Source organism: Acidovorax sp. LjRoot66, from assembly GCF_964253305.1.
GTDB lineage: Bacteria > Pseudomonadota > Gammaproteobacteria > Burkholderiales > Burkholderiaceae_C > Acidovorax.
Genome location: NZ_CAXUQU020000001.1, coordinates 5,103,600 through 5,156,794, shown reverse-complemented (window position 1 = coordinate 5,156,794; position 53,195 = coordinate 5,103,600). Strand labels below are relative to the sequence as shown.

Below are 53,195 nucleotides of genomic sequence, written 5' to 3'. Positions count from 1 at the left end.
CCGCCGGCAGCCTGAGCCACCAGGCCCAGGCTCTGGTGGGCGCGGTAGAGGTGTTCAAGCTGTCGGGTGATGCGCCAGCGGTCCAGCAGGCCACCACCGCACCTCGCCCGCGCCCTTCTCCCCCGGTATCGCCGCCCGCCGCCCGCAAGCCGGTCGCCGGGGTGGCGCCGCGCAAGCTCGCGGCACCGGCACCCAGCGTGGCAAAAACCGCTGCCAAACCGCCTGCGCCCGCAGCGGGGGCCACCGCCAAGGCGGCGTCCGATGATGAGTGGGAAAGCTTCTGAGATGGCGCGCAGGTTCTGCGCTTGGCAGGAGCGGCGATTGCACCAAAGTGATGCGCTTTTGGCGCGCGATAGCAAAATGGTTGTGAGATGCCCTTGTTTGGTGCTTTTTGGGTGGCTGATTGAATCGTTGTGGTGCATCTGATGGGGCTCAAGCCCCATCGTGGTCAAGAATCAACGGCTGGTTCAGTGCACTGGTGTGGTGTCCGGCTTTTCCAGGGTGTTCAGCCGTGCCACTGCCTCGGGAGGCAATTGCAGTTGCGCCGCCGCCAGGTTCTGCTCCAGGTGGGCGACGGACGAGGTACCCGGAATCAGCAGAATATTGGGTGAGCGCTGCAGCAGCCAGGCCAGCGCCACCTGCATGGGCGTGGCGCCGAGGTCAGCGGCCACGTCTGACAGCACGCCCGACTGCAGCGGCGTGAAACCGCCTAGCGGGAAGAAGGGCACATAGGCCGTGCCTGCGGCGGCCAGTTGTGTGAGCAGGGCCTCGTCTTCGCGATGGGCCAGGTTGTACATGTTCTGCACGCAGGCAATCGGGGTGATCCTGCGCCCGTCCTGCACCTGGCACGCCGTCACGTTGCTCAGGCCAATGTGGCGTATCAAGCCCTGGCGCTGCAGCTCGGCCAGCGCAGTCAATGGTTCCTCCAGCGAACCCTCGGCCGGGCCGTGCACGCTGAACATGGCACGCAGGTTCACCACGTCCAGCACGGGAAGGCCCAGGTTGCGCAGGTTGTCGTGCACCGCCTGGTTGAGTTCCGCGGCCGAGAACGCGGGCAGCCACGAGGCATCGTCGCCGCGCCTTGCGCCCACCTTGGTCACGATGGTCAGGCCGTCCCGGTAGGGGTGCAGCGCCTCCTTGATGATCTGGTTGGTCACGTGCGGGCCGTAGAAGTCGCTGGTGTCGATGTGGTCCACGCCGCTTTCCACGGCAGCGCGCAGCACGGCTACGGCGGCTGCACGGTCCTTGGGCGGGCCGAACACGCCGGGGCCGGCCAGTTGCATGGCGCCATAGCCCAGGCGCTTCACATCACGGTGGCCGAGCCGGTAGCTGCCGGCCTTGTCGATTGCTGTCATGGGAGAGTCCTTTCAATGGGGATGCATCGACTGTAGGCAAGCAGCCTGTGTACGATAAGCCGGTTGAGTGCGCACGGGTTGTGCGGCACAGCGAACAATCCATCAAGGGATCCTTCCATGGCCGAGCAGTTGGGTGATCTGGCCGCCTTTGTCGCGGTGGCACGCGGCGGCGGTTTCCGCGAGGCGGCGCGCCTGGGCGGCGTCAGCGCGTCGAGCCTGAGCGAGGCGGTGCGCCGGCTCGAAGCACGGCTGGGCGTGCGCCTGCTGCACCGCACGACGCGCAGCGTGGCGCCCACCGAGGCCGGGGCGCGCCTGCTCGAACGCCTGGGTCCGGCGCTCGGCGAGGTGGAGGCCGCGCTCGACGTGGTCAACGGCTTTCGCGACCGGCCCGCCGGCACCCTGCGCCTCAACGTGCCCGCCAGCGCCGCGCGCCTGGTGCTGCCCGCCATCGTGCCGCCGTTCCTGGCGGCCTACCCCGACATCCGCCTGGACGTGGTGGTGGAAGAGGGCTTTGTCGACATCCTCGCCGAGGGCTGCGACGCCGGCATCCGCTACGACGAGCGGCTGGAGCAGGACATGATCGCCCTGCCCATCGGCCCGCGCTGGCAGCGCATGGCCACCGCCGCCTCGCCCGCGTACCTGGCCGCACGCGGCCGGCCCGAACACCCGCGCGAGCTCATGCAGCACGCCTGCCTGCGCGGCCGCTTTGCCAGCGGCACCATGCCCGCCTGGGAGTTCGAGCGCGGTGGCGAGGTGGTCGTTGTGGATCCGTCCGGCCCCTTGATCGTGCGCATATCGGGCGGTGTGGACCTGGCGGTGGAGGCGGCGCTTGCGGGCTGCGGCATCATCCACATGTTCGAAGGCTGGCTGCAGCCCCATCTCGACAGCGGGGCGATGGTGCCGGTGCTGAGCGATTGGGCGCGGCCTTTTTCGGGGCCGTTTCTCTACTATTCGGGGCGGCGGTACCTGCCGGCGCCGCTGAGGGCGTTTGTGGATTTTGTGCGGGAGCGGGGTGAGCAATGAGACTGATCACGGAGTCGGAATACCCTTTGATCTCCTATTTGTTTGAATCGGTAGGGTTGACGGTCGACCTCAACGTCCTGAAAGTGCAGCCGATGGATGATGGAAGGATGGGGAGCCTTCAGATTGAGCGCGCGGATGTTGCGCCTTCATTCGGGCGGTGTGTGGCCGACTGCGAGTTTCGGGATGCAGATGGGGTGACGGTTTTGGCTGCATTAAATGCCGATGCTTGCGGACAGCCGATGGAGATCGATATCTGGAAGGTCGATTTTTCTGCTTTGAAGCAATGGCCAGATCGGTTTCAGATCCTTCAGAGGGCTTGAATTTCCATTTCTGCTTGCACTTCACCCCTTCCTGAACGGACTGCGCCCCTGCAGTTCCTCCAGATAGCCTTCCACCCCCTGGCCTTCACGCTCCAGAAAGCGCTCCACCGCTTCGGCAAACGCCGGGTGCGCGATCCAGTGGGCACTGCTGGCTTGCACGGGCAGCAGGGCGCGGGCCATCTTGTGCTCGCCCTGGGCGCCGCCCTCGAAGCGCTGGGCGCCGTGTTCAATGCACCACTGCAGCGGCTGGTAGTAGCAGGCCTCGAAGTGCAGGCAGTCCACACGCTCTAGCGCACCCCAATAGCGGCCATAGGCCACGAGCCCATCCGTGCCGTAGTCACCCAGCGCGATCAGGCTGCTGGCGATCGGATGGCCATCCTTCTCGGCGATGAACAGCAGCCAGGCCTCGGGCATGGTCTGCGCCATGCGCGCGAAGAAGTCGCGCGTGAGGTAGGGCGGGTTGCCATGCTCCAGGTAGGTGCGCTCGTAGCAGCGGTAGAAGAAGTCCCAATCGGCGGGGCTGATGTCGGCGCCGCGTGACCAGCGGAACGTCACGCCCGCCTCGGCCACGCGGCGGCGCTCCTGGCGGATCTTCTTGCGCTTGTCCTGGGCCAGGCTGGCGAGGAAATCGTCGAAGCTGGCGTAGCGGGCCGGTGGTGTGTTGCTGCCATCCGGGGATGAGGGTGACGCGGGTACCGTTGGCGATTCATTCTTCCAATGGAATTGGACCGTATGGCGCAGCATCAGGCCCTCGTCGGCGCTGGTCTTGATGTCGTCATTGCTGGCGAACAGCACATGCATCGACGATACGCCCTGGCTCTCGCACCACTGGCAGACGGCCTGCACGAGCAGGGCGCGGCGCTCTTCGTCGCGTGCCATCAGGCGGGTGCCGGGCACGGGCGTGAAGGGCACGGCGATGGTGGCCTTGGGGTAGTAGGGCACGCCGTGCTGTTCGTAGGCGCTGGCCCAGGCCCAGTCGAAGACGTACTCGCCATACGAGTGGCTCTTGAGGTACAGCGGGCAGGCGGCCAGCAGCGTGTCGCCATCCCACAGCGTCATGAAGCGCGGCGTCCAGCCGCGTTTGGGCGTGGCGCTGCCGCTCTCGTGCAGGGCCATGAGGTACTCGTGGCGCAAAAAGGGCGTGGGATGGCTCTGCAATGCCAGCAAGCCGTTCCAGGCATTGGCGTCCACCTCCTGCGGGGAGGCCAGCACGCGGGCGATAATGTGCAATTGCTCAGCCATGTGTGCCCAGCAGCCTGCAATGCACTGCCAGATGGCGGTCTGCGGCGGGTTGCGGGCCTGCATTGGCGGTTGTCTTCAACCTGGCCCCAAGGGCCTTCTCCAGTTCCATGACGCTCTCCATTTGCACAGCGCAACTCAATTTCGTGGTGGGCGACATGCCCGGCAATGCACTAAAGATCATTGCCGCGGCGCGGGATGCCCATGCCCAGGGTGCGCAGTTGCTGCTCACGCCCGAGCTGGCGATCTGCGGCTACGCGGCGGAGGATTTGTTCCTGCGCCCGGCCTTCATCGCCGCCTGCGATGATGCCGTGAAAACCGTGGCCCGTGAGACTGCGGGGTTGAAAGGCCTGGCCATCGTGCTCGGGCATCCGCAAGCCGTGCGTGCCGATGCCCCGGCTTTCAGTGCCTGTTTCAACGCCGCCAGCGTGCTGCGCGATGGCGTGGTGGAGCAGACCTATGCCAAGCGCGAGCTGCCCAACTACCAGGTGTTCGACGAGCGGCGCTACTTCGTTGCAGGCCAGGCGCCCTGCGTGTTCGAGGTGGCTGGCGTGCGCGTGGGCCTGCTGGTCTGCGAGGACGCCTGGTTCGCCGCGCCCGCGCGCGATGCAGCCGCCGCCGGTGCACAGCTGCTGGCGGTGATCAATGCCTCGCCCTTCCACCTGGGCAAGAGCGCGGAGCGCGAGGACACCATGCGCGAGCGCGTGCGCGAGACGGGGCTGCCCCTGGTATACGCCCATTTGGTAGGCGGGCAGGACGAGGTGGTGTTCGAGGGCCGGTCCTTCGCCCTCGGCGCCGATGGTGCCGTGGTGGCGCGGGCCCCGGGCTTCGAGGAAGAGCTTTTCACTGTGCGGGTGGAAGCTGGCAGCGGCGCCGTGCAACTGGCACTCCAGGGTGAAATCGCCCCGCTGCGCAGTGCCGAGGCCGATCTGTGGGATGCGCTGGTGATGGGCGTGCGCGACTATGTGGGCAAGAACCGCTTCCCCGGCGTGCTGCTGGGCCTGTCGGGCGGCATCGACTCGGCCCTGGTGCTGGCGATCGCCGTGGATGCGCTGGGCGCAGACAAGGTGCGTGCGGTGATGATGCCCTCGCCCTACACCGCCGACATCAGCTGGATCGATGCACGCGACATGGCCTCCCGCATGGGCGTGCGCTATGACGAGATCTCCATCCAACCCCAGTTCGAGGCCTTCAAGGCCGCGCTGGCCAGCGACTTCGCGGGCCTGGCCGAAGATACGACCGAGGAGAACCTGCAGGCGCGCATCCGCGGCACGCTGCTCATGGCGCTCTCCAACAAATTCGGCTCCATCGTGCTGACCACGGGCAACAAGAGCGAAATGTCCACTGGCTACTGCACGCTCTACGGTGACATGGCCGGCGGTTTCGCCGTGATCAAGGACGTGGCCAAGACCACCGTGTTCGCGCTGTGCCGCTGGCGCAATGCCCACGACCCGTATGGCACGGGCGCCAGCCCCATCCCCGAGCGCATCATCACCCGCCCGCCGAGTGCTGAGTTGCGCCCCGACCAGAAGGACCAGGACAGCCTGCCGCCCTACGACGTGCTGGACGCCATCGTCTCGCGCTACATGGAGAACGACGAGCCCATCGAGTCCATCATCGCCGCCGGCTTTGCGCGCGCCGACGTGGAGCGCGTGACCCGGCTCATCAAGATCAACGAATACAAGCGCCAGCAGGCGCCCGTAGGGATTCGCGTCACGCGCCGCAGCTTCGGCAAGGATTGGCGTTACCCTATCACCAACAGCTTTCGCGCTTGATGCAGTCTGACGGCCTGAGCCCAGGCCACGAGCAGCCCGTTCCCTTTTTTTCATCTCCAGGAGACCCGCCATGAAAATGATCACCGCCGTCATCAAGCCTTTCAAGCTCGAAGAAGTCCGCGAAGCCCTGGCCGAATGCGGCGTGACGGGCCTGACCGTCACCGAGGTCAAGGGCTTCGGCCGCCAGAAGGGCCACACCGAGCTGTACCGCGGTGCCGAGTACGTGGTGGACTTTCTGCCCAAGGTGAAGGTCGAGGTCGTCGTCAAGTCCGAGGACGTGGACCGCTGCGTGGACGCCATCGTCAACGTCGCGCGCACCGGCAAGATCGGTGACGGCAAAATCTTTGTGACCGCTGTGGAGCGCACGGTACGCATCCGCACCGGCGACCTGGACGACGCTGCGGTGTGATGCCGATTTGCGGGCCGTGCACCACCCGCAAATCGGCTGGCCACGCGCAATGCGCGGCCGCATGGCTTAGATCACTGATCGCAGCGGAATCTGGCGAGCGTTGTTGCCGGCCTGTTCCACCAAGGTCTGCAGCAGGGTGGGGGTGTCGCCGCCGGCGTGCAGCAGCCCCATCTGCCATTCGCCCATGAAGCCGCTGGCCACGCTGTGGTTCAAAAAGGCCAGCAGGCCGTCGTAGTAGCCGGCCACGTTGAGCAGGCCCAGGGGCTTGTCGTGGTAGCCGAGCTGGCGCCAGGTCCAGACCTCGAACAGCTCCTCGAAGGTGCCGATGCCGCCGGGCAGGGCGATGAAGGCATCGCTGCGCTCGGCCATCATGGCCTTGCGCTCGTGCATGGTCTGCACGATGTGCAATTCGTCGCACTGGCGGTTGGCCAGTTCCTTGTCCACCAGCGCCTGGGGAATGACGCCCACCACGCGGCCACCGGCCTGGCGCGTGGCCTCCGCCACCGTGCCCATGAGGCCGCTGCGCCCGCCACCATAGACCAGTTGCCCGCCATGCGCGCCGATCCATGTGCCCACGGTCGTGGCCGCTTCGGCATAGGCTTCGTTCTCGCCGGGGCGCGAACCGCAGTACACGCAGATGGAAAAAGCCGGTTCAGCCATGCGCGATCCTTTGAAAAATGGCCCCTGCCCAGATGCCCGCGCACAGCAGCAGCGCCAGCAGCACGGCGGCACTGCCCATGTCCTTGGCGCGCTTGGACAGGTCGTGCCATTCTGGCCCGATGCGGTCGATGGCGGTCTCGATGCCGGTGTTGAGCAGCTCGACGATCATCACGATCACCACCGAGCCGGCCAAGAGGGCCACTTCCACCCAGCTGCGCCCCAGCCACAGCGAAGCCGGCAACAGCACGATGGCGGCGACGGCCTCCTGGCGAAAGGCCTTTTCACCCCAGCCGGCGCGCAGGCCTTCGAACGAGTAACCGGCCGCATGCCAGATGCGGTTCAGGCCCGTGCGGGCTTTCTGGGGATTGGCGGGGGCGGTGGGCTGGGGTGTGGACATAAGGAAAAACCGGGATTCTCGCGCAGTGTTATGACGGTGGGCTTAAGAACCTGCTCAAAGAAGCCCGCACCGAGGTGCTTACTTCTTGCTGTGCTCGAAATGCACCAGCCGGGTGCCGGCCAGTGCATCGTGCCAGAACTGCTGCTCTGGATGGAAGCGCGCCAGAATGGCCCAGACGGCCACCCAGCCGATGACCAGGACCGTGGTTTCGCCGCCCGAGAGCGCGAAGGGAGACACGGCAGCCAGCGGCGGCAAGAACCACAGCCAGCTGAGCACGTAGCGCAGCAGGGCGCGCGGCTGGCTGATGGGGCGGCCGGCACGGTCCACCACGCGGATGTTCCAGGTCTTCATGGCCAGGGTCTGGCCCTTGGCCCAGAACCAGGTGAAGTAGATGCCGAACACCACGAACAGAAAGGCCTGCAGCGCATGGCGGTTGTCCATGGCATTGCGGGTCTGGCTCAAGGTGCCGAACAGGTAGCCGGCGATGAAGACCACGCCGAACATCAGCATGCCCTCGTACAGCCAGCAGGCCATGCGGCGCATGAGGCTGGGGGTGGTGGCGGGTGCCGTGGCCTGGGGGGCGATGTCTGCCTGCGGCGTGCTGGGGGTGGGGGAGGCGGGCATTCCGGGCTGCGCGATCGGCACGGCTGACGCCGTCAGTTGTTGGGGTACAGGCCGGAATTGTCGGCGCTGGGCGGTGCTGAAGGGGCTGCCGGGTCGGAGCCGGCAGGCGCCAGCGGCGGCAGCGCGGCCGGCACGGCGGTGGGCACGACCACGGGGGCTGTTTCCACCACCACGGGGCTGGCGGGGCCAGAGGCCGAGGCCTCCGAAGCGGGCATTGCGGCGGGGACCGGCATGGCCAGGCGCGGGCCATGGTCGGTCACCGGCGGGATCTTGGGCGCATTGGGGCGCAGGGGGTTGGCCTGCGTGGCGGCGGGCACCTGCACCAGTTTGCGTGGGGATACCGGGTGCAGCGCGGTCGCTGCGCCCCGGGGCTTGGGTGGGGCCGTGGCGGCCAGCAGGTCGCGCTCCTCGGCGGTCAGGGCCTGGTAGGCCTCCCACTGGGCGAGCTTGTTGTCCCCGGCCAGGCGGTTGGTGCTGGCGTAGTTCAGGCGGGCCTGGCTGCGCTGCTGCGCGCTCAGGCTGGCCCATTCGGTCATGCGGCTGTGCAGCTTGGCCTGCTCCTCTCCGGGCAGCTCGGGGAAATTCACTGCCAACGCCAGCCAGCGGCGCTTTTGCACCTCGCTGATCAGCGACCAGCGTTCGGCCAAGGGGTAGAGCGCAAGCTTTTGCCGGGTGTTCAGTGTTTCCCAGCCCGGGCCTGCAGACACTTCGGCCAGGCCTTCGGAAGGCAGGGCGGTGGCTCCGCCTGCGGGGCGCAGGGCCGTTGCCGCTGCAGGGGTGGGGCGCGTGGCGGCCGACGGCAGCAGGGTGGCGGGTGCCATGCCCACCTGCTGCACGACCGTCACGGCGAAGGCGGTCAGCGCGCCCAGAAGCGCCAAAGCCAGCACGATGGCTGGCAGTGGTGGGGGGGCGTCGGGAAGTCCTTTATGCATGCATCGGGCAGTGGGCCAAATCAGTGATTCTGCGCTGCCGTCTTGAGGAACTGGACAAATCCCGGGTCGGAGTAGGCTTCTGGAGGCAGCTCGTCGGTCAGCAGGGCGGCATCCACCTCGGCGATCTCGTTGGCGCCAAACTCGTCCTGCACCGTGCTGATGAAGAACAGGCCCACCACCAATGCGATCAGCGGCACGGCGGACACCAGGGCGTTCCACCAGCTGTTGCCTTCGCTGCCGCCACCGCCGAGGGCGGCCGAGGCGCCACTGGCCAGCACCACCGGAGCGGCTGCCCTGGCGGGGGCGCGCACGGGGGCCAGCACCTTGCGCCGGGCCAGTGCCTGCATGCGCGATGCGCGCAGGCGCTCCGAGATGTCATAGGGCAGATCCTGCGAGCCATCCGTCAGCCGCGCCGATACGCGGCGGGCAAAACGTTCTGCTGCAGCTTCCTGGGAGAGGGTCGGGGTGGTGTTCACAGTTCTATTCCTTTGGCTTTCAGTGCCTTGCTCAGGGTTTGTATGGCACGAAAACAGTGCGTTTTCACACTGCCTTCCGAACAACCCATGGCGGCTGCCGTTTCTGATACATCCATTTCTTCCCAGTAACGCATGAGGAAGGCTTCCCGTTGACGTGCTGGCAATTCTTCTATCTCGGCCTCTATCTGGTGGAAGGTCTGGGCCCTTCGGGTCAGGTCTTCGGCACTTTCGGCCTTGTCTCCGTCGTCGGGGCCGGAGTACGCCTCCAGCAGATCAAAATCCATGCCATCTTCGCCGGGCCCTTCGAAGTCGCTCATGCTCGAAAACAGTGCATTGCGTGTCTTCTGGCGCCGAAACCAGTCCAGGGTGCAGTTGGAGAGGATGCGCTGAAAGAGCATGGGCAGCTCGGCCGCCGGCTTGTCCCCATAGTGTTCGGCCAGCTTGAGCATGCTGTCCTGCACGATGTCCAGGGCCGCTTCCTCATTGCGGACGTGGTAGACCGAGCGCTTGAAGGCACGCTTTTCTACGCTTTTGAGGAAATCGGAGAGTTCTTGTTCGGTTGCCAAGACGGGTCAGCCCGGGAATGGGATGCTGCAGGGTATGCGCCAGTGCGGCGCCCCAACAACAGGTGCAGAGCCCCTCCTGAGAGGAGCCCAGCCGCCGATTATCGCATCCCCTGGTGTTTTTTTAGACGCAGCATGCATTTGCACGTGTTGCAGTGCGATAATCGCGGCTGCAATTCAAAAGGCAAACGGGTCACGGTCCGGCGCGGCAATCATCCCGCCCATGTCCTTGGCCTCAAGTTCCAAGCTGGCTCCACAAGAGTCCATGCAAGGGGCACCCAAGGTTTTTCGTCAGAGAAATTCACAAAGGTTGATCATGGAAATCTCCAAGGCCGAGCTCACTTCGGCAGCCGCTGCTTCGCAGGGCAACAACACCCCCTCCGCTTCCGGCTCTCAGGACCTCATGGGTGCCGAGATCCTCATCAAGTCGCTCCAGGCAGAGAACGTCCAGTTCATCTGGGGCTACCCCGGCGGCGCGGTTCTGTACATCTACGACGCGCTGTACAAGCAGGACACCATCCAGCACGTGCTGGTGCGCCACGAGCAGGCGGCTGTGCACGCCGCCGACGGCTATGCCCGCGCCACGGGTGAAGTCGGCGTCGCCCTCGTCACCTCGGGCCCCGGCCTGACCAATGCCGTCACCGGCATCGCCACGGCGTACATGGATTCGATCCCCATGGTGATCATCTCCGGCCAGGTGCCCACGCCCGCCATCGGGCTCGACGCCTTCCAGGAATGCGACACCGTCGGCATCACGCGCCCCATCGTCAAGCACAACTTCCTGGTCAAGGACCCGCGCGACCTGGCCATCACGCTCAAGAAGGCCTTCCACATCGCCCGCACCGGCCGCCCGGGCCCTGTGGTGGTCGATATCCCGAAGGACGTGTCCTTCAAGAAGGCGGCCTACACCGGCTACCCGCAGAGCGTGGAAATGCGCTCGTACAACCCCGTGCGCAAGGGCCACAGCGGCCAGATCCGCAAGGCGCTGCAGCTGCTGCTGGCCGCCAAGCGCCCCTATATCTACACCGGCGGCGGCGTGCTGCTGGGCAATGCCACCAACGAGCTGCGCACGCTGGTGGACATGCTGGGCTACCCGGTCACCAACACGCTGATGGGCCTCGGAGCCTACCCCGCGTCGGACCGCAAGTTCCTGGGCATGCTGGGCATGCACGGCACCATCGAAGCCAACAACGCGATGCAGAACTGCGACGTGCTGCTGGCCGTGGGCGCGCGCTTCGACGACCGCGTGATCGGCAACCCCAAGCACTTCGCGCAGAACGACCGCAAGATCATCCACGTCGACATCGACCCGTCGAGCATCTCCAAGCGCGTGAAGGTCGACATCCCGATCGTCGGCGACGTGAAGGACGTGCTCACCGAGCTGATCTCCATGGTCCGCGAAAGCAGCACCCGCCCCGATGCCGGCGCCCTGGCCGCCTGGTGGGACACCATCGAAGGCTGGCGCAAGCGCGACTGCCTGAAGTACAGCATGGGCAGTCCCGACGTCATCAAGCCCCAGTACGTGGTGGAAACGCTGTGGAACATGACCAAGGACGTGGACACCTACATCACGTCCGACGTGGGCCAGCACCAGATGTGGGCAGCCCAGTACTACCGCTTCGACGAGCCGCGCCGCTGGATCAATTCCGGCGGCCTGGGCACCATGGGCGTGGGCATTCCCTACGCCATGGGCATCAAGCTGGCCAAGCCGCAAGCCGAGGTGTTCTGCATCACCGGCGAAGGCTCGGTGCAGATGAACATCCAGGAGCTGTCGACCTGCCTGCAGTACAACACGCCGATCAAGATCTGCTCGTTGAACAACCGCTACCTGGGCATGGTGCGCCAGTGGCAGGAAATCGAATACTCCGGCCGCTACAGCCACAGCTACATGGACGCGCTGCCCAACTTCGTGAAGCTGGCCGAGGCCTATGGCCACGTCGGCATGCTGATCGAGCACCCCAAGGACGTCGAGCCCGCGCTGCGCGAAGCACGCAAGCTCAAGGACCGCACGGTGTTCATGGACTTCCGTACCGACCCCACCGAGAACGTGTTCCCGATGGTGCAGGCCGGCAAGGGCATCACCGAAATGCTGCTGGGCTCCGAAGACCTGTAAACACAGGCCTTCGGCTCCCGCTGCGGCCTGCAGCAACGGCCATGTTGTTGCCGCAGGCCAATCTCCTGCTATCAGTCCGATAGCTTCACTTCGACGAATCTATTGCCTGCCGAGCCTGCGCATTACCGTGCGCAGGGGAGGGCAGCGAAAAGAGGAATGTCTTCACCATGAAACACATCATTGCCGTTTTGCTGGAGAACGAACCCGGTGCGCTGTCGCGCGTCGTGGGCCTGTTCTCTGCCCGTGGCTACAACATCGAATCGCTCACCGTGGCGCCCACCGAGGATCCATCGCTCTCGCGCATGACGATCCAGACCACGGGCTCCGACGACGTGATCGAACAGATCACCAAGCACCTGAACCGCCTCATCGAAGTGGTCAAGGTGGTCGACCTCACCGAGGGTGCCTACACCGAGCGCGAGCTCATGATGGTGAAGGTGCGCGCCGTGGGCAAGGAGCGCGAAGAGATGAAGCGCATGGCCGATATCTTCCGCGGCCGCATCATCGACGTGACCGAAAAGAGCTACACCATCGAGCTCACCGGTGACCAGTCCAAGAACGACGCCTTCCTGCAGGCCATCGACCGCACCGCCATCCTGGAAACCGTGCGAACCGGCGCCAGCGGCATCGGCCGCGGCGAGCGAATCCTGCGCGTGTAACGGATTTGCCTTCGACCGGCTAGCGTCGTTGGGCAGCCTTGCTGTGCCAAAGCACTGTCTGCGGCTCCCCGCCTAGCCATCCGGCCGAATCCAAATCCGATGTAAGACAATCGACTGTTTATTTTTCAACCCAAACAACGTATTTCAACCGGAGCGACCCATGAAAGTTTTCTACGACAAAGACTGTGACCTGAGCCTGATCAAGGGCAAGACCGTTGCCATCATCGGCTACGGCTCGCAGGGCCACGCCCACGCACAGAACCTGAACGACAGCGGCGTGAAGGTCGTGGTCGGCCTGCGCAAGGGCGGTGCCTCGTGGGACAAGGTTGGCAAGGCCGGCCTGAACGTGATGGAAGTCAACGACGCGGTCAAGGCCGCCGACGTGGTCATGATCCTGCTGCCCGACGAGCAGATCGGCGAGGTCTACACCAACAACGTGGCCCCCAACATCAAGCAAGGCGCTTCGCTGGCCTTCGCCCACGGCTTCAACGTGCACTACAACCAGGTCGTGCCCCGCGCCGACCTCGATGTGTGGATGGTCGCCCCCAAGGCCCCTGGCCACACCGTGCGCAACACCTACACCCAGGGCGGCGGCGTGCCCCACCTGGTGGCCGTGCACCAGGACAAGTCCGGCAAGGCCCGTGACCTGGCTCTGTCGTACGCCATGGCCAATGGTGGCGGCAAGGCCGGCATCATCGAGACCAACTTCAAGGAAGAAACCGAGACCGACCTGTTCGGCGAACAGGCCGTGCTGTGCGGCGGTGCCGTCGAGCTGATCAAGATGGGTTACGAAACCCTGGTCGAAGCCGGCTACGCCCCTGAAATGGCCTACTTCGAATGCCTGCACGAGCTCAAGCTCATCGTGGACCTGATCTACGAAGGCGGCATTGCCAACATGAACTACTCGATCTCGAACAACGCCGAGTACGGCGAGTACGTGACCGGCCCTGAAGTCATCAACGAGCAGTCGCGCCTTGCCATGCGCAATGCCCTGAAGCGCATCCAGAGCGGCGAGTACGCCAAGATGTTCATCCAGGAAGGCCGCCTGAACTACCCGAGCATGACCGCCCGCCGCCGCAACACCGCCGACCACAGCATCGAAGTGGTGGGCGGCAAGCTGCGCGCCATGATGCCCTGGATCGCCAAGAACAAGCTGGTCGACCAGACCCGCAACTGACCGCGCGATCCACTGCGCCCTGCGTACACGATCCCAAAGGCCACTTCGGTGGCCTTTTTCGTTGCCGGGTGGGGCTGGGCATGTCGCCTGCGGCGGGCCGCATGGCCTTGCGTAATCAATTGTTAACAGGCGCATGGCCCGGGTGCCTGCCGGTGCAGCTACACTGCGCCTTCGGTTCTCTCGGAGGGGGTGCCATGCGCCGTGCGGCGCAGGTGCCGATTACTATAAATTGGGTAGCTGTTCACGCCGGCCGGTCTGGCGATGGAGATTTGTTCGATGCATGACGGCAAGGATTCCGCCGACGGTTCTGGCGTGATGGTGCGCAAGCGGCGCAAGGGCATCTACATCCTGCCCAACCTGTTCACGCTGGCGGCGTTGTTCGGGGGCTTCTATTCCATCGTGATGGCCATGAACGGGCGCTTCGACCTGGCGGCCGTGGGCGTGTTCTGCGCCATGGTGCTCGACAGCCTGGACGGGCGCGTGGCCCGCATGACCAACACGCAAAGCGCCTTCGGCGAGCAGATGGATTCGCTGTCGGACATGGTGTCCTTTGGCGCCGCACCCGCGCTCATCGCCTACGAATGGTCGCTCAAGGGCCTGGGCCGCTGGGGCTGGATCGCGGCCTTCGTCTACTGCGCCTGCGCCGCGTTGCGCCTGGCGCGCTTCAACGTGAACACGGGCGTGGTCGACAAGCGCTACTTCCAGGGCCTGCCGTCGCCTGCAGCCGCTGCGCTGGTGGCCGGCTTCATCTGGCTCATGACCGAGCTCGGGGTGCAACGCGGCATGGACACCTGGCTCACCTGGAACCAGGTCACCTGGATCATGTTCGCCTTCACGCTGTACGCCGGCCTCACCATGGTGACCAACGTGCCGTTCTACAGCTTCAAGGACATCCAGATGAAAAAGAGCGTGCCCTTCGTCGTGATCGTGCTGATCGCGCTGGGCATCGCCGTCATCAACATCTCGCCGCCCATCATGCTGTTCAGCGTGTTCGTGCTGTATGGCCTGAGCGGCTACGGCGTGTACGCCTGGCGCAAGGCCAAGGGGCAGCACAGCAGCGTGATCAGCACCTCCACCGACGAACCCGACGAGCGCGGCCTGCACAAATGACGGCAGCGCGCCGCATTGGCTGCACTTGTGCTACATTGCACGGCATGAACACGTTGGCCATTGCAATCCTACTGCTAGCTCCCCACGGGCGGAGACGGTAGGCGCACGCGCACACGTTTTCCACAAAGGCCCGTATGCACCCGCAACGGGCCTTTTGCTTTGGGCGCCAGAATTCAGCGTTGCGGACCACCCCACCATCAATACCAGGAGAACCCCATGGCCGACAAACTCATCATTTTCGACACCACCTTGCGCGACGGCGAGCAATCGCCCGGCGCCTCCATGACCAAGGACGAAAAGCTGCGCATCGCACGCCAGCTCGAGCGCCTGAAGGTGGACGTGATCGAAGCGGGTTTTGCGGCCAGCTCCAACGGCGACTTCGAGGCCGTGCAGGCCATTGCCCACGCCATCAAGGACTCGACCATCTGCTCGCTCTCGCGCGCCAACGACCGCGACATCTCGCGCGCGGCCGAAGCGCTCAAGGGTGCCAACAGCGCTCGCATCCACACCTTCATCGCCACCTCGGCGCTGCACATGGAAAAGAAGCTGCGCATGACGCCCGAGCAGGTGCTCGAGCAGGCGCGCCAGTCGGTGCGCTTTGCCCGCAACCTGGTGGCCGACATCGAGTTCAGCCCTGAAGACGGCTACCGCAGCGACCCGGACTTCCTGTGCCGCGTGCTCGAAGCGGTGATCGCCGAGGGTGCCACCACCATCAACGTGCCCGACACCGTGGGCTACGCCATCCCCGAGCTGTACGGCAACTTCATCAAGACGCTGCGCGAGCGCATTCCCAACAGCGACAAGGCCATCTGGTCCGTGCACTGCCACAACGACCTGGGGATGGCCGTGGCCAACTCCCTGGCCGGCGTGAAGATCGGCGGCGCCCGCCAGGTCGAGTGCACCATCAACGGCCTGGGTGAGCGCGCCGGCAACTGCTCGCTCGAAGAAGTCGTCATGGCCATCAAGACGCGCCGCGACTACTTCGACCTGGACCTGAACATCGACGCCAAGCACATCGTGGCCGCCAGCCGCATGGTCAGCCAGACCACCGGCTTCGTGGTGCAGCCCAACAAGGCTGTGGTCGGCGCCAACGCCTTCGCCCACGCCAGTGGCATCCACCAGGACGGCGTGCTCAAGGCGCGCGATACCTACGAGATCATGCGCGCCGAAGACGTGGGCTGGAGCGCCAACAAGATCGTGCTGGGCAAGCTCAGCGGCCGCAACGCCTTCAAGCAGCGCCTGCAGGAGCTGGGCGTGAGCCTGGAGAGCGAGACCGAGGTCAACAGCGCCTTCACCCGCTTCAAGGAGCTGGCCGACCGCAAGAGCGAGATCTTCGACGAGGACATCCTGGCCCTGGTCAGCGACGAGAGCGTGACCGCCGAGAAGGAGCAGTACGGCTTTGTCTCGCTGTTCCAGCAGAGCGAAACCGGCGAGCACCCCCGTGCGCGCATTGTCTTCACGGTGGACGGCCACGAAGTGCGCGGCGAGTCCGAAGGCAATGGCCCGGTGGATGCATCCTTGAAGGCCATCGAGTCCCACGTCAAGAGCGGTGCCGAGATGGTGTTGTATTCCGTCAACGCCATCAGCGGCTCCACCGAGAGCCAGGGCGAGGTCACCGTGCGCCTGCAGAACAGCGGCCGCGTGGTCAACGGAGTGGGCGCTGACCCCGATATCGTGGTCGCGTCAGCCAAGGCCTACCTCAGCGCGTTGAACAAATTACAAAGTAAAGCTGACCGGGTGGCTGCACAGGGATAAGTGTTGAATTTATAATTCATTCACTTTCTTGGAAAGTCGCGCAAGGTCTTGATCTTGCGCGACTTTTTTTGATTCTGTACACTGGCCCACACTTCTTACCCTTTGGAGCACTTTGATGCACCATGGCCGCAGCACCGCAATGAACCGTTTTTTCCAGCTTCTGGGCTTTGTTGTTGTGAGTGCGGCGCTTGCGTCGCCCATGGCACATGCCAACGAGCGCAAGAAGGCGCCCGCCAAGAAGCAGGTGGCATCCGCCACCGCCAAGAAGTCCGCCGGCCCGCGCAAGGCCGCCGTTGCCGCCAAGCCGGTGCGCGTCTCGGCCAAGACCTCCAGGGCCGCCACCCGCGTGGCCTTCATCCCCGCCAAGCCATCGTTTGGCCAACTGGCCGGCCTGCACGAAGTCAATGACCCCCTGGACCTCAAGTCCAGCGTGGCCCTGGTGATCGACCAGGACACCCATGAAGTGCTGCTCAGCAAGAACGACCACGCCGTTCTGCCGATCGCATCGCTCACCAAGCTCATGACCGGCCTGATCATCTCCCAGGCCAAGCTGCCCATGGATGAGCAGTTGACCATCACCCAGGACGACGTGGACACCGAAAAAGGCAGCCGCTCGCGCCTGACCGTCGGTTCCACCATGACCCGTGGCGAAATGCTGCACCTGGCCCTGATGTCCAGCGAGAACCGCGCCGCCCACGCCCTGGGCCGCACCTTCCCCGGTGGGCTGGACGTGTTCGTGGCGCAGATGAACGCGAAGGCGCGCCTGCTGGGCATGACCGACACCAAGTACGTCGAGCCCACGGGCCTGTCCAGCCGCAACCAGAGCAGCGCCCGCGACCTGGCCACGCTGGTCAACGTGGCCCACGGCGACCCGGTGATGCGCGAGCTGTCCACCTCGCCCGGCTACGAGCTGGCCCTGGGCGCGCGCACCCTGCAATTCAACAACACCAACGGCCTGGTGAAGAACCCCACCTGGGACATCGGCCTGCAAAAGACAGGCTACATCTCCGAAGCCGGGCGCTGCCTGGTGATGCAGGCCCAGTTCGCTGGCCGCAAGGTCATCATGGTGTTCCTGGACTCGGCCGGCAAGTTCAGCCGCCTGGGTGACGCCGAGCGCGTGCGCCACTGGGTCGAATCCATGCCCGCCGCCATCAGCCCCGTGAAGACTGTCGTCCACGGCAACACCAACGGCTGATACGGCTTTGCCTTCAACCGGCTAACGTCGTTGGGGAGCCTTGCCGTGCTACAGCACTGTCTGCGGCTCCCCGCCTGGTTATCCGGTCGAATGCAAATCCGCAGGAAGGCTTTTGCCAACCCTGTGGGCGTGTAGGTAGTAGACAAAAACAAAACCCCGGTGGCGCGAGCCCCGGGGTTTTGTTTTTTGTACCTGATGGTCGGCCTTGCCGGCCGCACCTTTCAGTCGGCGGGCGTGTGCGCCATGTCGCTGCCGTGCAGCGATGAGGACAGGGCGGGCGTAGGCGCCTTGGCCTGCACGTAACCCAGCGCCAGCGAGATCTCCTGCGCCGTGGCCTGCAGCTTGGCCATCCAGCCCTCGTCCAGCCGGTCGGCCGGGGCCGAGATGGACAGGCCGGCCACCAGCTTGGCCTGGTCGTCGTACACGCCGGCGGCCATGCAGCGCACGCCCAGTTCCAGCTCCTCGTTGTCGCGGGCAATGCCGTACTGGCGCGCCTTGGCCAGCTCGCGCTCCAGCACGGGCAACTGGGTGATGCTGTTGCGGGTGTGGCCGGCCAGCCCGGTGCGGGTGGCATAGGCGCGCACGCGCTGCGGGTCGTCCAGCGCCAGGAAGAGCTTGCCGGTGGAGGTCAGGTGCAGCGGCGCACGGCCGCCGATGGCGCGCACCACCTGCATGCCCGAGCGCTCGCTGTAGGCGCGCTCCACATACACGATCTCGTCGCCCTGGCGCATGCTCAGGTTCACCGGCTGCTGGATCAGCTTGTGCAGGTTGCGCATGGGGGCCAGCGCCGCATCGCGCACGCTCAGGCGCGCCTTCACCAGGTTACCGAGCTCCAGCAGGCGCATGCCCAGCCGGTAGCTGCCCGACTCGGGCCGGTCCACAAAGCGGCCGATGGTCAGGTCGTTCAGGATGCGGTGCGTGGTGGAGGGATGCAGACCCGTCTTCTCGCTGATTTCCTTGAGCGAGATGGCGTCCTCACGCGATGCGAGCACGTCGATCAGCGTGAACATGCGCTCCAGTACCTGGACGCTGGGTTTGATCGGGATACCAGGGTCGATTTTTTTCATGGGCTGCAGGAATGCGGGAACGGTGTGGAGTAAGGGATATCCACAACATCCTCTGATCGCTGCATCTTACCTTGTGAAATGCAATGGCACCATCAGGTTCCCTGGGCGGCCCCGCCCGGGGTGCCACCTGCGTGACTGCTGCGGTCCACGCGCTGCCACACATTGTCCTGGCGGATCTCGTGCGGCAGAAAGCGCGCCTTGTAGTTCATCTTCGGGCTCGCGGCGATCCAGTAGCCCAGGTACACATAGGGCAGGCCCATGGCACGCGCCTGCTCGATCTGCCAGACCACGTTGTAGGTGCCGTAGCTGGCGCGCGCCTCGGGCTCGTAGAAGGTGTATACGGCCGACAGGCCGTCGTTGAGCACGTCTAGGATGGACACCATCTTCAGCGCGCCGGGCTCGCCGGTGGCGGCATCCACCTCGCGGAACTCCACCAGCCGCGAGTTGACCCGGCTTTGCAGCAAAAACTGGGTGTACTGGTCGATGCTGTCCTGGTCCATGCCGCCACCCGCGTGCCGGCCGTTCTGGTAGCGCAGGTACAGCTGGTAGTGCTCGGGCACGAAGCACAGGCGCAGTACGCGCGCCTGCAGCGCACCGTGCTGCACCGCCGAGCGGCGCTGGCTGCGGTCGGGGCGAAACTCGCTGGCGCGCACGCGCAGCGGAGTGCAGGCCTGGCAGCCATCGCAATAGGGGCGGTAGGTGAACATGCCGCTGCGCCGAAAGCCAGTGGCCACCAGGCCCGAGTACACATCGCTCTGGATCAGGTGGCTGGGCGTGGCGACCTGCGACCGCGCCTGCCTGTCCGGCAGGTAGCTGCACGGGTAGGGCGCTGTCGCATAGAACTGCAGGGTCTGCAGCGGCAGGTCGTTGAGTTGCGTCATGCCATGGGCGTGGGGTGGGCCAGCAGTTGATTCCAGTATACGGGCTCGAAAGTCCACGCGCCGCCCGGCAGGTCTTGCGCCACGGCGATCTTGCGCAGGAACTGGTTGCGCGGGATCTCGCGCGCCCCCAGCGACGCCAGGTGGCGCGTGTTCTGCTGGCAGTCGATCAGCGCCACGCCCTGCACACGGCAAAGTGCCACCAGCGCCGCCAGCGCGATCTTCGAGGCATCGGTCGCATGCGCAAACATCGACTCGCCAAACACCGCGCGCCCCAGCGCCACGCAGTACAGCCCGCCCACCAACTTGCCATCGACCCAGGTCTCCACGCTGTGGGCCGAGCCCGCTGCGTGCAGCGCCTCGTAGGCGCGCACCATGTCCGGCACGATCCAGGTGCCCGCCTGCCCCTCGCGCGGGGTGGACGAGCAGGCGCGTATCACCTGGCCAAAGGCCGTGTCCACGCGCACCTCGCAGTGGCTGCTGGCGGCAGCAAACTTCTGCAATGTCTTGCGCAGCGAGCGGTGCAGCCGGAACTCGGCCACCGGCAGCACCATGCGCGGGTCGGGCGCCCACCACAGAATGGGCTGGCCCTCGCTGAACCAGGGGAAGGTGCCCTGCCCATAGGCCGCCCGCAGGTGCTCCACGTCCAGCGCTCCACCGGCGGCCAGCAGGCCCGGCGCCGGATCGCGGGGGCCCCAGGCACTGGCCGGGTGGGGGAAGGGGTCATGGGGTTCCAGCCAGGGGAGTTGGGCGGGCATGGGGGCGGGGTGTGCGAACGATGGGCCCATTGTGCGGCAACATCCTGCCCGTGAGAGGCGCAGCCCGCAGGCGCGATGTCTGCTGCAGGCGACAGATGCCCCGCGCTGGCACCGTGATCGGCAGGCCCTGGCCACCGGCCATTGCACAATGCCGCGATGCCCAGACCCGAGAGAAAAACCACCATGCGCCTTGGATGCGCGCTCATCTTGCTGCTGCCCGTTCTTGCTGGCTGCCAGCGGCAGGAGGCGCCCAACGTCTTTTATGAACGCTACTACCAGCAATCGGCTGCGGGCATCGCCTCCCTGGAGGAGGAAGCCCGCTTCCACTCCGCGCGCAAGCATGCGGAGGTCGAGCGCAGGATCCCTGCGATGATGAAGCTGATGGGCAAGAGCCGCGAGGAGGTGGCGCGCATCGAGCTGGACATGTCCGGCACACTCGCGCGCTGCAAGCAGATCGAACTGGCGGAGCAAAGCGTGTCCGGCACCGTGGCCGAGCTGACCTACCGGCAAAAGGATGTCTGCGGCGGCACCTCCACTGCACCGCAAACGCAAAAGGTGCGTCTGGTGAACGAGGACGGCTGGAAAATCGACCGCGTGGAAGTCCGGCTGTAGGGCCTGCAGCCTAGGCCTGTACCTGAGCGCTACTTGCGCCGGTACTCGCCCACGAAGGTCACGTGCATGCCGCCGCAGCCGTCATCGTCCTTCACGGCCAGTCCACCGCGCTGCAGCGCCAGCGTGGCCGTGCAGCCGTCACCGTCGTACGCCAGCAGCCCGTTGCGCAGGGTGCCCACGCCGCGTATCTCGCCCACATTGACCTGACCATTGGTGGCGTTGGGGCCGTACCAGACTGCGTCGCCCGCCAGGTAGACCTTGCCGTCCTGCAGGCCGACGATGGCCAGGCTGGCGCTGTCCTTGTCGGACTTGCCCTGGAGGTAGCGGGTGTATGCGCCATTCCACTTGGCGCTTGCTGCGGTGGCGGGCGCAACGCTCTGTAGCAGGGCAATGCGGCCTGCGAACTCCTGGCCCAGGCAGCGGGCGTTTTTGCACTGCGTGACCTCATAGGATTGGAGCCATTCGCGCTGCCACTGCACCAGCTGCGGCCGGGCTTTGGAGCGCGTGATGGCCTCCTTGAAAGCAGTGTTGAGTTGCTCGTCCAGCGCGGAGAGCGGGGCATCCGAGCAGATCAGCTTTTCCATGGCCGAGCGGGCCTTGGCGCAATCGAAACTGGCAGCGCTGGCCAACGGGGCCAGGGCTGCGAACAGTGCCGCCAGGGCAAGGCGCAACAAGGGCTGGGCAAGGGTGGTCGGCATGGCGGGGTTCCTGCTCGGTGAGAATTTGCGCGCGAATCGTGCGGCTGGCAGAAATCATACGATCCCGCCAGGCCAATTGCCGCTTGACACAAGCGCATGCCAAACGCACGCTACGGCCCCGCGCCCGGCCTGGCTGGGCGCACCGCACCAGCGATCCATACCAACAACCAACCATCGGAGAGAACCATCGTGATCAACAAGCGTGATTTTGTCGCCAGCGTCGGCCTGGCAGGGGTGATGCTGCCGGCTGCCAATGCCATCGCGGCCCCCGGCAACAAAGCCGGCAATGCGCAGCCCGCCCTGCTGACGGTGAGCGGCGCCGTCGGCAAGACCAATCGCGGCGCGCTCGACCCCGCCATCGACCAGATGATGGGCAAGCACAGCATCCAGTTCACCAAGGCCTTCGCGTTCGACGCGGCCGCGCTGCAACGCCTGCCTGCAGTGACCATCAAGCCCACGCTCGAATACGACGGCAAGCCCCACACGCTGGAAGGCCCGTTGCTGGTCACGGTGCTCGAAGCCGCTGGCGTGCCGCGCAACAGCAACGTGCAACTGGGCCTGCGCGCGGTGGATGGCTACAACGTCGCCATCAGCCTGGCCGATGCGGCGCAGTACCGCATGATCGTTGCCACCCGCATCGACGGCCAGCCCATGGCGCTCGGCGGCCTGGGGCCGCAGTGGGCGGTGTACGACGCCGACAATGTGGCCCCCTTCAAGGACAAGCCCGTGAAGGAACGCTTTGCACTGTGCCCCTGGGGCATGTACCACATCGACGTGAAAGCTTGAGCCTGGACTTTGATGCCGGCATCTCAGAAAGTCCTCTATAGGTGTCATCGCATCCCTTCTCAGCGGCAACTGGTGCAGGCAGGCAGCAAGAGTCGTCGGGCCAGACGCAGCAACGACGCCAGAAGAGTTTTGTCAGCCGTTTCTTAGCGCGTCTTGTCGTCGGTCTCGCCCGTCACGCCGGTGCCCTGCCGCGATGCCGGTTTGGGGTTGGGGTGCTCTTCAATGGCGCCCAACCGATGTCCCGATGGGTCTACCGCATCCACCGGCCCCACCCCCGGCTGCTCTCCGCCGGGCCGGTTGGCGTACGCTGGGCCGGGCGTGCCGCTTTCGTCTTTCAAACCATACTGGTTGTAGCCGGGCTTGGGGGTGTTGCTGGGCATGGCGTGCTCCTGGGGATTGAAGCCTTCATGCTAGGCGCGCTGCTTATGGCAGCTTGTAGGACCCTGTCGGCTGCGCCGGTGCTCGCCGTCCTGCCAGCGCTTTGGCAGCATGTGGTTCGCATGTGGTTCAGTTGCTGCGCAACAGCACCACGGCGTAGGTGCAGTCCGCCGCCGTTTCGTTGCTGAACACGCAGTCCGCAGGCGGCCCCAGTTCCAGGCAATCCCCCGCATCCATCGCATGCCGGGTGTCGCCCTCCATGAAAACCAGCGAGCCGGCCAGCACCCAGATCAGCTGCCGCTTCGCCGTGTAGGCCGCTGCAGGCATGGGCACCCGCGCGCCGGCAGGCAGCACCACCTGCACCAGGTCCAGCGGCAGGTCGGAAGGGGGCGACACATGCGTGCGCACATAGCGGGTCTGCGGGTCGGTCCACACCGGCTGGTCGGCTCGGCGCAGCAACCGGCCTTCCTTGGCCTCGGCGCGCGCGATCAGCTGCGACATGCTCAGCCCGAACGCTCCCGACAGCCGCGCCAGCAAGGTGGCTGTGGGGCTCGATTCGCCCCGCTCCAGCTTGTGCACCATGGCCCGCGACACACCCGAGTGCGCCGCCAAGTCGGTCAGCGACCAACCCCGCCCCTCGCGCTCGATGCGCACCCGGGCACCAATGCGCTGGCTCAGGCTATCGACGGCAGTATCTACTTTGGTGGACATGTGTTTCATCATGATGGACAATAATCCACCAAAATACCTTATTCGTCCATCATAGTGGATGGCGGACCTTGCAACCCCTGACAGCCATGACCACCCTACAGATACGCGATGCCCATGCGGGCGACATCGAAGGCATCCTCGCCATCTACAACGACGCCGTGGCCAACACCACCGCCATCTGGAACGAAACCCTGGTGGACGCCGCCAACCGCGCCGCCTGGCTGGCCGACCGCCAGCGCCTGGGCTACCCCGTGCTCGTCGCCGTTGACGACCAGGGCGCCGTGGCCGGCTATGCCTCGTTCGGCGACTGGCGCGCTTTCGACGGCTACCGCCACACCGTCGAGCATTCGGTCTACGTGCACCAGAACGCCCGCGGCGCGGGCCTGGGCAAGCGGCTGATGCAGGCCCTCATCGAACGCGCCCGCGCCATCGGCAAGCACGTCATGGTCGCCGGCATCGAGGCCGGCAACACCGCATCAATCCAGTTGCACGAGCGCCTGGGCTTCACCCAGGTGGGCCTGTTGCCCGAAGTGGGCACCAAGTTCGGCAAGTGGCTGGACCTGGCCTTTTTGCAGCTCAAGCTGGATGCGCGGACGGATCCTGATGGGGCAGGGCGGGGCGGCTGACCCGGCCTGTTGTTGATCCCTGCGGATTGGCATTCGCCTGGATAACTAGGCGGGGCGCCGCAGACAGTGCTGCTGCACGGCAAGGCGCTCCAACGACGTTAGCCGGGCGAAGGCAAATCCGCATCAGTCGTCTTCCTGAGCACTTATTTCTGGGAACAGGATTTCCGTGTACCCAAACTGGGTAAAGTCCCGCACCCGCATCGGGTACAGCTTGCCGATCAGGTGGTCGCACTCGTGCTGCACCACCCGGGCATGGAAGCCATCCACCGTGCGGTCGATCGGGTCGCCATACAGATCGAACCCCGTATAGCGAATGCGCGACCAGCGCGGCACCTTGCCCCGCAGGCCCGGCACCGACAGGCAGCCCTCCCAGTCCTCTTCTTCCTCATCACCCAGCGGAGTGATCACCGGGTTGATCAGCACCGTGGGTGGCACGATGGGGCGACTCGGGTAGCGCGGGTTGCGGTCGTTCGAGCCAAAGATCACCAACTGCAAGTCCACCCCGATCTGCGGCGCCGCCAGCCCCGCGCCGTTCACGGACTGCATCGTCTCCAGCATGTCGCGCACCAGCAGGTGCAGCTCGTCCGTATCGAACGCGGTCACGGGCTGGGCCACGCGCAGCAGGCGCGGGTCGCCCATCTTCAGGATGGTGTGTATGGTCATGGGGCTGGAAGCAATGAGTGGATGAATGCGTGCTGTCATCAGGGTCGGCCACATCATGCCGCAAGGCCGCCAACCCCGCAGCCAAAGGGCCCGCGAGCCTCTTGCCACCCGTGCATGTTCCGCGCGGAACACAGCCCGATGGCCAAGATCATCGCGCCGAGTGGAAAACGCCCAAGTTTTGTGTATATAATCTAAGTCTTGATGTTCCTCGATAGCTCAGTTGGTAGAGCGCCGGACTGTTAATCCGTAGGTCCCTGGTTCGAGCCCAGGTCGAGGAGCCAAAAATTCAGTGCCAGGCCCTGCATGTGTACGTGGGGCCTTTCACTTAGTCAGCCGATGAGCAGGCTGGCTTGAGTTAGTACCAATCATTCCTCAATAGCTCAGTTGGTAGAGCGCCGGACTGTTAATCCGTAGGTCCCTGGTTCGAGCCCAGGTTGAGGAGCCATTCAATGGCAACAGAAGGCTACTCTTTGCAGGGTGGCCTTTTTGCTTTGGGGTTGCGGATCATTGGCCACTTCTATGCTGCCATCCGTCGGTGGACTGCTGCAGGCATCCCTGTTGGTGCTGAATTCGACGTACGGGATTTGCGCTGATCCGTCCTTGCGCATGCCGGCATGTTGCCGCCCTGGGGCCGTGCGGAAGAGGGGGAAGAAAGCCGGCGCCCTGGCTGCGCTGGTGGTTGGTTGCCCGCTAATGCGACACAGGTCGCGCTGCATTCGCTGCCTTGCTGGCCTCGATCTCCTTGTCGCTCTTGGCTTGGGCATCCGGGGTGAGAAAGCTAACCCAGCACTTGGTATCGCACTGCATCCTGATCCGAACCTCTGGCGCGGACCAAGTGGCTACGCCTTGTCCCGGTTTCATGGGGGTCTGTTGAGGAGCGCCGAACCGTGCGCCAATGGACTGGACGATCTCGTTCAACCGGGAGACGTCGCGGGTCTCCACCGTGATGTCTTCCAGCACCAAGCCCTTCGTCACCGTGAAGTTGAAACTGGAATGCTCGGCCCAGCTCGGTAGCTTGTCCTTCTTGGCTAGGTGCACCATGCCCATCCGTCCCCCTCCTTGGTCACGAAAGGCTTGCTTTGCGCTGCGGCCCGCCAATCTCCAGCCTGTAGGACAACTGCCCGAGAGCGATGGCCTGGGGCGGGGCCTGTCCTGTCACGGTGCGTAAACCAGTACGATTGCACAGGTCAGGTGGGCAGGCTATGCGCAGGAGAACATTAATGATGATCCGCAAAAGGCCTCGATCGGGTTGGCAGGCGGGAGCACTGAGGTCGTGCATTGCCGTGGCCTGTTGCGGCCTTTTGGGCATGGCCGCATCGGCTGGTGTGACCGACGGTGACCTGTTCGGCCACCGCCTGGGCACCCGCCTCGCGACGACCCCGGCCACCATGGGCTATTGGAGCCAGGGTCGGGCCATCATCATGGTCGACAAGCCTGAGATTCCGCCCGAGTTCGAGAAGCTCGAGCTGCCCACCACCCCCAAGACCTACACCATCGGCAACATCTACGCGAGCAAGAGCCTGCCAAATAACCATGTCTCCGGTCTGTACAACGATCCAGAGAATCAACTTCTTGAGTCGCGCCCCACGTGGGCGCGTGGATTGAAACAGCACGGTGTTTTCCTTGCCGTCACCCTGACCGTTGTCGCGCCCCGCGTGGGCGCGTGGATTGAAACGGGACCTTCAAGTCCGCAAAGCGGGCCGCGCGCACTGTCGCGCCCTGCGTGGGCGCGTGGATTGCAACGGTAGTTGCTTGCCGCCCTTATGTCTGCAGCTCTCGGCCGCCCCCCAGGCGCGCGCGATTGCACAGCCCGGTCCGAGCCCCTCCTGGAACAGGGCCGTAAAAAGCAAAACGCCCACAGCGAAGCTGCAGGCGTTCATATTGTGCGGATGGGCGAGGCTGGGGGGCTATCTGCCCCTCAAGCCCTGCACCATCCCGTTGCCATTTCTCAATACGCGTCCAGCACCGCGCCCTTGCTCGCGCTCGATGCGTTGAAGGCGAACTTGGCCTGCACGCCGCGGGTGTAGCGCGGGGCGGGCGCTGTCCAGGCGGCGCGGCGCTTGGCGATTTCTTCTTCGCTCACGTTCAGCTCCAGCAGCAGCTGGCGCGCGTCGATGGTGATGCTGTCGCCTTCGTTGACGAAGGCAATCGTGCCGCCGGCAGCCGCTTCAGGCGCCACGTGGCCGACCACCATGCCCCAGGTGCCGCCGGAGAAGCGGCCGTCGGTGATGAGGCCCACGCTTTCGCCCAGGCCGGCGCCGATCAGTGCGCCGGTGGGAGCCAGCATTTCGGGCATGCCGGGGCCGCCCTTGGGGCCCAGGTAGCGCAGCACCATCACGTCGCCGGCAATGATCTTGCCGGCCAGGATGGCTTCCAGGGCGGACTGCTCGTCGTCGAACACGCGGGCGGGGCCGGTGATGACGGGGTTCTTCAGGCCGGTGATCTTGGCCACGGCGCCTTCGGGGCTGAGGTTGCCCTTCAGGATGGCCAGGTGGCCCTGGGCGTACATGGGCTTGTCGATGCCGCGGATCACGTCCTGGTCGGCGCGGGGCACATCGGGCACGTCCTTGAGCACTTCGGCAATGGTCTTGCCGCTGATGGTGATGCAGTCGCCGTGCAGCAGGCCGGCGTTGAGCAGCACCTTCATCACTTGCGGAATGCCGCCTGCGCGGTGCAGGTCCACGGCCAGGTACTTGCCGCTGGGCTTCAAGTCGCACAGCACGGGGGTCTGCTTGCGGATGCGCTCGAAGTCGTCGATGCTCCATTCCACGCCCGCCGTGTGGGCGATGGCCAGGAAGTGCAGCACGGCGTTGGTGGAGCCGCCGGTGGCCATGATCACGGCCACGGCGTTCTCGATGGCCTTCTTGGTCACGATGTCGCGGGGCTTCAGGTCCATCTTGATGGCCTCGATCAGCACCTTGGCCGATTCCTTGGCCGAGTTCATCTTCTCGTCGTGCGGGTTGGCCATGGTGGACGAGTAGGGCAGGCTGATGCCCAGGGCCTCGAAGGCGCTGGACATGGTGTTGGCGGTGTACATGCCGCCGCACGAGCCGGTGCCGGGGATGGCGCGCTTTTCGATTTCCTTCAGGTCGAAGTCGCTGAGCTTGCCGGCGGCGTTTTCGCCCACAGCCTCGAACACGCTCACGATGTTCAGGTCCTTGTCCTGGTAGCGGCCCGGCAGGATGGTGCCGCCGTACACGTAGATGGCGGGCACGTTGGCGCGCAGCATGCCCATCAGGCCGCCGGGCATGTTCTTGTCGCAGCCGCCGACCACCAGCACGCCGTCCATCCACTGGCCGCCCACGCAGGTCTCGATGCAGTCGCTGATCACCTCGCGGCTGACCAGGCTGTACTTCATGCCTTCGGTGCCCATGGCCATGCCGTCCGAGATGGTGGGCGTGCCGAACACCTGGGCGTTGCCGCCGGCTTCCTCGATGCCGGCGATGGCCGCGTCGGCCAGCTTCTGCAGGCCGCTGTTGCAGGGGGTGATGGTGCTGTGGCCGTTGGCCACGCCGACCATGGGCTTGACGAAGTCGCCTTCCTCGTAGCCCATGGCGTAGTACATGGATCGGTTGGGCGCGCGCGACTTGCCTTGTGTGATGTTGGCGCTGCGGTGGTTGATGGGCTGGATCGGGATGGTCTTGCTGTCTGCCATGGCGTGTTTCCTGGTGGGGGAGTCGTTGTTGTGGGGAGGACAGCGCAGCGTTCCACGTGTCCCATGCTTTCGGGTCGCAAGTATGCGAGGTTTGCCGCTGCGTTTCCAATCCCTTTCATCTGCTCCATTAATATATAAAACATATGAAAGAGACATTCATCGACGTGCGCGCCTGGCGCCAGTTCGTCGCCGTGGCCGAAGAACTGCACTTTGGCCGGGCCGCGATCCGCCTGCACATGACGCAGCCGCCGCTGACCCAGGCCATTGCGCAGATGGAGCGCTCGCTGGGCGTGATGCTGTTCGACCGCACGCGCCGGCGCGTGGCGCTGACGCCGGCGGGCGAGGCCCTGCTGCCCGACGTGCGCGACTTTCTGGAGCGCGCGCAGGCGCTGCCGGTGCGGGCCCGCGCGGCGGCGGCGGGCGAGGTGGGGCGAGTGCGGTTGGCGTTTGTCTCCACCATCGGCTTCGAGCGGCTGCCCGAATGGGTGCGCGATTTTCGCGTGCTGTGCCCGCAGGTGGCGCTGGAGCTGGTGGAGGCCACGGGCGACGTGCAGCGCGCCCTGTTCGCGCGCGGCGAGCTCGATGGCGGGCTGGTGCTGCATTCGCCCGGCGCGGCCCCGCCCGAACTGGCGCGCCTGGCGGTTGCCGAAGAACCCCTGGTGCTGGCGCTGCCCGCAAGCCACCCGCTGGCCGGTGCGCCGCGCCTGGACCTGGCGCAGGTGCTGGCCGAGCCGCTGGTGATCTTTCCGCGCCGCATCGTGCCTTCGCTGCACGACGCGATCTTTGCGCTGTACCACGCGGCTGGCCGCGTGCCCGTGGTGGCGCAGGAGGCGATCCAGATGCAGACCATCGTCAACCTGGTGTGGGGCGGCCTGGGCGTGGCCTGGGTGCCCGAGAGCGTGACCCAGTTCCGCCGCGAGGGCGTGGTCTACCGCGCGGCCGATGCGTTCGGGCTTGCTCCGGGCAAGGCGCGGACCAAGGCCGTGAAAGCGGTGCCCGGTCCCCTTCCGGTATGCGAGACCAGCCTGGTCTGGCCGGTCGGGCTAAACAACCCGGCGCTGGCGCGTTTCATCGACTTCGTGCGCGATCGCTCGGCTGCCGGTTAAGCAACTGCCGCAGCGCGCCCGCGCACGAACAGCAGCCCCGCCGCAACGGCCAGCAGCGGCAGCGCCACGGCGTTGATGGCCGTCCAGCCCACGCCAGTCAACAGCGCGCCCGAGGCAAAGGACATCATCGCCGCCACGATGCCGTTGGCCAGTTGCATCAGTGCCTGGGCCTGGCCGCGCTCCTCGGGCGCATGGCTTTCGGCCAGCAGCGTGGTGCCGGAGATCACCATCAGGTTCCAGCCCGTGCCCAGCAGGAAGGAACTGGCCAGAAACTCGGTGAACGAAATGCCCGACAGTGCCACCACCGCGCTGGCCGCGAGGCACAGCGCGCCTACGGTGGCCACGCGGCGGCTGCCGAAGCGGTCGACCAGCGTGCCCGAGAACAGCGCTGGCGCGAACATGCCGATCACATGCCACTGGATCACCTGCGCGGCGGATGCGGCCGAGAAGCCGCAGACCTCCATCGCCAGCGGCGTGGCGTTCATCACCAGGATCATCAGGCCGTGGCCGATGGCCGTCATCACCACTGCGGCGCGCAGGCCAGGGCGGGCGAGCAGGGCTCGCATGGCGGCCATGCCGCCCGCGGCCGGCTTGGGCGCCACGCCCTCACGCAGCCGCGCCATCACCGCCCAGCCCAGCGCGGCCAGCACGGCAATCGCCAGGTAGGCGCCGGCCAGCGGCGTGGCCAGCAGGTTGCGCGACCATAGCGCCAGGGGTGGGGCGAAAACGGCCGCGCACAGGCCGCCCGCCACCACACAGGCGGCGGCCCGGCCTTTTTGCTGCGCATCCACCGCCTCCAGCGCGGCATAGGTGTAGTAGCCCGACGAGGCCTGGTAGGCGCCGATGGCCAGCGTGCCCGCGCAGAAGACGGCAAAGCTGCCCCACTGCACCCCCGCCATGCTGATGAGGCCGCCCGCCACACCGCACAGCGCGCCGGCCTGCAGCCCGGCACGCCGGCCGTGGCGCTGCATGAACAGCGACAGCGGCTGCACCGACAGCAGGTTGCCCAGCACCAGCAGTGCCAGCGGCAAGGTGGCCAGCGCCGGCCAGGGCGCCAGCCGCGCGCCCACGATGGAGGTCAGCGTGATGCCGATGATGGAGCAGCCCCAGTACAGGGCCTGGCCGGCGAACAGCAGGCGAACGGAGGCATTGCGCACAAGCAGCATGGGTGGAGGCTTTCGGTGGTGCGCCGTGTCTGGCGCGGGGGAAAAGTGGTCAGTCCAGCAAGGCACCGGCGCCAAAGCGCTGCGCATACGCCTGCGGGCTCACCGCGCGGTGCTTGTGAAAACTGCGGCGCAGGTTTTCGGGGTGCTCGAAGCCGCACAGCCGGGCCACGGTGGCCACCGATGCCTGGGCCTGGGCGAGCAGGGTGGAGGCAGCCTCCACGCGCACGCGCTCCACATAGCGGCCCGGCGTGGTGCCCAGTTCACGCTGGAACACGCGCGTGAGCGTGCGCGGCGGCATGCAGGCCTGCCCGGCCAGGGCGTCGAGCGACAGGTCGCCGCCGAGCTGCGAGGGAATCCATTCGAGCAGGGCCGCCAGCCGCGGTGCGTGCCGCGTCTCGGGCGCCAGCAGCGCGCTGAACTGCGCCTGCCCGCCCGGGCGGCGCATGAACATCACCAGCCGGCGTGCCACGGCCAGGGCCATGGGGCGGCCCAGGTCGGCCTCCACCAGCGCCAGGGCCAGGTCGATGCCGGCCGTGACGCCGGCCGAGGTGAACAGGTGGCCGTACACGGGGTGGGCCGCGTCGTAGGTGTGCAGGCAGTCCTCGTCCACCTGCACGGCGGGGTAGTCCTGGCGCATGCTGTCCATGCGGCACCAGTGCGTGGTGGCACGCAGGCCGTCGAGCAGGCCGGCCTGGGCCAGCAGCAGCGCGCCCGAGCAGACCGAGCCCAGGCGGCGCACCTGGGGCTCGGCACGGCGCAGCCACTGCTGCAGGCCGGTGTGGCCCAACTGGTCGACCACGCCATCGCCGCCTGCCACCAGCACGGTGTCCAGGCCGGCGGGGTCGGTATCGGCCCAGCTGCCATTGGCCACCAGCGCAAAGCCGGCCGAGGTGGTGACGGGCCCCGGCGCCTCGGCCAGCAGGCGCAGCGCATAGGCCGGCGGCAGGCCATGGCCGGTGCGCTCGGCATTCGCCGAACCAAACACCTGCATCGGGCCGATCACGTCCAGGCTCATCACGCCGGGGTAGACCAGGCAGGCAACGGTGCGGATGGGGTGGGGCATGCCCTCAGTGTCGGCGTTCGCGCGTTTGGCTGCAATGACAATCAGCCCACAGATATGGCCACATGCCAGGGTGCGCCGGCAGGGACGAATCGCTGTCAGGAAGCGCCAGCCACCACGGCCCAGGCCACATTGTCAACAAGCGATAATTTGCTGGCGTTCGCTGCCGCATGGGCGCTATCCTGCAGACAGGTTGACTGGCAAGCCGAAAGCCCGCAACCCGGTTTGAACTTGTCCATTGCACGCTTTGAGGAGACTGCGAATGCCTTTCCCCTTGAGGTTTCCCCGAGAGATGGAGTGGCTCCTGAAGGCCGCGCGGCTGCTCGGCACCATCCAGGGCGACCCAGGGCGGGTGAATCTCGTCTTGGAACTTCAGCAATTGCTCATCCGGCGCATCGCCCGCTCGAAGCTGAGCCATGACCGCCTTCAGGACGCCAGGCTTCGCCTCAAGCAGCGCCTGGTGAGAGAGCGGCTGATCGGAGAGAAAGCGCGCGAGACAAAAGAGCTGGTCCTGAAAATCCAGGACCGCTGTGACGCGCTGGAGCATCTGCGCTTTTTGTACCGCTGCTTTGGCGATGGCATTGCGGCGACCTACCATCCGCCCCAACGCCACAGGTACTTCTATTTTGCGCAGAGAACCCAGGCCAAGGAGCGTGCGGGACTCCTCTCCCGGCAGGAAACGTTTCGCAGGCGGTACCGGGCCCTGAGGCTGGGCACCGGCATGGGCATCCCCGTTGTGCTGGCCGATGTGACGAACATGGTGGGGCAAGGCGATATCTGTGTTCTGGCGGGCAGTGAACCGCAGCCCGTGGAACTGACGTCTTTCATGCAACGGGGTCGCCCAGGAAAGCTCCTGGACGAGGAATTGCGGCGCACCATGCAGCTTCTGGCAGGCGCTGGTCCGGCGGAATTTCACGGCGCACGCAATGCGCCGCCGCCGGAAATCCACCCCGCGACAGCGCATGCAGAGCACCTGAACACCTGTGTGCAGCAGGCCATGCAATCGGGTATCGCGCAGGTCTTTCCGGAAGAGGGCCTGCGCTACGTGGCGATCCGCACGGACCACTACCAGGGCAACCCGGGTTGCCTGCATGCGCTCAAGGGCATGGCATCGAAGTCGCTGATGTCGATACAGGTGGCGCCCGAAATGGCCTGGGTGCCAATGCAGCCGTTCACCCTGTCAATGACCGCTGAAAATGCCGTGCTGTTCATGCAGGGGGCATTCCAGCTCTTTGTCTGCATCGACTTGAAGGTGCTGGTGTCCCACTTCGCATCGCTCGGGGTGCATGCCATTGCCTTGATGGACGGGGTGACGGCGCTGCAGATTTCCAACGACCCCGAGGACTCTGGTCCGGGGTCCTACCGGGTCAGTGAGGTCATCTTTCAACGCATCTCCTGCGAGTTCATTGCGCTGCGCAGTTTTGCCCAGGAAATGGCGTCAATGCTGGAGCCGGCAGACGCCCCTGGGCTGCACGATGCCGGTGACCGGGATCTGCTTTTTGCACCACCAGCGCCTGAGTGGGACGAGGCGCGACACTACTACGACGAAGAAGGCCCACGCCTGCATTGAGTGGACAGCAGACTGGCCGTTGGGGCCGGATGTACGGGCGTTCCCCCTGCCTGAGCCCGGCGACAGGCGCGCGAGTACCTTGGGGGGGCTCGCTCAGGCGGAGGTTTGTGACTGCAGGTAGTTCTGCAGGCCGATCTTGTCGATCAGGCCGATCTGCTTTTCGAGCCAGTAGGCGTGGTCTTCCTCGGTGTCGCGCAGCTGGGTCAGCAGCAGGTCGCGGCTCACGTAGTCGCCCACGCTCTCGCACAGCGCCATGCCGTTTTGCAGGGCGGCGCGCACTTCGTATTCGGTGGCCAGGTCCTTGCGCAGCATTTCGGGCACGGTTTCGCCGGGGGTGAATTCCTTGGGCCGCATGTCGGGACGGCCGCCCAGGAAGAGGATGCGGCGCAGCAGCGCGTCGGCGTGCTGGGTTTCTTCCTGCATCTCGTGGTCGAGGCGGGTGTAGAGCTTGATGAAGCCCTGGTCTTCATAGATCCGCGAATGCGCGAAATACTGGTCGCGCGCGGCCAGTTCGCCGCGCAGCAGATCCTTGAAGTAGTCGACGACCTGTGGGTTTCCCTGCATGTTTTTATCCTTGAATTTTGGCAAGGAGTATCGCGCGGACGAAGGCGTTTGGGGGGAATGTCCCCCTCTGTGCGCTCTGCATGCGTACAGGGATCAGAAGCGTTCTCATCGGGGGTGCGCCCGGTGCGCTCACAGCCTCCTGGGCGCTGCCCCCACACCTCGCGGGGCTGCCGGCTGCCAACTGCCACAGCGCGCGGGCACAATACCGCCCAAATGCTGACCTACCCCCAAATCGACCCCATCGCCCTGCAAGTGGGCCCGTTGGCCATCCACTGGTATGGCCTGACCTACCTGGCGGCCTTCGGGCTGTTCATGCTGCTGGGCATCGCCCGGCTGCGGCACCAGCCGTTCGCCTCCATTACCGGCCCGGGCGCGTGGACGCGCAAGGACGTGGAGGACATCCTCTTTCTCGGCGTGGCCGGCGTGGTGATCGGCGGGCGGGTGGGCTACTGCCTGTTCTACAAGCCCGGCTATTACCTGAGCCACCCGCTGGAGATCTTCTACGTGTGGCAGGGCGGCATGGCCTTCCATGGCGGGCTGCTGGGCGTGATCGTCTCCATGCTGTGGTTTGCCCACTCGCGCAAGCGCCCCTGGCTGCAGGTGGCCGACTTCGTAGCGCCCTGCGTGCCCACGGGCCTGGCGGCGGGCCGCGTCGGCAACTTCATCAATGGCGAACTCTGGGGCCGCTTTGCCAGCCCTGACCTGCCCTGGGGCATGGTGTTCCCGCAAAGCGGCTCCATGCTGCCGCGCCACCCCTCGCAGGTCTACCAGTTTCTGCTGGAAGGGCTGCTGCTGTTCGTGCTGCTGTGGCTGTATGCCCGGCGCCAGCGCCGTGAGGGCCAGGTGGCCGCCGTCTTCCTGATCGGCTACGGGGCTTTCCGCTTCATCGCCGAATACTTCCGTGAGCCCGATGCGCACCTGGGCATCCTCTCGCTGGGCATGAGCATGGGCCAGTGGCTGTGCGTGCCCATGATCGTGGCCGGCATTGCCATGTGGGTCTGGGCGGGAAAACGCGAGCCGTCCGTGGCCTACGGAACCCGCTGAAGCCGGTCACCGCTGCGGTGGGCGCGACCGGCGCTCAGAGCGCTGGGAATTTTTTGACGTGCAAGGCGGGCATGGACGAAAGATTCTCAGCCTCTCAGCCTCTCAGCCCAGTGGCTTGCGCATCAGCGCCAGGTACTGGGCCTGGATATAGTCGTCGATGCGCGCGTACTCGGCGTAGCCCTGCTTGAGGTAAAAAGCCCGTGCCTGCCACTCGAAGGTTTCGAGCTTGGCGTTTTTTGCACCCAGTGCCTTGCCCTGGGCTTCGGCCATGCCCAGCAGGCGTGCGCCCAGGCCCTGGCCGCGCTGGTCCTCGGCCACCCACAGCACATCGGTCTGCAGCCAGTAGATCAACACATAGGAGCGAATGCCTGCCACCAGCCGGCCGTGGAGATCGCGCACGTCCAGCCGCACAGGCTGCACCTGCGGGTATTCGCCCACGGTGCGGTAGTTGAATTCGCGCATGTGCTTTCCAAGGGTTCCCGCCTGCAGGTCTTCGGGGGAGGGTGGGGCGAAGGTGTGGGAATAGGCCATGGATGCAGGGGGCGGGCTGAATGGGCGGCGATTATGCCGGCAGGTCGGCCGCTTGCTCTATGGAACCTGCCTCCCCCAGCCAGGCCTGCACCTGCCCGCGTATGCCGTCCAGCACCGGGTTGGGCGCGCGCGCCACGCGCTGCACCCAGGCGATGTGCGATTGCAGCCCCTGTGTCGGTATGTCCAGCGCCACCAACTGGCCTTGCGCCAGCAAGGGCGCTGCCGGGGCCACGATGCCCAGGTAGACGGCATCCGTTTTGCTGACCACGTCCAGCAGGTCGGCCACCGATTCGCTGCCCAGGGTGATCAATGTGTCGGGGTGGGCCTGCAGGCCCAGGCGCTGCACCAGCAGCCGTCCCATGGCCGCGCTCATGCCGGTGCAGGCCACGGCAAATTCCGTGAGGTCGGCAAATCGCACGGGGTGCCGTTGCGCCAAGGGGTGGCCGGGCCGCACCAGGACCCCGGTGGGCAACTCGGCCAGTGTATGCACTTCCAGGTCGGCGTGGGCACCGGGGAGGGAGCGCAGGTCCATCACCAGCGCATCCAGCGCGCGGTCGCGCAGGGCCTGTATCTGTTGCGTCTGGGGCCCGCCGCTCAGTTGCAGGCGCATGTGGCCTGCATGCCCGGCCGCCATGCGCAGCAGGCGGTGGCCCAGCAGGGCATGGGGCGTGGCAGTCATCCCCAGGCGCACGGAGCCCGCTTCGCCGCTGACATGGTGGCGCACCACCTGGTGCAGCTCGTCGGCCTGGGCCACCACCTGGCGCGCATGCTCGAGCACGGTGCGGCCGATGGGTGTGAGCGCATTGCGCTGGCCGCTGCGCTCGACCAGTGCCGCGCCCAGGTGGGCTTCCAGCATGGCGATGCTGCGGCTGAAGGCGGCCTGCGAGCGCCGCGTGCTGTCAGCCGCGCGGGTGAAGCTGCCGCTGTCGGCCAGGGCAATGAAATGGCGCAACTGGGCGATGGTGGTGCTCATGCGGAAAATCGAACGAAACGACTTGAATTATGCATTGGACGAACATTTCGTTACCGGCTTAGCATGCAACCCTCTCGCCCGCTCACCGAATCCTAGAAAGCGCTGACGTACATGATCAAGAAACTCCTGCTGGGGCTGCTGGCCCTGGTGTTGCTGCTGGCTGTGGCCCTGGGCGTCAACACAGCGCGCAAGGGCTCGCGCCAGCTGGAGGTTGCGCCGATTGCCAAACTGCCGGTGGACGATGCCGCCGTGGCCGGCCGCCTGGCCGAGGCCGTGCGCCTGCGCACCGAGTCCTCGCGAGACGATGCCAACTTCAGCGCCGGCCAGTTCCTGCAGTTCCATGCCTTGCTGCAGCAGCGCTTTCCGCTGGTGCACGCCAAGCTCAAGCGCGAGGTGGTGGGCGATTTGAGCCTGCTCTACACCTGGCCCGGCAGCGATGCCAACGCCGCGCCGGTGATGCTGATGGCCCACCAGGACGTGGTGCCCGTGGCGCCCGGCACCGAAGGCGACTGGGCCCAGCCTCCGTACTCGGGTGCCATCCAGGGCGGCTTCGTCTGGGGCCGCGGCTCTTGGGACGACAAGGGCAACCTCATGAGCCAGCTCGAAGCCGTGGAGATGCTGCTGGCCAGCGGCTTTGTGCCCCAGCGCACCATCTACCTGGCCTTCGGTGCCGACGAGGAAGTGGGCGGCCTGCGCGGCGCGGCCAAGATCGCCGCATTGCTGCAGGAGCGCAAGGTGAGCCTGGATTTCGTGATCGACGAAGGCCTCTTGATCCTGGACGGCGTGATGCCCGGCCTGGCCAAGCCGGCCGCCGTCATCGGCGTGGCCGAGAAGGGCTACATGTCGGTGGTGATGAAGATGTCGGGCACGCCCGACCACTCGTCCATGCCACCGCACAAGGGCAGCAGCGCCATCGCCATGATGAGCGACGCCCTCAAGCGCCTGGACGAAGAGCAGATGCCCGGCGGCATCCGTGGCGTGGCGGGCGAGCTGTTCGACACGCTGGCGCCCGAGATGGGTGGCGTGAACCGGGTGGTGCTGTCCAACCTCTGGCTGTTCCGCCCCGTGGTGCAAAAGCAGTTCGAAGGGGCCGCCAGCACCAACGCCATGCTGCGCACCACCACGGCCCTGACCATCGTGAACGCCGGCAACCGCGACAACGTGGTGCCCGGCCGCGCCGAGGCCACGGTCAACTTCCGCATCATGCCCGGCGATACCAAGGAGCAGGTGATGGAGCACATGCGCAGCAAGATCAGCGCGCCCACGGCGCAGTACGAGCTGAGCCCGCTGCCTGGCGCGGTGGACGCCTCCAAGGTCGCGCCCACCGACTCCACCCAGTACCGCCTGCTCAACCAGACCATCCGCGAGGTCTTTCCCGACGTGCTGGTGGCCCCGGGCCTGATGGTGGCGGGCACGGATTCGCAGCACTACGGCGCCATCAGCGACCACATCTTCAAGTTCTCGCCCGTGCGCGCGAACTCGGAGGACTTGAAGCGCTTTCACGGCACCAACGAGCGCCTGGAGATCGCCAACTATGCGGACGCGATCCGCTTCTATCACCGCCTGATCGGGCAGGTGAGCCAGGCGGGCGCCAAGCCCTGATTCGACCTTTTCAGGGGCAGGCCAGCCGGTCCATCGCCTCGCGCGTGAGCCGGTAGCTCAGCCTGTCGGCCACCAGCACCGCGCCCAGGCTTTCGTAAAAGGCGATGCCCGCGTGGTTGCCGGCCTTCACGTTCCAGTCCATGCGGCCGCAGCCCTCCTGGGCCGCGTGCCGCGCCACCCAGGCCATGAGCAGCCGGCCAATGCCCTTGCCCCGTGCATTGGCGCTGACAAACACCTCCTTGACCATGCACTGCAGCCGGTGCCCGGGGCTTGGGTCCACCAGCGAGTGCAGGAAAACGATGGCTGCAAAGCCCAGGGCCTTGCCCGCCGCATCGCTGGCCACTACCAGACGCACAGTCGAGCCGGGCGCGAGAAGGTGGTCGCGTAGGTGTGTGTGCACGGCCTCGCGCGGGGCCGTGGCCACGCCGGCATCGGCGTAGTAGGCATTCAGTTCGCAGAGCAGGTCGGTCAGCGAAGTGTGCGCACTGCGCTCTGCCAGGGCGATGTGCACAGCGGTCGCGCCCATGCCGTGGTCAGGGGAAAAAGCGCTTGAGCGCGTCCTCGAAGGCAGGCAGGTCCGTTCCCACATGGCTGGCGTTGTAGTCCGCATTCACCAGCGTGAATCCCGGATTGCTCTGCGCGCGCATCTGCTCGTGCAGGGGCTTGATGATGCCGACGTTGTTGGCGCCCGTGCCCGCGCCGGTCAGGTACAGGGTGGCGGGCAGTGGCTTGCCGTCGAGCTGTTTCTCGTAGGCAAGGAAGGCCGCCGTGCTGCCATGGCCGCCGTAGCTGGCCTCGGTCGACAGGTAGTGCGAGAAGCTCAGCGCGCCAGCCATCCCCTCGGTCACCAGCGCCGCAATCACGAAGTAGCCGCCGTGCGACAAACCGGACAGCGCCCTGCGCTTGGGATCCGCGCGGTACTGGCGCTCGATCACCGGCGCGAGCTCCTTGGTGATGAAGTCCAGGTAGCGCGTGGCGCCGGGCAGCAGGAAGTCCGTGCCGCGCATGACGGTGCCGCCGATTCCAACCAGGATGGCCTGCGTTCCTCGGGTCTGCATCGCCTGCTTGAAGGTGTCAAAGCGCGTGGGTGTGATGCCCGAGCCATACAGTGCATCCCCCTCGGTCGCATAGATGACGGGTAGCGCGGTGGTGCCCGTGGCGTACGACTGTGGCACGTACACCTGGATGGCGTAGGTGTACCCATTCGACTCGGACTTGAGCGTGGAACTGAAAACCTGCCCGACCGGCTCGGGCGGGGGCTCGCTCGAACCGCCCCCGCCGCATGCGGCAAGAGCGGAGGCTGCGCCCAGGGCGAGCAGCGCGGTGCGCCGGTCCATGGGCAGAATGGTGTGCGTTCTTCCTGGCATTCTGGAACTCCTCCTGTCGTGCCATTGTAGGGAGGGTTGCAGGAATCGCTCAGGACCCTGTGGCCATGGACCTGTGCTTCAGAACTGCGCGCGATCCAGGTCCGCGATCAGCGTGGTCTCCACCGGCCGCCAGCCCAGGCGCTGGTGCGTGAGCGCGCTGGAGGCCGGGCTGTCCATGCCGGCAAAGCGGGCCAGCCAGCCAAAGTGCTGCTCGGCACCACTGGCCGGCACCGAGGCCACGGGCAGCTTCAGGCCGCGGCCGATGGATTCGGCAACCGCCTTGAGCGCCACACCTTCTTCGCCCACCGCGTGGTAGCGTGCGCCGGCCTGGCCCTGTTCCAGCACCAGTCGGTACAGGCAGGCGGCATCGAGCACATGCACGGCGGGCCAGCGGTTGGCGCCTTCGCCCAGGTAGGCCGACACCCCTTTCTCGCGGGCCAGCGCGATCAGGTAGGTGATCAGGCCCTGCTTGAACGGGTCGTGCACCTGCGGCAGCCGCACCACACAGGCATGCACGCCCTGCTGCGCGAGAGCCATTGCAGCCTCTTCCGAGGCGCTGCGCGGCACACCGGCGCTGCTGGGCACGGGCGCATCCTCTTCGGTGCCCACGCCGCGTTGGTTGCCCAGCAGCGTCATGCCCGTGGTCACGAGCAGGGGCCGGTCGGTGTCCGCAAGCTCGGCGCCCAGCGCCGCGATGACCCGCCGGTCGGCCTCGCAGTTGGCCGCATAGGTTGAAAAATCGTGGTTGAACGCCGTGTGGACCACGCCATCGGCATGGGCGACGCCGCGGCGCAGGCCGGGCAGGTCGTCGATGGAGCCGCGGTGCACTTCGGCTCCCACGGCGGCCAGGCGCTCGGCCCCTTCGTCCGAGCGGGCCAGGCCCAGCACGCTGTGGCCCGCATCGATCAGCTCATTGACGACGGCCGTTCCCACAAAACCGGTCGCGCCGGTCACGAATACTCGCATGGTGATGTCCTTCCTGTGAAAGGAGGGCAGTGTCGCCACGGGGCTTATCCGGGTAAAGTAGTGATCTTATACAGGTATAAGAAGTAACAGGACTGCATCCATGCCCGACACCAACGACAACCCGCTGGGCAACTACCTGCGCGACCGCCGCACCCGGCTGGACCCTGCGGCGCTCGGTTTTTCGCTCGCGCGCCGGCGCACGCCCGGCCTGCGCCGCGAAGAAGTCGCCCAGCGCGCACATGTCAGTGCCACCTGGTACACCTGGCTGGAGCAGGGGCGCGGCGGTGCGCCTTCGGCCGATGTGCTGGCGCGCATCGCCCGCGCGCTGATGCTCACCGAAGCCGAGCGCGAGTATGTCTTTTTGCTCGCCCTGGGCCGCCCACCCGAGGTGCGCTTTCAGGACCCCGAGGGCGTGACGCCCCGATTGCAGCGCGTGCTCGATTCGCTCGAAACCAGCGCCGCCTATGTGAAGACCTCCACCTGGGACGTGGTCGCCTGGAACCATGCCTCCACTCTGGTGCTGACCGACTATGGCGCGCTGCCCGTGGGGCAGCGCAATATCCTGCGCGTGGTTTTCGGCAGTGCGGCGCTGCGCCGCAAGATGCCCAACTGGGAGCGTGATTCGCGCTTCATCGTCGGCGCTTTCCGCGCCGACGTGGCGCGTGCTGGCGCCGCCGCCCGCGTGCAGCCCATGGTGGAGGAGTTGTGCGAAATCGACCCCGAGTTCCGCGCGCTCTGGCGCGACAACGGTGTGCAGAGCAGCTATGGCGAGCACCCCAAGCACGTGGTGCACCCCGTGGCCGGCCCCATCGACCTGGAGTATTCGGCCTTTGCCGTCGATGGCCGGCCCGACCTGGGCATGGTGATCTACACCCCCGCCACGCCGCGCGACCTGGCGCGTGTGAAGGCGCTGATTGCTGCGGGCGAGGAGGGCAAGGCAGCGGCAGCGGCAAGCGCTGCTGTCAGGCGCCAGCGCCAGACCATGCCCGCATAGACACGCCCCTCACATCGCCGATGCAAAAAACCCCGCCAGTCCCGCATGCCTGCAGGAGACAAGCCAGATGACCGCCATGCCCGCCGTACCTTTGAGCTTCGAGCAATTCCAGGCCCAGTCGCTTGCCGGCGGGTTCGACGAAGTGCTGTTGCGCGAATGGGCCCCAGGCCAGGTGGTGCCCGAGCACCGCCACGACTTCGGCGTGAGCGCCATCGTCGTGCAGGGCGAGATGTGGCTCACCTGCGAGGGCCAGGAGCGCCGCCTGGTGCCCGGCGATACGTTTACGCTGTACCGCAATGAGCCGCATGCGGAACGGTATGGGGCGCAGGGTGCGACTTACTGGGTGGCACGGCGAATCCCTGCCGATTGATTGAAGGCCCCCGGGCCTGCAGCACCGCAGTTTGGCGCACTTGCGATGCTGCATGGCGAGAGGCGGCGCCTTTGCTACAGCGAAGAGGTAGAAGCAGCGTTTGGTCCTGCGCGTGGATTTGAGGTGCCGTCGTTGCAGGCAGGCGCGAGACGCCCAGAAGCGCCATCAAAGAGCCTGGGGTGTTGCTCGCTCGCTGCAGCCGCTGGTTTTTTGGCCTCGCTTACCAAAAATCACGCTTTCCCCCTTGTCATTTTCCATAATTATGAGAAATTACACCCATGTGAGAGCAAAGCCTGCGTTTGCCGTCATTTGATGGCACGTTGGCGGCAAAAGCCGGGGCCCTTGTGGGGCCTGGCAGCTGATTCACCCGGAGTTCACCCGCACATGCGCCTGGTATCCAATTCCCTGCACGATGAAGTCGCCTCGCGTCTGCGCGAGGAGATCTTTGCCGGCAAGCTGGCGCCGGGCAGCTTTCTGGACGAAGCGGCGCTGTGTGAGCGGCTGGAGATTTCGCGCACTCCGCTGCGCGAGGCGCTCAAGGTGCTGGTGGCCGAGGGTCTGCTGCGCCACGAGCCGCGCCGTGGCTGCTTTGTGGCCGAGGTCACGTCCAAGGACCTGGACGAGATATTCCCCGTGATCGCGCTGCTCGAAGGCCGCGCCGCGCACGAAGCCACGCGCCGCGCCAGTGCGGGCGACGTGGCTGCGCTGGAGGTGCTGCACCAGCGCCTGCAGGCGCATGCCGCAGCCGGGCGCATCCCCGAATACTACGCAGCCAACCACGCCATCCACGAGGCCTTCATCACGCTGGCGGACAACCGCTGGCTGGCCCAGGTGATCGGCGATCTGCGCAAGATCCTGCGCCTGGCGCGGCTGCAGCAGTTGCACGCGCCCGGGCGCCTGCAGCAGAGCCTGGCAGAGCACCTGGCGGTGTTTGCCGCCCTGAAGGCCCAGGACTGCGATGCCGCCGAGGAGGCCATGCGCACCCATCTGCTGCGCCAGCGCGAGGCCCTGCGCGACGTAGCCCGCACCCAGCAATCGAGGTTGACACCATGAACATGAACACTGCCCCCGAATGGATTGCCCGCAGCGTCTCGCGCCTGCGCTCCGCTGCACCCGCCAGCGACAAGCCCGCCGGTGACAAGGCCCCTGGCGACAAGCTTGCGCGAGCGGCCGCCGAAAAGGCCAACGTGACCGACGTGGTGGCCAAGGTGGCTGTTCCGCGCTCCACCAACGAACGCCTGGCGGCCACGCTGCGCCGCGGGCAGGAGGCCTTGTCGCCGCGTGCCCTGCGCCGCCTGCTGGCGGACCTGCAGGAGGTGGTGGCCCCGCAGGTGAGCGAGCTCGAAGGCGGGCGCCGCGCCCACGGCGTGGCCCAGTGGTATGCCGAGGCCGCGCCCGAGGAGCGGCGCGACATGTGGCTGCTGCTGTGCGAGCAGTTCGCACCCGATGCCACGCGCTTCAAGTCCGCCCGCCAGCGCTACGAGGCCGCAGCGGGCACGGCCGAGGAGGGCCAGGCAGAGATCAGCCTGCGCCGCGCCCTGGTGTCGCCGCGCACCCGCCTGCTGCAGCGCTTTGCGGTGGTGCCCGAAGGCATGCGCTTTTTGCTGGACATGCGTGCCGAGCTGCTGCCCTTGCTCAAGGCCGACAAGCGCCTGCTGCCGCTCGACGCGGAGCTGGAGCACCTGTTCTCGACCTGGTTTGACGTGGCCTTTCTGGAGCTGCGCCGGCTGTCGTGGGACTCGCCTGCCTCGCTGATCGAAAAGCTCATCAAGTACGAGGCGGTGCACGACATCCGCAGCTGGGCCGACGTGAAGAACCGGCTCGACAGCGACCGCCGCTGCTACGGATTCTTCCACCCGCGCCTGCCCAACGAGCCGTTGATTTTCGTGGAGGTGGCGCTGGTGGACCGCATCTCCAGCAGCATCACCCCGCTGCTGGACGAGGCCGCCGCACCGGCCGACCTGGCCAAGGCCACGACGGCCATCTTCTACTCCATCAGCAATACCCAGACGGGGCTGCGCGGCGTGAGTTTTGGTGATTCGCTGATCAAGCACGTGGTGGAGACGCTGACCGAAGAGTTCCCGCGCCTGCGCACCTTTGCCACGCTCTCGCCCATCCCAGGTTTCAGGGGCTGGCTGGCCAAGCATGCGGCACCCATGCTGGAGCGGCTGGACGACAAGCGCCGCGCCGAGCTGGGCCGCGCCGTGGGCTTCGAGCCGCCACAGGCCGCGCACCTGCTCACCGCACTCGAAAAGCCGCTGGACCTGGACGCCCGCTCGCCCGTGCGGCAGATGCTGCTCGAATGCGCAGCCCACTACCTGGCGCGCGAGCTGGCCGAGGGCAAGCCCGTGGACCCGGTGGCGCGCTTTCACCTGGGCAACGGTGCGCGCGTGGAGCGCCTGAACTGGGGCGGCGACCCCTCCACCAAGGGGCTCAAGCAGTCGTACGGGCTGATGGTCAACTACCTGTATGACTTGAAGCGCATCGACAAGCACCGCAGCATGCTGGCACAGGGCAAGGTGCCCGCATCGGGAGATATCGACAGCCTGTGCAAGGGCTGAATCGCGGCGTTGCCGCCCCTGTGTGCCACGTCCAGAGGGATAACCCGTAACCCCTGGGGCCGTGGTGTGCATGGGTGACACCCGTGTCGTGAGGCGGCGCTACCATGCGCCTTTTGTTGGTAAGTTTGGTTGGTAGTTTCATTTCTATTTTTATAAGACAGGAGACAAGATGAAAGACAACGACCTGCAGCGCCGCGACGTGCTGCGCGGTGCCGCTGCTGCGGCCGCCGCACTGGCCTGTGGCAGCAGTTGGGCCCAGGCGTCCGCATGGCCAAGCAAGCCGGTGACCCTGGTGGTGCCGTTCCCTGCGGGCGGGGGCACCGATGCCTTCGCCCGGCCCCTGTCCGCCCAGTTCTCCAAGACCGTCGGCAAGACCCTGGTCATCGACAACCGGGGCGGCGCGGGCGGCACCGTGGGCGCGAGTTTTGCGGCCAAGGGCGCGCCCGACGGCTACACCCTGTTCATGGGCGCCGTGCACCACGCCATCGCCCCGTCGATGTACCCCAAGCTCGACTACGACATCGAGAAGGACTTCATCCCCCTGGCCCTGCTGGCCAACGTGCCCCAGGTGGTCGTGGTCAACCCCAAGGCCGTACCGGTGGCCAACTTCCAGCAGTTCATCGACCACGTCAAGCGCAACCCCGCCAAGCTCAACTACGGCTCGGCCGGTGCCGGCACCTCGCACCACCTGGCGGGCGAGCTGTTCAAGCAGCAAACGGGCACCTTCATCACCCACATCCCCTATCGCGGCGCGGGCCCGGCCCTGCAGGATCTGATCGCGGGCAATGTGGACATGATGTTCGATGGCCTGGGCTCCTCGGCCACGCACATCAAGAGCGGCCGCATCAAGGCGCTGATGGTCTCGGGCAGCAAGCGCAACCCGGCCTTTCCCGACGTGCCCTGCGCCGCCGAGGTGGGCTTGCCCGACTACACCGTGACCACCTGGTACGGCCTGTGGGCACCCAAGGGCACGCCGGCCGACATCCAGGCGCGCATCGTGGAAGAGGTCAAGCGCATCGGCACGGCCGATGAGATCAAGACCATCTGGGCCAGCAACGGTGCCGATTACGGCACCCTGACCCCGCAGCAGTTCGGCGCCATGGTCAGCAGCGAAGTCAAGCGCTGGGCCACGGTGGTCAAGGCCTCGGGCGCCAAGCTCGACTAAGAAGGTGTGAACGAACCCGCCATGCCCGCTCATGCCTCCAAAACACGCGCGCTCGTCGTTGCAAATGCTCGCCATAGCCCGCGCTATGGCTGTGCTTTGCGCCTAGATCGCACGCGTTGTGGCGGCCTGCTCGGACACGCCGGGTCCATTCACACCTTCTGAACGCCCCCCAATTAGCGGCGAGCAGGGAAAGGCAATATGCAGGCAGTTGTATCAGCAGCGATGACAGCGGCGCAGGTAGTCGCGGCGCGCGCACCCGGCGCGGCCGGCGATGCTGGCGTGGTGCAAGTCGCGCTGCGCCACACCGGCCGGCTCAACGCCATGTCGCGTGCCATGTGGCAGCAACTGCGCGCGGTGTTCAAGGACATTCAGCGCAGCCACGAGGCGCGCTGCGTGCTGATCGAAGGCGAGGGCACGGCCTTCTGCGCGGGTGGCGATATTTCGGAATACCCGGGGTTTCGCTTCGACGCGGCGGCGCTGCGTGAATTCCACGAAGGCGACGTCTGGGGCGGGCTCTCGGCCATGCTCGACTGCGACGTGCCCATCGTCGCCCACATCGCCGGCGCCTGCATGGGCGCGGGCGTGGAGATTGCCAGCTGCTGCGATGTGCGCGTGGCCCATGCGGCGGCGCGCTTTGGCGCACCCATCGCGCGCCTGGGCTTTCCCATGGCGCCGCGCGAGGCGCAGTTGGTGGCCGGTGCCGTGGGCGAGGTCACCGCGCGCCAGATGTTGCTGGAAGCCGCCACCTTCGGCGCTGACGAGATGTTCGCGCGTGGCTTTCTGAGCCGCGTGGTGGCCGGTGCCGAAGACGCCCGCGCCGAGGCCCTGGCCAGCGCCTGCCGCATTGCGGCGCTGGCGCCAGGGGCCGCACGCTTGAACAAGCAGACCCTGCGTGCGCTGAAAGCGCCGCTGTCCATCGACCCGTCGCAGCACCACCCTGCTTCTTCCAGCCACCACCACGCCACAGACCCCTATGCCTATGCGGACAGCGCCGAACACCGCGAAGGCATCACCGCCTTTCTCGAAAAACGCCCCCCTGTGTTTTGAACCGCCGCTTTGTTGCCTATACGGATGACCGCACCATGAGTTCCACCCCTCAGCAAAACCTGTTCAGCGCCCTGCGCGCCGCCTTCCCCGCCGACCTGGCCAGCACGGCTGTGGAGACCTCCACCGCCGATGGCCGGCCGCTGCTCTACAGCTGGAGCGACCTCGACCGCGCCAGCGCCCGCATCGCCAACCTGCTGGTGTCGCTCAAGCTGCCCGAGGGCAGCCGCGTGGCCGTGCAGGTCGAGAAATCGGTCGAAGCGCTGCTGCTGTACCTTGCCACCTTGCGCGCGGGCTACGTGTTCCTGCCGCTCAACACCGCCTACCAGAGCGCCGAGATCGAGTACTTCATCGGCAACGCCGAGCCTGCCGTGGTGGTCTGCACGCCCGGCAACTTCGGCTGGGTGAGCAAGATCGCCTTCACCCAGGGCACGCAGCATGTCTTCACCCTGGGCGACGACCGCACGGGCAGCCTGCTGGATCGCGCCGCGCACCATGGTGACGAGCACACGCCCGTGCCGCGCTCGGCCGACGACCTGGCCGCCATCCTCTACACCAGCGGCACCACGGGCCGCAGCAAGGGCGCCATGCTCACGCACGGCAACCTGCAGTCCAACGCCGAAGTGCTCAAGGACTACTGGGGCTGGAAGCCTGGTGACGTGCTGATCCACGCGCTGCCCATCTTCCACGTGCACGGCCTGTTCGTGGCCATGCACGGTGCGCTGATCAACGGCAGCAAGATGATCTGGTTCAGCAAATTCGACCCCAAGGCCGTGCTCGCCGCCATGCCGCGCGCCACCGTCTTCATGGGTGTGCCCACGCTCTACGTGCGCCTGCTGGCCGAGCCGGGGCTCACCAAAGAGACCGCGAAGAACATGCGCCTGTTCGTCGCGGGCTCGGCGCCGCTCTTGATCGAAACTTTCAACGAATGGCAGCAGCGCACGGGCCACACCATCCTGGAGCGCTACGGCATGAGCGAGACCATCATGCTCACCTCCAACCCCTATGCGGCCGACAAGCGCCACCAGGGCCAGACCGAGCGGCGCGGCGCCACCGTGGGCTTCCCTCTGCCCGGCGTGGGCCTGCGCGTGGTGGACGATGCGAACAAGGGCCTGCCCGTGGGCGAGATCGGCGCCATCCAGGTCAAGGGCCCCAACGTCTTCAAGGGCTACTGGCGCATGCCCGAGAAGACGGCCGAGGAGTTCACGTCCGACGGCTGGTTCAAGACCGGCGACGTGGGCAAGGTCGATGAGCGCGGCTACGTGAGCATCGTCGGGCGCAGCAAGGACCTGATCATCAGCGGCGGCTACAACGTCTACCCCGCCGAGATCGAGGGCTACATCAACGACATGCCCGGCGTGGCCGAAAGCGCCCTGGTGGGCGTGCCTCACCCGGACTTCGGCGAGGTGGGCGTGGCCGTGGTCATCGCCAAGCCCGGTGCCAAGCTCGACGGCGAGGCCATCGTGGCGCATCTCAAGTCGCAGTTGGCCAACTTCAAGATCCCCAAGCGCTGCTTCGTGGCCGACGAACTGCCACGCAACACCATGGGCAAGGTGCAGAAGAACCTGCTGCGCGATCAGCACAAGGGCTTGTTCGCCTGAAGGGGTATGGGCGGCGCAGCCGCCGCTGCCGTGCGCGATCGAGAAGGGGCCTGCGGGCCCTTTTTTCATGCCCGGGTTCTCGCCGGCAGGTCGAAGAACCTGCGCACGTGCAGCTCCAGAAGCCGGCGCGCGGGTCACGCCGCAGCTGGTGCATTGGATTCAGGAAATGCGCCATATGCGCTGCCAACGTTTTTCCTCAGCGGCTACCCGTCGGTTGCCAGGGCCTGTGCCATCCTGGTGGGCCTGGTGTATGCCGTCATCGCGTTCGTTCAGTTGCCTGTGTCTCTGCTGGGCATGGTCGCACCCTGGATCGGCGTGCCGGAACTCACGTTGGTGCTGTCGGTGCTTGCGCTCAAGAGGTACGGCCGGGTGCTGGTTGTTGCACTGCTGGGCGCGCAAGACCCGCGCTGATGCGGCTCGAGGCATCGCACGGCGCACGCAGTGCGTCACGTCGCTTTTTCAGCGATCCGATCCGGCACCTTCCACCTGTCTCCGGTGTACTTTATCTACAGGTAGATGCTGCTGCCGCTACACCGGGCAGCGTGTTCTGAATGCTATTCTTTGGTGGAAGAAATCTCATTGCGACACCGTGGTGAGGGATCTGCCAAATAACGCACAGGAGAATCACACATGGCAGTAGAAAAAGTGGCCCTCATCACCGCCGGCGGCAGCGGCATGGGCGCGGCGGCGGCGCGCAAGCTGGCGGCCGATGGCTACCGGGTCGGCATCCTGTCCTCGTCGGGCAAAGGCGAGGCGCTGGCCGCCGAGCTGGGTGGCCTGGGCGTGACCGGCTCCAACCAGTCCGTGGAGGACCTCACCCGGCTGGTGGACCAGGCGGTGGCCGGCTGGGGCCGCATCGACGTGCTGGTCAACAGTGCCGGCCATGGCCCGCGCGCGCCGGTGCTGGAGCTGACCGACGAGCAGTGGCACACGGGCATGGATGTGTACCTGCTCAACGTGATCCGCCCGACGCGCCTGGTCGTGCCCCATATGCAAAAGCAGGGCGGGGGCAGCATCATCAACATCTCCACCGCCTGGGCGTTCGAGCCCAGCGCGATGTTCCCGACCTCGGCGGTGTTCCGTGCCGGGCTGGCGGCCTTCACCAAGCTGTTTTCCGACAGCTACGCCAAGGACAACATCCGCATGAACAATGTGCTGCCCGGCTGGATCGACAGCCTGCCGGCCACGGAAGAGCGCCGCCAGACGGTGCCGCTCGGCCGCTACGGCAAGAGCGCAGAAATCGCTGCCACCATCGCCTTCCTGGCGTCGGAGGGCGGGGCCTACATCACCGGCCAGAACCTGCGGGTCGATGGCGGGCTGACGCGCTCGCTCTGATCCTGGCTCAGGCGGTAGCGCGGATGCCGGCGGGGCCGGCGTTCACCACTGGCTGCGCCTGCTGTTCCATCGGCGCATCGGGCAACCAGCGGCAGGCCACCACGCCCAGCACGGCGACTGCGGCGGCACAGGCCCACACGGCCTGCAGCGCATGCGGTCCGGCACTGGCCATGGCCTCGGGGTGGTGCCCGGCCACCAGCGTGTGCAGCACCTCGGCGAACAGTGTGGTCAGCAGCGCCACGCCCACGGCACCACCCAGGCTGCGCAGCATGACCGGCACGGCCGTGGCGATGCCCATGAGCTGCAGGGGCGATGCGCGCTGCGACACCATGGTGATGATGGGGAACAGCAGGCCGATGCCCATGCCCAGCGGCAGCAGGCAGGCCGACAGCACCAGCGGCTGCGCGGGCGCCCATTGCATGGCGGCGGACAGCAGCACGAAGCCCAGCACCACCAGCGCGCTGGCGCCCATGCCCAGGTTGCGGGCCGGCACGCGGGCGCGCAGCAGGCGGCCGCTGCCGATGGCGGCAGCCGTCACCCCCGCCATCAGCGGCAACAGGTGCCAGGCAGCGGTGGTGGGCGCCAGGTGCAGGGCGGTCTGCAGGTAGGCGGGCATGAAGACCACGGCCGCATACAGCGCCACGCCGGTGACCAGTCCGATCATGGACGCCGCCGCATACACCGGCCGGCCGAACAGCGACAGCGGCACCAGCGGGTGCGCGGCCCGGCGCTGGCGCAGCACGAAGGCCACAGTGCACAGCGCGCACACGGTGCCCAGCACGGCGGCCGACAGCCAGTCGGGCAACTGCAGACGCTCGTGCTGTGTCATCAACAGGGCGCTGCACAGTGCAGCGGTGAGCAGCACCGCGCCCAGGTGGTCGATGGGCGTGCGCGGGCCCCGGGCCTGGCCGCGCAGCGTGGCCGCCAGGATGCCGAAGGCCACCAGCGCCAGCGGCACGTTCAGCCCGAAGGCCCAGCGCCAGGACAGGTGCTCGGTGAGCCAGCCGCCCGTGAGCGGCCCGAACATGGTGGCCACGCCATACACCGCGCCCAGCAGGGACTGGTAGCGCCCGCGCTCTGCCAGCGGAAACATGGCGGCCACGGTCAGCATGGTCAACGTCATCAGCCCCCCGCCGCCCGCGCCCTGCAGCGCGCGTGCCAGCACCAGCTGCAGCATGCTCTGGCTGGCCGCGCAGGCCAGCGAGCCCAGCAGGAACAGGCCGATGGCCAGCAGCAGCATGGGCTTGCGGCCATGCACGTCGGCCAGGCGGCCATACAGCGCAATCACCACTGTGGCTGCCAGCAGGTAGGCCGAGAAGGTCCAGGCCGGCGGCAGGCTGCCCGGCATGTCGCGGGCGATGGAGGGCAGGGCGGTGGAGAGGATGGTCTGGTCCAGCGCGGCCAGCACCAGCATGAGCATCAGCGCGAGCAGGGGCAAGGCTGTGGAGCGGGGCTGGGCCAGTTCAGGCGGCTGCGTGGCAAGCACGGGGTTGGATGTCGTCATGGCCGGCAGTGTCGCGGCGCTGCATGGTTCTGTACAGTGCAATGATCTGAACATACAGTTGCACGGCATGAAAACGTATGACCTCAACCTGCTGGTCGCGCTCGACGCGCTGCTGGCCACCGGCAGTGTGACGGCTGCTGCCGAGCGCGTGCACCTGAGCACCCCGGCCATGAGCCATGCGCTGGCCCGCATCCGCGAGGTGTTCGGCGATGCCATCCTGGTGCGCGCGGGCCGCCAGCTGGTGCCCACGCCGCGCGCCCTGGCGCTGGCCGAGCCCGTGCGCCAACTGCTGGCCCAGGCACGCGCGCTGCAGTCTCCGGGTGAGGGGCCGGGCGGCCTGGCGCAGGTGCGACGGCATTTTGTGGTGCGCGCGCCCGAGGGCATGGCCGTGGTCTACGGCGCGGCGCTGTCGCAAGCGCTTGCGCAGGAGATGCCGTTGGCCAGCCTGCAGTTTCTGGCCGAGAGCCACAGCGATCCCGCCGCATTGCGCGAGGGACGGGTGGACCTGGACGTGGGGGTGTTCCGCAGCCGCGACCCCGAGGTGGAGTGGCAGGAGCTGTCGCAGCAGCAACTGGTGGGTGCTGCGCGCGCAGGCCATGCCTTGCTCGCCAAGCCGCTGACCCCGGCACGCCTGGCCGCTGTGCGCCATGTGGGCGTGACGCTGCGGCCTGGTGAGCCCAGTACGCTGGACGATGCGCTGGCCGCGCTGGGCCTGGCGCGCCTGGTGGCGCTGCAGGTGCCCAGTGCCTTTGCGGCGCTGATCGCGGCTTCGCGGTCGGAGCTGGTGGCCTGTGTGCCTGAGCGGGTGGCGCGGGGTATGTCTCCGTCACTGAAGCTTGAAGTCTTTGCGTTGCCGTTGCCGTTGCAGAGTGACACTACGCGCATGGCGTGGCATCCGCGGTACAGCGCGGATGCGGCGCACCGGTGGTTGAGGGAGTGTTTGTTGAAGGTGTTGGATGATCCGTTGATCAAGGGGCCGGCGGTGAAGCCGGGGCGGAAGCGGAGGTAGGTGTTCTTCGTTTCATTGGTTGTTGTTGCTGCATGCTTGGTTTGAGGGCGGGAGCCGGGATGTGCGCCCGGCGGCGCACCTACTTTCTTTTGCGTCGCCAAAAGAAAGTAGGCAAAGAAAAGGCGACCCCCAGTCTGCGTCCCCCATCGCCCTGCCGGGCGATGGGGGCAGCCTGCGATGCTCGGAGCTTGGGTGGTGCCGATGAACTCGCTGCGTTCCCCCTGCGGGTGAACTCCGCTCAGACAGCATCGGCAAGCTAGATGACGAAGCGTGTGTGTCCTTCGGCACACACGCCCACCCCAGCTCCTGCGCTTCTCGGCGCAGCCAGCAGGGGTGGGGAGCGGGTACCACTCGGCTGCTGCTTCGCAGCTACGCCGGGTGTCGGTTACGCGCTGCGCGCTGCCGACGAAACTGGCACGATCGCCCTGGCGAGCCGAGCGCAGCGACGGACCATCAGGCCGAGCGAAGCAATGGCCCGTATGGAGCCCGCTCCCACCCCCTTCTGACCGTGCCGAGAAGCGCAGGGCCTGGGGTGAGCGCGTGCCGAAGGACACGCGCCTCGTTGTCTGGCTCGCCGAAGCTGTTTGACCGGAGCTGCCTCGCAGAGGCAGCGCAGGGAGTTCTTCGGCGTCACCCCAGGAACGAGCATCGCAGGCTGCCCCCTCGCCCCCGGGCGAGGGGGACACGGGCAGCGGGGTCGCCTTTTCTTTGCCTACTTTCTTTTGGCGAAGCAAAAGAACAGTAGGTGCGCCGCCGGGCGCACACCCCGGCCTCCGCCTTCGGTAAAAGCAAACGGCAACCACCGACAGCAAGCTACCTCAACACCAAAACAGGAATGTGCGAATGGGTCAACACATGCTGCGTCTCACTCCCCATCAACAACCGCTTGACCCCCTTGCGCCCATGCGATGCCATCACGATCAGATCCGCCTTGTGCTTCCTGGCCGCCGCGATGATCGCCTCGGCCACCAGGTCGGATTTGTGGACCACGGCCTTCACTGTGATGCCGCGTGCGCCACCGCGCGCCTTGACGGCATCGACCATGGCCT

At 66.4% G+C, this 53,195-nt stretch carries 56 protein-coding genes, 2 tRNA genes and 1 pseudogene (2 of these 59 cut by a window edge); 32 read left to right on the top strand and 27 right to left on the bottom strand.

Going from position 1 to position 53,195, the window contains the following annotated elements:
• Window positions 1-284, top strand: a pseudogene (locus ACSQ3Y_RS24310) (methyl-accepting chemotaxis protein) (its annotated part extends 637 nt beyond the left edge of the window); the annotation flags it as partial.
• A gap of 183 nt (window positions 285-467) precedes the next feature.
• On the opposite strand, the gene ACSQ3Y_RS24305 reads toward ACSQ3Y_RS24310, so the two are convergent.
• Window positions 468-1,355, bottom strand: coding sequence for an aldo/keto reductase family oxidoreductase (locus ACSQ3Y_RS24305; protein WP_436179157.1), 888 nt, complete (start codon window positions 1,353-1,355; stop codon window positions 468-470).
• Between the two features lie 117 nt (window positions 1,356-1,472).
• Here ACSQ3Y_RS24305 and ACSQ3Y_RS24300 point away from each other — a divergent pair, with 117 nt between their 5' ends.
• Both ACSQ3Y_RS24300 and ACSQ3Y_RS24295 read left to right on the top strand, forming a co-directional pair.
• Entirely contained in the window at window positions 1,473-2,378 is a 906-nt protein-coding gene (locus ACSQ3Y_RS24300; RefSeq protein ID WP_057205786.1) for a LysR family transcriptional regulator, read from the top strand.
• A complete protein-coding gene (locus ACSQ3Y_RS24295; RefSeq protein ID WP_157412679.1) occupies window positions 2,375-2,698 on the top strand; it encodes a DUF6984 family protein in 324 nt (107 codons plus the stop codon). The genes ACSQ3Y_RS24300 and ACSQ3Y_RS24295 overlap by 4 nt, the downstream gene beginning before the upstream one ends.
• 21 nt (window positions 2,699-2,719) lie before the next feature.
• Here ACSQ3Y_RS24295 and ACSQ3Y_RS24290 read toward each other — a convergent pair whose 3' ends face one another.
• The gene (locus tag ACSQ3Y_RS24290) at window positions 2,720-3,940 is read right to left on the bottom strand and encodes a GNAT family N-acetyltransferase (RefSeq protein ID WP_436180168.1); all 1,221 of its coding nucleotides are present in this window, start codon (window positions 3,938-3,940) and stop codon (window positions 2,720-2,722) included.
• A gap of 107 nt (window positions 3,941-4,047) precedes the next feature.
• Between ACSQ3Y_RS24290 and ACSQ3Y_RS24285 the strand changes: the two genes are divergently transcribed.
• Both ACSQ3Y_RS24285 and ACSQ3Y_RS24280 read left to right on the top strand, forming a co-directional pair.
• Window positions 4,048-5,712, top strand: coding sequence for an NAD+ synthase (locus ACSQ3Y_RS24285; protein WP_057205788.1), 1,665 nt, complete (start codon window positions 4,048-4,050; stop codon window positions 5,710-5,712).
• Window positions 5,713-5,782: 70 nt separating this feature from the next.
• Window positions 5,783-6,121 (top strand): P-II family nitrogen regulator, encoded by a 339-nt coding sequence (locus ACSQ3Y_RS24280; RefSeq protein ID WP_015013651.1) that lies wholly within the window; start codon window positions 5,783-5,785, stop codon window positions 6,119-6,121.
• A gap of 66 nt (window positions 6,122-6,187) precedes the next feature.
• Here the strand turns inward: ACSQ3Y_RS24280 and ACSQ3Y_RS24275 are convergent, their stop codons facing one another.
• The 6 genes from ACSQ3Y_RS24275 to ACSQ3Y_RS24250 all read right to left on the bottom strand — a co-directional run bounded on the left by ACSQ3Y_RS24275 (window position 6,188) and on the right by ACSQ3Y_RS24250 (window position 9,776).
• Window positions 6,188-6,781 carry a TIGR00730 family Rossman fold protein gene (locus ACSQ3Y_RS24275; RefSeq protein WP_436179156.1) on the bottom strand — a complete coding sequence of 198 codons (594 nt, stop codon included), beginning with the start codon at window positions 6,779-6,781 and terminating at the stop codon, window positions 6,188-6,190.
• Complete coding sequence (locus ACSQ3Y_RS24270; RefSeq protein WP_427999939.1) at window positions 6,774-7,178, bottom strand: diacylglycerol kinase; 405 nt, start codon at window positions 7,176-7,178, stop codon at window positions 6,774-6,776. The genes ACSQ3Y_RS24275 and ACSQ3Y_RS24270 overlap by 8 nt, the downstream gene beginning before the upstream one ends.
• 78 nt (window positions 7,179-7,256) lie before the next feature.
• Window positions 7,257-7,802 carry an RDD family protein gene (locus tag ACSQ3Y_RS24265; protein WP_436179155.1) on the bottom strand — a complete coding sequence of 182 codons (546 nt, stop codon included), beginning with the start codon at window positions 7,800-7,802 and terminating at the stop codon, window positions 7,257-7,259.
• A gap of 32 nt (window positions 7,803-7,834) precedes the next feature.
• Entirely contained in the window at window positions 7,835-8,734 is a 900-nt protein-coding gene (locus ACSQ3Y_RS24260) for a DUF3106 domain-containing protein (protein WP_436179154.1), read from the bottom strand.
• A 20-nt stretch (window positions 8,735-8,754) separates the two neighbouring features.
• Complete coding sequence (locus tag ACSQ3Y_RS24255; protein WP_057269552.1) at window positions 8,755-9,210, bottom strand: DUF3619 family protein; 456 nt, start codon at window positions 9,208-9,210, stop codon at window positions 8,755-8,757.
• Complete coding sequence (locus ACSQ3Y_RS24250; protein WP_057205797.1) at window positions 9,207-9,776, bottom strand: RNA polymerase sigma factor; 570 nt, start codon at window positions 9,774-9,776, stop codon at window positions 9,207-9,209. Before ACSQ3Y_RS24250 ends, ACSQ3Y_RS24255 begins: the two co-directional genes overlap by 4 nt.
• A 313-nt stretch (window positions 9,777-10,089) precedes the next feature.
• Here ACSQ3Y_RS24250 and ACSQ3Y_RS24245 point away from each other — a divergent pair, with 313 nt between their 5' ends.
• The 6 genes from ACSQ3Y_RS24245 (at window position 10,090) to ACSQ3Y_RS24220 (ending at window position 17,782) form a co-directional block, all read left to right on the top strand.
• Window positions 10,090-11,886, top strand: coding sequence for an acetolactate synthase 3 catalytic subunit (locus ACSQ3Y_RS24245; RefSeq protein ID WP_057206217.1), 1,797 nt, complete (start codon window positions 10,090-10,092; stop codon window positions 11,884-11,886).
• Between the two features lie 167 nt (window positions 11,887-12,053).
• Window positions 12,054-12,545 carry an acetolactate synthase small subunit gene (gene ilvN / locus ACSQ3Y_RS24240; protein WP_007857867.1) on the top strand — a complete coding sequence of 164 codons (492 nt, stop codon included), beginning with the start codon at window positions 12,054-12,056 and terminating at the stop codon, window positions 12,543-12,545.
• Between the two features lie 160 nt (window positions 12,546-12,705).
• Window positions 12,706-13,722, top strand: a complete 1,017-nt coding sequence (gene ilvC, locus ACSQ3Y_RS24235) for a ketol-acid reductoisomerase (protein WP_057205799.1) — start codon at window positions 12,706-12,708, stop codon at window positions 13,720-13,722.
• A gap of 276 nt (window positions 13,723-13,998) precedes the next feature.
• Window positions 13,999-14,832: a CDP-diacylglycerol--serine O-phosphatidyltransferase gene (pssA, locus tag ACSQ3Y_RS24230; protein WP_305743861.1), complete on the top strand. Its 834-nt coding sequence runs from the start codon at window positions 13,999-14,001 to the stop codon at window positions 14,830-14,832.
• A gap of 216 nt (window positions 14,833-15,048) precedes the next feature.
• Window positions 15,049-16,587, top strand: coding sequence for a 2-isopropylmalate synthase (locus ACSQ3Y_RS24225; protein ID WP_057205802.1), 1,539 nt, complete (start codon window positions 15,049-15,051; stop codon window positions 16,585-16,587).
• Between the two features lie 115 nt (window positions 16,588-16,702).
• Window positions 16,703-17,782, top strand: a complete 1,080-nt coding sequence (locus ACSQ3Y_RS24220) for a serine hydrolase (protein WP_057205804.1) — start codon at window positions 16,703-16,705, stop codon at window positions 17,780-17,782.
• Window positions 17,783-18,003: 221 nt separating this feature from the next.
• On the opposite strand, the gene ACSQ3Y_RS24215 is transcribed toward ACSQ3Y_RS24220, so the two are convergent.
• The 3 genes from ACSQ3Y_RS24215 to aat all read right to left on the bottom strand — a co-directional run bounded on the left by ACSQ3Y_RS24215 (window position 18,004) and on the right by aat (window position 20,485).
• A complete protein-coding gene (locus ACSQ3Y_RS24215; RefSeq protein WP_057205806.1) occupies window positions 18,004-18,849 on the bottom strand; it encodes an IclR family transcriptional regulator in 846 nt (281 codons plus the stop codon).
• Window positions 18,850-18,941: 92 nt separating this feature from the next.
• On the bottom strand, window positions 18,942-19,730 hold the full coding sequence (locus ACSQ3Y_RS24210) for an arginyltransferase (RefSeq protein WP_436179153.1): 789 nt from the start codon (window positions 19,728-19,730) through the stop codon (window positions 18,942-18,944).
• Window positions 19,727-20,485, bottom strand: coding sequence for a leucyl/phenylalanyl-tRNA--protein transferase (gene aat / locus ACSQ3Y_RS24205; protein WP_436179152.1), 759 nt, complete (start codon window positions 20,483-20,485; stop codon window positions 19,727-19,729). The genes ACSQ3Y_RS24210 and aat overlap by 4 nt, the downstream gene beginning before the upstream one ends.
• A gap of 207 nt (window positions 20,486-20,692) precedes the next feature.
• On the opposite strand from aat, the gene ACSQ3Y_RS24200 reads away from it, so the two are divergent.
• Window positions 20,693-21,097 carry a hypothetical protein gene (locus tag ACSQ3Y_RS24200; RefSeq protein ID WP_436179151.1) on the top strand — a complete coding sequence of 135 codons (405 nt, stop codon included), beginning with the start codon at window positions 20,693-20,695 and terminating at the stop codon, window positions 21,095-21,097.
• 29 nt (window positions 21,098-21,126) lie between these two features.
• Here the strand turns inward: ACSQ3Y_RS24200 and ACSQ3Y_RS24195 are convergent, their stop codons facing one another.
• Entirely contained in the window at window positions 21,127-21,795 is a 669-nt protein-coding gene (locus ACSQ3Y_RS24195; RefSeq protein ID WP_436179150.1) for a lysozyme inhibitor LprI family protein, read from the bottom strand.
• Window positions 21,796-21,987: 192 nt separating this feature from the next.
• On the opposite strand from ACSQ3Y_RS24195, the gene ACSQ3Y_RS24190 reads away from it, so the two are divergent.
• Window positions 21,988-22,581: a molybdopterin-dependent oxidoreductase gene (locus ACSQ3Y_RS24190; protein ID WP_436180167.1), complete on the top strand. Its 594-nt coding sequence runs from the start codon at window positions 21,988-21,990 to the stop codon at window positions 22,579-22,581.
• Between the two features lie 143 nt (window positions 22,582-22,724).
• On the opposite strand, the gene ACSQ3Y_RS24185 is transcribed toward ACSQ3Y_RS24190, so the two are convergent.
• Both ACSQ3Y_RS24185 and ACSQ3Y_RS24180 read right to left on the bottom strand, forming a co-directional pair.
• Window positions 22,725-22,961, bottom strand: coding sequence for a hypothetical protein (locus tag ACSQ3Y_RS24185; RefSeq protein ID WP_057205816.1), 237 nt, complete (start codon window positions 22,959-22,961; stop codon window positions 22,725-22,727).
• Window positions 22,962-23,088: 127 nt separating this feature from the next.
• Window positions 23,089-23,670 (bottom strand): helix-turn-helix domain-containing protein, encoded by a 582-nt coding sequence (locus ACSQ3Y_RS24180; RefSeq protein WP_436179149.1) that lies wholly within the window; start codon window positions 23,668-23,670, stop codon window positions 23,089-23,091.
• Between the two features lie 86 nt (window positions 23,671-23,756).
• On the opposite strand from ACSQ3Y_RS24180, the gene ACSQ3Y_RS24175 reads away from it, so the two are divergent.
• Window positions 23,757-24,296, top strand: a complete 540-nt coding sequence (locus ACSQ3Y_RS24175; RefSeq protein WP_436179148.1) for an N-acetyltransferase family protein — start codon at window positions 23,757-23,759, stop codon at window positions 24,294-24,296.
• Window positions 24,297-24,419: 123 nt separating this feature from the next.
• Here ACSQ3Y_RS24175 and def read toward each other — a convergent pair whose 3' ends face one another.
• Window positions 24,420-24,959, bottom strand: a complete 540-nt coding sequence (gene def, locus ACSQ3Y_RS24170; protein ID WP_436179147.1) for a peptide deformylase — start codon at window positions 24,957-24,959, stop codon at window positions 24,420-24,422.
• 205 nt (window positions 24,960-25,164) lie between these two features.
• On the opposite strand from def, the gene ACSQ3Y_RS24165 reads away from it, so the two are divergent.
• The 3 genes from ACSQ3Y_RS24165 to ACSQ3Y_RS24155 all read left to right on the top strand — a co-directional run bounded on the left by ACSQ3Y_RS24165 (window position 25,165) and on the right by ACSQ3Y_RS24155 (window position 25,552).
• Window positions 25,165-25,240 (top strand) — tRNA-Asn (locus ACSQ3Y_RS24165).
• 88 nt (window positions 25,241-25,328) lie between these two features.
• Window positions 25,329-25,404, top strand: a tRNA-Asn gene (locus ACSQ3Y_RS24160).
• 4 nt (window positions 25,405-25,408) lie between these two features.
• The gene (locus ACSQ3Y_RS24155) at window positions 25,409-25,552 is read left to right on the top strand and encodes a hypothetical protein (RefSeq protein WP_436179146.1); all 144 of its coding nucleotides are present in this window, start codon (window positions 25,409-25,411) and stop codon (window positions 25,550-25,552) included.
• Between the two features lie 97 nt (window positions 25,553-25,649).
• Here ACSQ3Y_RS24155 and ACSQ3Y_RS24150 read toward each other — a convergent pair whose 3' ends face one another.
• Window positions 25,650-26,006 (bottom strand): hypothetical protein, encoded by a 357-nt coding sequence (locus tag ACSQ3Y_RS24150; RefSeq protein ID WP_436179145.1) that lies wholly within the window; start codon window positions 26,004-26,006, stop codon window positions 25,650-25,652.
• 173 nt (window positions 26,007-26,179) lie between these two features.
• On the opposite strand from ACSQ3Y_RS24150, the gene ACSQ3Y_RS24145 reads away from it, so the two are divergent.
• Entirely contained in the window at window positions 26,180-26,707 is a 528-nt protein-coding gene (locus ACSQ3Y_RS24145) for a hypothetical protein (protein ID WP_436179144.1), read from the top strand.
• Between the two features lie 200 nt (window positions 26,708-26,907).
• Here the strand turns inward: ACSQ3Y_RS24145 and ilvD are convergent, their stop codons facing one another.
• Complete coding sequence (gene ilvD / locus ACSQ3Y_RS24140; protein ID WP_436179143.1) at window positions 26,908-28,614, bottom strand: dihydroxy-acid dehydratase; 1,707 nt, start codon at window positions 28,612-28,614, stop codon at window positions 26,908-26,910.
• Window positions 28,615-28,757: 143 nt separating this feature from the next.
• On the opposite strand from ilvD, the gene ACSQ3Y_RS24135 reads away from it, so the two are divergent.
• Window positions 28,758-29,720 carry a LysR family transcriptional regulator gene (locus tag ACSQ3Y_RS24135; protein ID WP_436179142.1) on the top strand — a complete coding sequence of 321 codons (963 nt, stop codon included), beginning with the start codon at window positions 28,758-28,760 and terminating at the stop codon, window positions 29,718-29,720.
• On the opposite strand, the gene ACSQ3Y_RS24130 is transcribed toward ACSQ3Y_RS24135, so the two are convergent.
• Together ACSQ3Y_RS24130 and ACSQ3Y_RS24125 are read right to left on the bottom strand one after the other, a co-directional pair.
• Entirely contained in the window at window positions 29,717-30,886 is a 1,170-nt protein-coding gene (locus ACSQ3Y_RS24130) for an MFS transporter (protein WP_436179141.1), read from the bottom strand. The genes ACSQ3Y_RS24135 and ACSQ3Y_RS24130 overlap by 4 nt on opposite strands.
• Before the next feature lie 49 nt (window positions 30,887-30,935).
• The gene (locus tag ACSQ3Y_RS24125) at window positions 30,936-31,949 is read right to left on the bottom strand and encodes a GlxA family transcriptional regulator (protein ID WP_436179140.1); all 1,014 of its coding nucleotides are present in this window, start codon (window positions 31,947-31,949) and stop codon (window positions 30,936-30,938) included.
• Between the two features lie 259 nt (window positions 31,950-32,208).
• Here ACSQ3Y_RS24125 and ACSQ3Y_RS24120 point away from each other — a divergent pair, with 259 nt between their 5' ends.
• Window positions 32,209-33,516 carry a hypothetical protein gene (locus ACSQ3Y_RS24120; protein WP_436179139.1) on the top strand — a complete coding sequence of 436 codons (1,308 nt, stop codon included), beginning with the start codon at window positions 32,209-32,211 and terminating at the stop codon, window positions 33,514-33,516.
• 93 nt (window positions 33,517-33,609) lie between these two features.
• On the opposite strand, the gene bfr is transcribed toward ACSQ3Y_RS24120, so the two are convergent.
• Window positions 33,610-34,080, bottom strand: coding sequence for a bacterioferritin (gene bfr, locus ACSQ3Y_RS24115; RefSeq protein ID WP_057206436.1), 471 nt, complete (start codon window positions 34,078-34,080; stop codon window positions 33,610-33,612).
• Window positions 34,081-34,293: 213 nt separating this feature from the next.
• Between bfr and lgt the strand changes: the two genes are divergently transcribed.
• Window positions 34,294-35,124, top strand: a complete 831-nt coding sequence (lgt, locus tag ACSQ3Y_RS24110; protein WP_436179138.1) for a prolipoprotein diacylglyceryl transferase — start codon at window positions 34,294-34,296, stop codon at window positions 35,122-35,124.
• A 102-nt stretch (window positions 35,125-35,226) separates the two neighbouring features.
• Here lgt and ACSQ3Y_RS24105 read toward each other — a convergent pair whose 3' ends face one another.
• Together ACSQ3Y_RS24105 and ACSQ3Y_RS24100 are read right to left on the bottom strand one after the other, a co-directional pair.
• Window positions 35,227-35,655 carry a GNAT family N-acetyltransferase gene (locus tag ACSQ3Y_RS24105; RefSeq protein ID WP_436179137.1) on the bottom strand — a complete coding sequence of 143 codons (429 nt, stop codon included), beginning with the start codon at window positions 35,653-35,655 and terminating at the stop codon, window positions 35,227-35,229.
• Window positions 35,656-35,686: 31 nt separating this feature from the next.
• Window positions 35,687-36,628, bottom strand: coding sequence for a LysR family transcriptional regulator (locus tag ACSQ3Y_RS24100; protein WP_436179136.1), 942 nt, complete (start codon window positions 36,626-36,628; stop codon window positions 35,687-35,689).
• A gap of 111 nt (window positions 36,629-36,739) precedes the next feature.
• Here ACSQ3Y_RS24100 and ACSQ3Y_RS24095 point away from each other — a divergent pair, with 111 nt between their 5' ends.
• Complete coding sequence (locus ACSQ3Y_RS24095; RefSeq protein ID WP_436179135.1) at window positions 36,740-38,230, top strand: M20 family peptidase; 1,491 nt, start codon at window positions 36,740-36,742, stop codon at window positions 38,228-38,230.
• 10 nt (window positions 38,231-38,240) lie between these two features.
• On the opposite strand, the gene ACSQ3Y_RS24090 is transcribed toward ACSQ3Y_RS24095, so the two are convergent.
• The 3 genes from ACSQ3Y_RS24090 to ACSQ3Y_RS24080 all read right to left on the bottom strand — a co-directional run bounded on the left by ACSQ3Y_RS24090 (window position 38,241) and on the right by ACSQ3Y_RS24080 (window position 40,563).
• Window positions 38,241-38,756: a GNAT family N-acetyltransferase gene (locus tag ACSQ3Y_RS24090; protein WP_057206423.1), complete on the bottom strand. Its 516-nt coding sequence runs from the start codon at window positions 38,754-38,756 to the stop codon at window positions 38,241-38,243.
• A 7-nt stretch (window positions 38,757-38,763) separates the two neighbouring features.
• On the bottom strand, window positions 38,764-39,567 hold the full coding sequence (locus ACSQ3Y_RS24085) for an alpha/beta hydrolase (protein WP_057206421.1): 804 nt from the start codon (window positions 39,565-39,567) through the stop codon (window positions 38,764-38,766).
• Between the two features lie 108 nt (window positions 39,568-39,675).
• Window positions 39,676-40,563: an SDR family oxidoreductase gene (locus tag ACSQ3Y_RS24080; protein WP_436179134.1), complete on the bottom strand. Its 888-nt coding sequence runs from the start codon at window positions 40,561-40,563 to the stop codon at window positions 39,676-39,678.
• Window positions 40,564-40,663: 100 nt separating this feature from the next.
• On the opposite strand from ACSQ3Y_RS24080, the gene ACSQ3Y_RS24075 reads away from it, so the two are divergent.
• From ACSQ3Y_RS24075 to ACSQ3Y_RS24035, 9 genes are all read left to right on the top strand, one after another.
• Window positions 40,664-41,557 carry a helix-turn-helix transcriptional regulator gene (locus ACSQ3Y_RS24075; RefSeq protein ID WP_436179133.1) on the top strand — a complete coding sequence of 298 codons (894 nt, stop codon included), beginning with the start codon at window positions 40,664-40,666 and terminating at the stop codon, window positions 41,555-41,557.
• A 76-nt stretch (window positions 41,558-41,633) separates the two neighbouring features.
• Window positions 41,634-41,927, top strand: a complete 294-nt coding sequence (locus ACSQ3Y_RS24070; protein ID WP_436179132.1) for a cupin domain-containing protein — start codon at window positions 41,634-41,636, stop codon at window positions 41,925-41,927.
• Window positions 41,928-42,311: 384 nt separating this feature from the next.
• Complete coding sequence (locus ACSQ3Y_RS24065) at window positions 42,312-42,980, top strand: GntR family transcriptional regulator (RefSeq protein ID WP_057263920.1); 669 nt, start codon at window positions 42,312-42,314, stop codon at window positions 42,978-42,980.
• Window positions 42,981-42,982: 2 nt separating this feature from the next.
• The gene (locus ACSQ3Y_RS24060; RefSeq protein ID WP_436180166.1) at window positions 42,983-44,488 is read left to right on the top strand and encodes a malonyl-CoA decarboxylase; all 1,506 of its coding nucleotides are present in this window, start codon (window positions 42,983-42,985) and stop codon (window positions 44,486-44,488) included.
• 169 nt (window positions 44,489-44,657) lie between these two features.
• Complete coding sequence (locus tag ACSQ3Y_RS24055) at window positions 44,658-45,653, top strand: Bug family tripartite tricarboxylate transporter substrate binding protein (RefSeq protein ID WP_436179131.1); 996 nt, start codon at window positions 44,658-44,660, stop codon at window positions 45,651-45,653.
• 222 nt (window positions 45,654-45,875) lie between these two features.
• Window positions 45,876-46,700 (top strand): enoyl-CoA hydratase/isomerase family protein, encoded by an 825-nt coding sequence (locus ACSQ3Y_RS24050; RefSeq protein WP_436180165.1) that lies wholly within the window; start codon window positions 45,876-45,878, stop codon window positions 46,698-46,700.
• Window positions 46,701-46,735: 35 nt separating this feature from the next.
• The gene (locus ACSQ3Y_RS24045) at window positions 46,736-48,298 is read left to right on the top strand and encodes a malonate--CoA ligase (RefSeq protein WP_436179130.1); all 1,563 of its coding nucleotides are present in this window, start codon (window positions 46,736-46,738) and stop codon (window positions 48,296-48,298) included.
• Between the two features lie 30 nt (window positions 48,299-48,328).
• Window positions 48,329-48,709, top strand: coding sequence for a hypothetical protein (locus ACSQ3Y_RS24040; protein WP_436179129.1), 381 nt, complete (start codon window positions 48,329-48,331; stop codon window positions 48,707-48,709).
• A 219-nt stretch (window positions 48,710-48,928) separates the two neighbouring features.
• Window positions 48,929-49,633, top strand: coding sequence for an SDR family oxidoreductase (locus ACSQ3Y_RS24035; protein ID WP_436179128.1), 705 nt, complete (start codon window positions 48,929-48,931; stop codon window positions 49,631-49,633).
• A gap of 7 nt (window positions 49,634-49,640) precedes the next feature.
• Here ACSQ3Y_RS24035 and ACSQ3Y_RS24030 read toward each other — a convergent pair whose 3' ends face one another.
• Window positions 49,641-51,137: an MFS transporter gene (locus tag ACSQ3Y_RS24030; protein WP_436179127.1), complete on the bottom strand. Its 1,497-nt coding sequence runs from the start codon at window positions 51,135-51,137 to the stop codon at window positions 49,641-49,643.
• 67 nt (window positions 51,138-51,204) lie between these two features.
• Here ACSQ3Y_RS24030 and ACSQ3Y_RS24025 point away from each other — a divergent pair, with 67 nt between their 5' ends.
• Window positions 51,205-52,146 carry a LysR family transcriptional regulator gene (locus ACSQ3Y_RS24025; RefSeq protein ID WP_436179126.1) on the top strand — a complete coding sequence of 314 codons (942 nt, stop codon included), beginning with the start codon at window positions 51,205-51,207 and terminating at the stop codon, window positions 52,144-52,146.
• Between the two features lie 813 nt (window positions 52,147-52,959).
• On the opposite strand, the gene ACSQ3Y_RS24020 is transcribed toward ACSQ3Y_RS24025, so the two are convergent.
• Window positions 52,960-53,195: the 3' portion of a universal stress protein gene (locus tag ACSQ3Y_RS24020; RefSeq protein ID WP_057206401.1), read on the bottom strand. The gene runs 208 nt beyond the window's last position; 236 of the gene's 444 nt are visible here — the last part of the coding sequence; the start codon falls outside the window, past its right edge — the gene reads right to left on this strand; the stop codon is at window positions 52,960-52,962.

Bases quoted from the DNA above. Each gene is read 5' to 3' on its own strand.
- ACSQ3Y_RS24305 (WP_436179157.1), bottom strand. From the start codon at position 1,355: ATGACAGCAATCGACAAGGCCGGCAGCTACCGGCTCGGCCACCGTGAT.
- ACSQ3Y_RS24300 (WP_057205786.1), top strand. From the start codon at position 1,473: ATGGCCGAGCAGTTGGGTGATCTGGCCGCCTTTGTCGCGGTGGCACGC.
- ACSQ3Y_RS24295 (WP_157412679.1), top strand. From the start codon at position 2,375: ATGAGACTGATCACGGAGTCGGAATACCCTTTGATCTCCTATTTGTTT.
- ACSQ3Y_RS24290 (WP_436180168.1), bottom strand. From the start codon at position 3,940: ATGGCTGAGCAATTGCACATTATCGCCCGCGTGCTGGCCTCCCCGCAG.
- ACSQ3Y_RS24285 (WP_057205788.1), top strand. From the start codon at position 4,048: ATGACGCTCTCCATTTGCACAGCGCAACTCAATTTCGTGGTGGGCGAC.
- ACSQ3Y_RS24280 (WP_015013651.1), top strand. From the start codon at position 5,783: ATGAAAATGATCACCGCCGTCATCAAGCCTTTCAAGCTCGAAGAAGTC.
- ACSQ3Y_RS24275 (WP_436179156.1), bottom strand. From the start codon at position 6,781: ATGGCTGAACCGGCTTTTTCCATCTGCGTGTACTGCGGTTCGCGCCCC.
- ACSQ3Y_RS24270 (WP_427999939.1), bottom strand. From the start codon at position 7,178: ATGTCCACACCCCAGCCCACCGCCCCCGCCAATCCCCAGAAAGCCCGC.
- ACSQ3Y_RS24265 (WP_436179155.1), bottom strand. From the start codon at position 7,802: ATGCCCGCCTCCCCCACCCCCAGCACGCCGCAGGCAGACATCGCCCCC.
- ACSQ3Y_RS24260 (WP_436179154.1), bottom strand. From the start codon at position 8,734: ATGCATAAAGGACTTCCCGACGCCCCCCCACCACTGCCAGCCATCGTG.
- ACSQ3Y_RS24245 (WP_057206217.1), top strand. From the start codon at position 10,090: ATGGAAATCTCCAAGGCCGAGCTCACTTCGGCAGCCGCTGCTTCGCAG.
- ilvN (WP_007857867.1), top strand. From the start codon at position 12,054: ATGAAACACATCATTGCCGTTTTGCTGGAGAACGAACCCGGTGCGCTG.
- ilvC (WP_057205799.1), top strand. From the start codon at position 12,706: ATGAAAGTTTTCTACGACAAAGACTGTGACCTGAGCCTGATCAAGGGC.
- pssA (WP_305743861.1), top strand. From the start codon at position 13,999: ATGCATGACGGCAAGGATTCCGCCGACGGTTCTGGCGTGATGGTGCGC.
- ACSQ3Y_RS24225 (WP_057205802.1), top strand. From the start codon at position 15,049: ATGGCCGACAAACTCATCATTTTCGACACCACCTTGCGCGACGGCGAG.
- ACSQ3Y_RS24220 (WP_057205804.1), top strand. From the start codon at position 16,703: ATGCACCATGGCCGCAGCACCGCAATGAACCGTTTTTTCCAGCTTCTG.
- ACSQ3Y_RS24215 (WP_057205806.1), bottom strand. From the start codon at position 18,849: ATGAAAAAAATCGACCCTGGTATCCCGATCAAACCCAGCGTCCAGGTA.
- ACSQ3Y_RS24210 (WP_436179153.1), bottom strand. From the start codon at position 19,730: ATGACGCAACTCAACGACCTGCCGCTGCAGACCCTGCAGTTCTATGCG.
- aat (WP_436179152.1), bottom strand. From the start codon at position 20,485: ATGCCCGCCCAACTCCCCTGGCTGGAACCCCATGACCCCTTCCCCCAC.
- ACSQ3Y_RS24195 (WP_436179150.1), bottom strand. From the start codon at position 21,795: ATGCCGACCACCCTTGCCCAGCCCTTGTTGCGCCTTGCCCTGGCGGCA.
- ACSQ3Y_RS24185 (WP_057205816.1), bottom strand. From the start codon at position 22,961: ATGCCCAGCAACACCCCCAAGCCCGGCTACAACCAGTATGGTTTGAAA.
- ACSQ3Y_RS24180 (WP_436179149.1), bottom strand. From the start codon at position 23,670: ATGTCCACCAAAGTAGATACTGCCGTCGATAGCCTGAGCCAGCGCATT.
- ACSQ3Y_RS24175 (WP_436179148.1), top strand. From the start codon at position 23,757: ATGACCACCCTACAGATACGCGATGCCCATGCGGGCGACATCGAAGGC.
- def (WP_436179147.1), bottom strand. From the start codon at position 24,959: ATGACCATACACACCATCCTGAAGATGGGCGACCCGCGCCTGCTGCGC.
- ACSQ3Y_RS24155 (WP_436179146.1), top strand. From the start codon at position 25,409: ATGGCAACAGAAGGCTACTCTTTGCAGGGTGGCCTTTTTGCTTTGGGG.
- ACSQ3Y_RS24150 (WP_436179145.1), bottom strand. From the start codon at position 26,006: ATGGGCATGGTGCACCTAGCCAAGAAGGACAAGCTACCGAGCTGGGCC.
- ACSQ3Y_RS24145 (WP_436179144.1), top strand. From the start codon at position 26,180: ATGATGATCCGCAAAAGGCCTCGATCGGGTTGGCAGGCGGGAGCACTG.
- ilvD (WP_436179143.1), bottom strand. From the start codon at position 28,614: ATGGCAGACAGCAAGACCATCCCGATCCAGCCCATCAACCACCGCAGC.
- ACSQ3Y_RS24135 (WP_436179142.1), top strand. From the start codon at position 28,758: ATGAAAGAGACATTCATCGACGTGCGCGCCTGGCGCCAGTTCGTCGCC.
- ACSQ3Y_RS24130 (WP_436179141.1), bottom strand. From the start codon at position 30,886: ATGCTGCTTGTGCGCAATGCCTCCGTTCGCCTGCTGTTCGCCGGCCAG.
- ACSQ3Y_RS24125 (WP_436179140.1), bottom strand. From the start codon at position 31,949: ATGCCCCACCCCATCCGCACCGTTGCCTGCCTGGTCTACCCCGGCGTG.
- ACSQ3Y_RS24120 (WP_436179139.1), top strand. From the start codon at position 32,209: ATGCCTTTCCCCTTGAGGTTTCCCCGAGAGATGGAGTGGCTCCTGAAG.
- bfr (WP_057206436.1), bottom strand. From the start codon at position 34,080: ATGCAGGGAAACCCACAGGTCGTCGACTACTTCAAGGATCTGCTGCGC.
- lgt (WP_436179138.1), top strand. From the start codon at position 34,294: ATGCTGACCTACCCCCAAATCGACCCCATCGCCCTGCAAGTGGGCCCG.
- ACSQ3Y_RS24105 (WP_436179137.1), bottom strand. From the start codon at position 35,655: ATGGCCTATTCCCACACCTTCGCCCCACCCTCCCCCGAAGACCTGCAG.
- ACSQ3Y_RS24100 (WP_436179136.1), bottom strand. From the start codon at position 36,628: ATGAGCACCACCATCGCCCAGTTGCGCCATTTCATTGCCCTGGCCGAC.
- ACSQ3Y_RS24095 (WP_436179135.1), top strand. From the start codon at position 36,740: ATGATCAAGAAACTCCTGCTGGGGCTGCTGGCCCTGGTGTTGCTGCTG.
- ACSQ3Y_RS24090 (WP_057206423.1), bottom strand. From the start codon at position 38,756: ATGGGCGCGACCGCTGTGCACATCGCCCTGGCAGAGCGCAGTGCGCAC.
- ACSQ3Y_RS24085 (WP_057206421.1), bottom strand. From the start codon at position 39,567: ATGGACCGGCGCACCGCGCTGCTCGCCCTGGGCGCAGCCTCCGCTCTT.
- ACSQ3Y_RS24080 (WP_436179134.1), bottom strand. From the start codon at position 40,563: ATGCGAGTATTCGTGACCGGCGCGACCGGTTTTGTGGGAACGGCCGTC.
- ACSQ3Y_RS24075 (WP_436179133.1), top strand. From the start codon at position 40,664: ATGCCCGACACCAACGACAACCCGCTGGGCAACTACCTGCGCGACCGC.
- ACSQ3Y_RS24070 (WP_436179132.1), top strand. From the start codon at position 41,634: ATGCCCGCCGTACCTTTGAGCTTCGAGCAATTCCAGGCCCAGTCGCTT.
- ACSQ3Y_RS24065 (WP_057263920.1), top strand. From the start codon at position 42,312: ATGCGCCTGGTATCCAATTCCCTGCACGATGAAGTCGCCTCGCGTCTG.
- ACSQ3Y_RS24060 (WP_436180166.1), top strand. From the start codon at position 42,983: ATGAACACTGCCCCCGAATGGATTGCCCGCAGCGTCTCGCGCCTGCGC.
- ACSQ3Y_RS24055 (WP_436179131.1), top strand. From the start codon at position 44,658: ATGAAAGACAACGACCTGCAGCGCCGCGACGTGCTGCGCGGTGCCGCT.
- ACSQ3Y_RS24050 (WP_436180165.1), top strand. From the start codon at position 45,876: ATGACAGCGGCGCAGGTAGTCGCGGCGCGCGCACCCGGCGCGGCCGGC.
- ACSQ3Y_RS24045 (WP_436179130.1), top strand. From the start codon at position 46,736: ATGAGTTCCACCCCTCAGCAAAACCTGTTCAGCGCCCTGCGCGCCGCC.
- ACSQ3Y_RS24035 (WP_436179128.1), top strand. From the start codon at position 48,929: ATGGCAGTAGAAAAAGTGGCCCTCATCACCGCCGGCGGCAGCGGCATG.
- ACSQ3Y_RS24030 (WP_436179127.1), bottom strand. From the start codon at position 51,137: ATGACGACATCCAACCCCGTGCTTGCCACGCAGCCGCCTGAACTGGCC.
- ACSQ3Y_RS24025 (WP_436179126.1), top strand. From the start codon at position 51,205: ATGAAAACGTATGACCTCAACCTGCTGGTCGCGCTCGACGCGCTGCTG.